The following is a 57,671-nucleotide window of genomic DNA, read 5'->3' on the forward strand; positions in this document are numbered from 1 at the left end:
ACAAATACGAAAAAGGGAAAAGACGGAAAGGCTGAAATGGAAAGGGACGAAACGAGCGGCTCGCTATAGCCGCGGCTTAAGCTCTGTCTCATCGAGTGAAAACTCGATGCTACGCGGTAGCATCCGGCTTTCGCCGGATGAAGGAGCGGCGCGCTTTGGCCGCCGTCGTTAGGTTGGCGGAGTTTGGGGACGTCCCCCGCGTCCGACGGTCTTCGGTTGAAGCACGAAGCTCCACTTATGCTCTGTTTCATCGAGTGAAAACTCGATGCTACGCGGTAGCATCCGGCTTTCGCCGGATGAAGGATCGGCGCGCTTAAGCCGCCGGCGTCAGGTTGGCGGAGTTTGGGGACGTCCCCCGCGTCCGACGGTCTTCGGCTGAAGCACGAAGCTCCACTTATGCTCTGTTTCATCGAGTGAAAACTCGATGCTACGCGGTAGCATCCGGCTTTCGCCGGATGAAGCCTCGGCGCGCTTTGGCCGCCGTCGTTAGGTTGGCGGAGTTTGGGGACGTCCCCCGCGTCCGACGGTCTTCGGCTGAAGCACGAAGCTCCACTTATGCTCTGTTTCATCGAGTGAAAACTCGATGTTACGCGGTAGCATCCGGCTTTCGCCGGATGAAGGATCGGCGCGCTTTGGCCGCCGTCGTTAGGTTGGCGGAGTCTGGGGACGTCCCCCGCGTCCGACGGTCTTCGGCTGAAGCACGAAGCTCCGGCTTATGCTCTGTCTCATCGAGTGAAAACTCGATGCGGCGGTAGCATCCGGCTTTCGCCGGATGAAGGAGCGGCGCGCTTTGGCCGCCGTCGTTAGGTTGGCGGAGTCTGGGGACGTCCCCCGCGTCCGACGGTCTTCGGCTGAAGCACGAAGCTCCGGCTTATGCTCTGTCTCATCGAGTGAGAACTCGATGCGGCGGTAGCATCCGGCTTTCGCCGGATGAAGGAGCGGCGCGCTTTGGCCGCGCCACGCGCCCTCGCCATTTGAAAATCGGGCGTTTCTCGGCAACGTTAAATCGGAAACGGAGAATGGACTATGAGGGGAATTCAGATGAAATGGCGGCGGTTGATCTTGGGGGCGGGGGTGGTTTCGTGCGCGCTCGGGGCGACCCCGACGCTGTTTGCGCAGCAGGAGGAGCCGGAGGCGGAAGAGCGTGTGGAGGCGGCTTCGCCGGAGGAAGTCCTGGGGCGGCTGGAGTGGAGGGGGATTTTGTCGTTTCCGGACGAGACGCAGATCAGTCTGCACGACCGGGAGACCGGCGAGAGTTTTTGGGTGCGGTTGCATGGGGAGCGCTACGGCATCGCCGTGACGGGGTACGATCCCGACAGTAACGAGGTCTTGGTTCGATTCGGGGAGGCGACGCGGACGTTGTCGTTGAGCGGATCCACCGCGGGCGGCGATCCTGATGCGGAGCCGACGGAGCCGACGGAGCAGACCCGGACGGCCCCGCCTCCCCTTCAGTTGATGGTGGTTGACGATGCCGAGACGGGAACTTCGGTCGAGCCGGTCGAAATGGTCGAAGGATCCGAGCTTTGGCGGGAGACGATGGCGGAATCGCCCGAGTTGCAGTCGATCGCCCGCCAGTTGAGGGAGCTCGAGGCGGAGCGCGAGGAAGTGCGGGAGGCGCTGGCGAATGTCGATCCGGAGAGTCTCGATCATGAGGCGGCCGCCGCCCGCGGGCGCGAGTTGGAGGAGGACCGGCGTTCGCTCATGCAATTAGCTTTGACGGAGCTGCGCAATTCCCCCAATCTCTCCAGCGAGCGGCAAGAGGCTCTGGCGGAAGAATTACGGGATGAATACCGCGCGGGAACACGGCTCGCCGAAAGAGATGGGGCGGATGACGATGCATCCGAAATCGATTTCGGCGGACGGGATCCGGATCTTTCGTCGGAACCTTGATGTTGCTCGATGCAGGCCTTAGATTAAGCGAAACGAAACCCGAACTGGAGAAGGAGTTATCATGTTGGAACTTTTGAAGAAAACGGTCTTCGCGGGCATCGGCGCCGCGGTCACTACGAAGGAACGTGTGGAGACGATGTTGCAGGAACTCGTCGAGCAGGGGAAGTTGACCCGCGAGGAAGCCGAACGGATGGCCGAGAAGATCGCCAAAGATGGCAAAGCGGAATTCGAGCGGACCCAGAAGGAGGTCAGCAACAATCTGGCCCAGATGTTCAGCCGAGGCGAATGGGTGGGCAAGGAGGAGTTCCGGAAACTCGAACTGCGGGTGAGCGTCCTGGAAGAAAAGGAGGCGGCGCGCGATCTGCATGATGTTTCCGGGGCTAAGACCGAAGGGGGAGTGAAGGCGCCTCCGCCGAAGGCTCCGCCATCGCCGCCGATGGCTTGAGGGCGTTCTCTTCCGGCACTCTTGTCCGACGCACCACGAGGGCCGCGAATCGGCCTCCGTTGCGCGTTTTCCCACGTTCGACTCTGACCTCCGACCTTCGATTTTCGGCTTTCTCTTCCCGTGCTGAATCCTCTCGACCTCTATAACAACGCGGTTCGCGCGAAGGAAATCGCCACCGTCCTGGCGAAGTACGGTTTCAACGACTTGTTGCAACAGTTGGACCGACATCCCGGGGTGATCCGGCGGATCGCTCCGAAGCCGAAGGAGCATTTGGGCGAGTGGGTGCGGCTGCGGATGGCTTGCGAAGATCTCGGGCCGACCTTCGTGAAATTCGGTCAGATTCTTAGCACTCGCCCCGATTTCATCCCGCAACCCTTGATTCTCGAGCTGCGGAAACTGCAAAAGGATGTTCGCCCGCACCCGTTCGAGGAGATGCGGGAAGTCGCCCTCCAGGAACTCCGGGGGCGGTGGGACGAGGTTTTCGAATCGTTCGACGAAACGCCGGTCGCGGCCGCGTCGCTGGCGCAGGTCTATTACGCCCGATTGAAGGGGACCGGCGAGGAGGTGGCCGTCAAGATCCAGCGCCCTCACATCCGCCGGACGATCGAGTCCGACCTCGACATCCTCGGCTGGTTCGTCGGTCAACTCCACCAGCGGGTGGAGACGCTCAAGCCTTACGATCTGCCGTCGATTTTGCAGGAATTACGGACGGCGATCTTCAAGGAACTCGATTTCCGCAACGAAGCCCGCAACATGCGATTCTTCAACGTGGAGAACGCTTTTCCCGAGCAGGTGTTCGCTCCGGCGGTGTTCGAGACGCTGACCACGGAACGGATGCTGGTGATGCAGAAGGTGGCCGGCATTCGTATCGACGAAGTGGTGACAACCGGAGGAGACCCGAGGAAAGTCGCCCGCGACGGGGCTCGTTCGTTGTTGCACCAAGTATTGATCTCCGGGTTTTTCCACGCCGACCCGCATGCCGGTAATCTGGCGCTGACTCCCGACGGACGGATCTGTTTTTACGATTGGGGAATGGCCGGTCAATTGACCCGCCGGATGCGGTATCATCTGGCCGATTTGTTCATGGCCGCGCTTGACCACGACGCGGAGCGGATCGTTCAAATCGCCGCGCGGCTGTCTTATTCCAGCAGCCGGACCGATATGAAGAAGATGGAGAAGGAGATCACCTTCACCCTTCGGGAGCACCTTGATTTGGCGGGGGAGCGGGCGGAAATCGGTCCGTTGGTTTTGAGGTTGTTCTATATCTTCGGCAGCAACGGGATCGATGTGATGCAGGATTATTCGTTGATGGCGAAGGCGGTGCTTTCGATCGAGGAAATGGCGGAGCAACTCGACCCGGAGTTCGACATCCGGGAGGCGGCGGAACCGATGATCCGGCAACTGCAACGCGAACGGCACAGCCTCCGGGTGCTTTTGAAGGACGCCGGTCTGGCGGTGGGCACGGCGGTTCAGTTGATCAAGGAATTGCCCGCGGAGTGCGAACGGATCCTCCGCCGGATCGAGAACGATGACCTCACCGTCAATTTCCACCACAAAGGGCTGGAGAGTGTCAGCGACTCGCTCAATACCGCGAGCAACCGGATCACGCTCGGGGTGATCATCGGCTCGCTGTTGATCGGCTCGTCGCTGATCATCACCACCGGCATCCAGCCCTACCTGTTCGGATTCCCGGCGATCGGGATCGTCGGCTATCTCTTGTCCGCCGTATTGAGTGTTTGGATCGTCATCGACATCATCCGCCACGGACGACACCGATGAGAAGAAAGGATGGATTATGGGTTATGAATTATGAATGAGGGATGATAACCCTTCCCGCCGTGGGGCGTCTGTCCTGTTGGAGTTCCGGCTTTAGTCGCTTCAGTCATCCGGCGAAAACTCGATGCTACCGCGTAGCATCGAGTTTTCACTCGATGAAGCAGAGCTTAAGCCGGAACTTCGTGCTTCAGCCGAAGAGCGTCAACTTCGGCACAGACGGCGCCTGAAGCGCGCCGCTCCAGTCATCCGGCGAAAGCCGGATGCTACCGCGTAACATCGGGTTTCACTCGATGAACCAGAGCTTAAGCCGGAACTTCGTGCTTCAGCCGAAGACCGCCGACCTCGGCAACGACGGCGGCTGAAGCGCGCCGCTCCGGTCATCCGGCGAAAGCCGGATGCTACCCGTAGATAACATGAGGGCGACAAGTGGGAAAGAATTCTCCAACATGTCGCCCGATATGAATAACCAATCGAAAAATAACTTCTCCAAATTGATTAACGGAATCGTCTCGTCCAATGGGCAGGAGGTCAAGCTCGGGATCGATCTTCATGCCCGCGATGGCGTGGCTTGCCTACAGGTGGACGGCAGCTTGCCGCAACGCCCGTTGCGCTTGAAGCACGAGGAACTGGTTCGCCTCGTTGGCAAGTTAGTGGCCGCCGACCTGAAGGTTTATGCCTGTTATGAGGCTGGTCCTTGCGGCTATGGATTATACCGCCAGCTCACCGAATTGGGAGCCACCGTTTTCGTGGTTGCCCCGGTGAGCCTGGCGGGCGGACGCAACCAAAAGACGGATAACCTTGATGCGCGGGGGCTGGTCGACCAACTCGACCGCTATTTGCGAGGCAACAAGAAGGCCTTCACGGTCATTCGTGTGCCAAGCCAGGAGGAAGAACAGGCGCGGGCGAGATCACGTCTGCGCGATCAGATCAAGAAGAGCCGGAGTGGATGGGAGGCACGTGGTCGAAGCGCGTTGCTGGCGCAGGGATTCCACGTGAAAGGCCGTTGGTGGGGGCCGCGCAAATGGAAGGATCTCTGTCTCGAATTACCCGAGTATCTGGTCCAGCAACTTGAGGTAATGCGTGAGATTCTGCTGAAGCTCGACGAGAAGGAAAGGGCCATCAAAAAGGAACTGGTCGAGGAGGTTAAACAGCCTCTGCCGGTCGGAATCGGAGCCCTGACCTGGGTGATGCTCCTGCGGGAGATCTGCGACTGGGGACGGTTTAAGAACCGGCGTCAAGTGGCCGGCTTCGTCGGATTATGTGCCGGGGTTCACCAAAGCGGAGGATCCTCCCGGGATCTGAGTATAAACAAGCACGGCAATCCGCGAATACGCGCCCTGTTAATCGAAGCGGTCTGGCGCATGGTGCGATGGCAACCCGATTACCCGCCCGTGCGCGAGTTGGTCGAGAAGCTTGTCAGCGGCCGGTCTCGGCGCAAGATCGCGGTCGCGGCCGCCCGCAAGCTCGCCATCGATCTGTGGCGGTTGGCCACCGGTCAAACCACGCCTGAGAAGCTCGGCCTGAGGATGCCCGAGGTTGCAGTCGGCTGAGGGCAACCAACTTCCCTTTTTGTTCTTTGATCTTTTTGCCTGAAGCGAACCCGATTTCGGAGTGGAGCGCGCACGTTTCGATGCTTGGACTTTCATCCGTTCCTGTAGATTGTGCCGCTTGCTCCGTCCCTCTTTTCCTCCGGCCTCGCCGGGGGTCGCATAAATTATAATGCGCTGCCTCTAAGGCACGCGCGGATAGCAGTTTGTCCCCCCGGCCAGTTCGAGGGGACCGGGGACGAGAGACATTCCTTTCCGGGGGCAACTCCAAAGGCCAAAAGATTGGGGCTCATTGCCGCCCCCAAACCCCCGCTAGGGGAACTAAGGTAAGAAAGCAGATCTTAAGAATGTCCTAAGAAAAATAAATCAAACAACGGTTTCATTTTCCGCTTGTCACGAAACCCTCATAGCAGCATCGAGTTTTCACTCGATGAAACAGCGCTTAAGCCGGAACTTCGTGCTTCAGCCGAAAGCCGTCAACTTCGGCACACACGGCGGCTAAAGCGCGCCGCTCCAGTCATCCGGCGAAAGCCGGATGCTACGCGTAGCATCGAGTTTTCACTCGATGAAGCAGAGCTTAAGCCGGAAGTTCGTGCTTCAGCCGAAGAGCGTCAACTTCGGCACAGACGGCGGCTAAAGCGCGCCGCTCCAGTCATCCGGCGAAAGCCGGGATGCTACCCGTAGCATCGAGTTTTCACTCGATGAACCAGAGATTAAGCCGGAACTTCGTGCTTCAGACGAAGACCGTCAACTTCGGCACTGACGGTGGCCAAAGCGCGCCGCTCCAGTCATCCGGCGAAAGCCGGATGCTACCGTAGCATCGAGTTTTCACTCGATGAACCAGAGCTTAAGCCGGAACTTCGTGCTTCAGCCGAAGAGCGTCAACTTCGGCACAGACGGCGCCTGAAGCGCGCCGCTCCAGTCATCCGGCGAAAGCCGGATGCTACCGTAGATAACATGAGGGCGACAAGTGGGAAAGAATTCTCCAACATGTCGCCCGATATGAATAACCAATCGAAAAATAACTTCTCCAAATTGATTAACGGAATCGTCTCGTCCAATGGGCAGGAGGTCAAGCTCGGGATCGATCTTCATGCCCGCGATGGCGTGGCTTGCCTACAGGTGGACGGCAGCTTGCCGCAACGCCCGTTGCGCTTGAAGCACGAGGAACTGGTTCGCCTCGTTGGCAAGTTAGTGGCCGCCGACCTGAAGGTTTATGCCTGTTATGAGGCTGGTCCTTGCGGCTATGGATTATACCGCCAGCTCACCGAATTGGGAGCCACCGTTTTCGTGGTTGCCCCGGTGAGCCTGGCGGGCGGACGCAACCAAAAGACGGATAACCTTGATGCGCGGGGGCTGGTCGACCAACTCGACCGCTATTTGCGAGGCAACAAGAAGGCCTTCACGGTCATTCGTGTGCCAAGCCAGGAGGAAGAACAGGCGCGGGCGAGATCACGTCTGCGCGATCAGATCAAGAAGAGCCGGAGTGGATGGGAGGCACGTGGTCGAAGCGCGTTGCTGGCGCAGGGATTCCACGTGAAAGGCCGTTGGTGGGGGCCGCGCAAATGGAAGGATCTCTGTCTCGAATTACCCGAGTATCTGGTCCAGCAACTTGAGGTAATGCGTGAGATTCTGCTGAAGCTCGACGAGAAGGAAAGGGCCATCAAAAAGGAACTGGTCGAGGAGGTTAAACAGCCTCTGCCGGTCGGAATCGGAGCCCTGACCTGGGTGATGCTCCTGCGGGAGATCTGCGACTGGGGACGGTTTAAGAACCGGCGTCAAGTGGCCGGCTTCGTCGGATTATGTGCCGGGGTTCACCAAAGCGGAGGATCCTCCCGGGATCTGAGTATAAACAAGCACGGCAATCCGCGAATACGCGCCCTGTTAATCGAAGCGGTCTGGCGCATGGTGCGATGGCAACCCGATTACCCGCCCGTGCGCGAGTTGGTCGAGAAGCTTGTCAGCGGCCGGTCTCGGCGCAAGATCGCGGTCGCGGCCGCCCGCAAGCTCGCCATCGATCTGTGGCGGTTGGCCACCGGTCAAACCACGCCTGAGAAGCTCGGCCTGAGGATGCCCGAGGTTGCAGTCGGCTGAGGGCAACCAACTTCCCTTTTTGTTCTTTGATCTTTTTGCCTGAAGCGAACCCGATTTCGGAGTGGAGCGCGCACGTTTCGATGCTTGGACTTTCATCCGTTCCTGTAGATTGTGCCGCTTGCTCCGTCCCTCTTTTCCTCCGGCCTCGCCGGGGGTCGCATAAATTATAATGCGCTGCCTCTAAGGCACGCGCGGATAGCAGTTTGTCCCCCCGGCCAGTTCGAGGGGACCGGGGACGAGAGACATTCCTTTCCGGGGGCAACTCCAAAGGCCAAAAGATTGGGGCTCATTGCCGCCCCCAAACCCCCGCTAGGGGAACTAAGGTAAGAAAGCAGATCTTAAGAATGTCCTAAGAAAAATAAATCAAACAACGGTTTCATTTTCCGCTTGTCACGAAACCCTCATAGCAGCATCGAGTTTTTACTCGATGAAACAGAGCTTAAGCGGGAAGTTCGTGCTTCAGCCGAAGACCGTCAACCTCGGTCTTTGAGTCGAGGTGGGGACCGTCTAAGGGCGGGACTCCAACAATTGCGTTATGAATTATTACTGACGGAGTTGAGCTTCATAACTCGTAACTCATCATTCATAATTCTCTCCGCATCTTGGTCCACTTTTGGGTGGATTTGGCGGATTTGACGGCGGTTTCGATGAAGGCCATGCCGAGGAGGCCGTCGTCGGCGTTCGGGAAATCGTAAGTTTTTGGTTTGCGGCCCGCGATGGAGTCGGCGATGGCCCGGGCGGCTTCGCGGTAGATGTTGGCGAACGCTTCAAGAAATGCCTCCGGGTGGCCGGGGGGAGTGCGGCAGGCGGCAAGGGCCTCTTTGGCGAGATAGCCGCTTCCCCGAGTCAGGATCTGGTCGGGTTTGTCGTTGAGTTTGAGTCGAAGTGTATTCGGTTCTTCCTGACACCATTCGAGTCCCCCTTTTTCGCCGTAAACACGGATGCGCAGACCGTTCTCCTCGCCCGCGGAGATCTGCGAGGCGTAGAGGATCCCCTTGGCGCCGCCGTGGTAGCGGATCAGGAGGTTGGCATCGTCCTCGAGTTTGCGTCCGGCTCCGAAGGAAGTGAATTCCGCGCAGACCGCGTCGATTTCGAGACCGGTGATGTAGCGGGCCAGGTTTTCGGCGTGGGTGCCGATGTCGCCGATGCAAAGCGAGGCGCCGGCCTGTTTCGGATCGGTCCGCCAGGAGGCCTGTTTTTGCCCCGATTTTTCCGGGGAGTCGAGAAGCCAGCCTTGGGGATACTCGACGACAACTTTCAGGATCTTTCCGATCTGCTTTTTGGCCACCATCGCCCGGGCCTGCTTGACCATCGGGTAGCCGGTGTAGTTATGGGTGAGGGCGAAGATCCTGCCCGATTTTTGCACCAGTTTCCGCAAGGCGCGGGCCTCTTTGAGGTCGAAGGTCATCGGTTTGTCGCAAACGACGTGGAACCCGGCCTTCAGGAAGGTGCTGGCGATGTCGAAATGGGAGTTGTTGGGGGTGACGATGCTGACGAAGTCGATTCGCTGATCGTCCGGCAACGCCGCTTCCTTTTTCGCCATGGTGGCGTAATCTGGATAGACCCGGTCGGGATTGAGGAGAAGTTCTTTGCCGGAGGCCTGGGAGCGTTTGGGATTCGAGGAAAACGCCCCCGCCACCAGTTCGATTTGGTTGTCCAAGGCGGCCGCGATCCGGTGAACGCCTCCGATGAAAGCCCCTTGGCCGCCGCCGACCATTCCCATGCGAAGTTTTCGGTTCATAACTGGATGATGTAAGTGTGGTAGTTGATTTATTTGCGTTCGAAAGCGGCGTCGAAAGCGAGGTTGCTCGGTTGGAAATCGATTGCCTTGACGTATTCGCAGGATTCACGGGCGCCGTGGAAGCGTTCCATGCCGCTGTCCTCCCATTCGACCGAAAGGGGGCCGGTGTAGCCGATCCGGTTGAGGGCGCGGATGATTTCCTCGAAATTGACCTCGCCCCGGCCCACGGAGCGGAAGTCCCAGCCCCGTCCGGCGTCGCCGAAGTCGAGGTGGGAGGCGAGGATGCCGGATCGTCCGTCGAGGGTGCGGATGGCATCCTTCATGTGGACGTGATAGATGCGGTCGGGGAAAGAGCGGATGAATTGCACCGGATCGACGAATTGCCAATGGAGGTGGCTCGGGTCGAAGTTGAAGCCGAAGGATTCCCGGTTATCGAGGGCTTTGAGGGCGCGTTCGGCGGTGATGATGTCAAACGCGATTTCGGTTGGATGAACCTCGAGGGCGAAGCGGACGCCGCATTTGTCGAACTCGTCGAGAATCGGATTCCAGAGTTCGGCGAAACGGGCGAAGCCGGCTTCGATCGTATCCTGGCCGACCGGGGGGAACGCGTAGAGCATGTGCCAGATCGGGGAGCCGGTGAAGCCGTTGACGACCGAAACCCCCAGGTTTTTGGCGGCCCGGGCGGCTTGTTTCATGGTTTCGATGGCCCATTCCCGTTTTTTGTCGGGATTTCCCCGGACTTCCGCTGGGGCGAGAGCGTCGGAGCGGGCGTCGTCGTTGAGATCGCAGACGAGTTGTCCGGCCAAATGGTGGGAAATCGCGTGCAGTTGGAGCCCGTTCTTCTCCATGAACGCCCGTTTTTCGCGGCAGTATCCGGAATCCTGGGATGCTTGCGCGACGTCAAGATGATCGCCCCAGCAGGCGAGTTCGAGGCCGTCGTAGCCCATTTCCTTGGCGGCGGGGGCGAGTTCGGCGAGCGGAAGGTCGGCCCATTGGCCGGTGAAGAGAGTGACAGGTCGTGACATGTGAATAGGAACAAGCGTTAAGTGTTATGGAGCTGCGATTTGTAGCAGCGGACCGTTCGGGAGGCAAGGGAATTTCCGGTTGTAGGGGCGGGGCGGGTTTAATCAGAAGTGGTGGGATTACCATCGTGTCATTGCGAGGAGCTCCGCCGACGAAGCAATCCACGAAACAGCGATCCGCGCCCCCCTTTTCCGGAAGGTGGATTGCCGCGTCAGTCGTTCCGCCTTCCTCGCAATGACAGACTAACCGAAGGCTGCTGAAAGAATGGCGTTGGCGTCCTTCGATGGAATCCTATGAAGCGACGGCTTCGGGGCCGAAGACGGCGGAGACGTAGGTGTCGACCGAATACGGCTGGAGGTCGTCGGGCTGTTCTCCCAAACCGAGGAAGAAGATCGGGAGGTTCAGTTCCCGGAAGGTGCCGACGAGGGCGCCGCCGCGGCTGGTGCCGTCGAGCTTGGTGACGATCAGGCCGTCGAGGCCGAACGATTTGTGGAAGACTTTCGCCTGTTCGATCGAGTTGGAACCGAGGCTGCCGTCGACCACCAGAAGGGAATAATGGGGGGCCTTCGGATCCTGTTTCTGGAGGACCCGTTTGATCTTGGCCAGCTCGTCCATCAGGTTGCTTTTGGTGTGGAGGCGGCCGGCGGTGTCGAGGATCAGGTAATCCTTGCCCCGGCTGTTGGCGGCCTTCCAGGCGTCGAAGGCGACGGCGGCGGAATCGGCGCCGTGGTGGCTGGCGACCAATTCGATGTCGAGTCGTTGCGACCACGCTTTGATCTGTTCGTTGGCGGCGGCCCGGAAGGTGTCGCAGGCGGCCATCAAAACCTCCTTGCCGTCCTGGCGGAGGGCATGGGCAAGTTTGGCGCAGGTGGTGGTCTTGCCGGAGCCGTTGACTCCGATCAGGCAAATGACGGTCGGCTTCGCGGGAGCCTCTTTGAGCTGACCCTCGGAGCCTTCCAGAACCCGCTTCAGGACGGTCGAGCCGATGGTGGCGACATCCTGTCCGCGGAGGTCGCGGTCGCGTTTCACGGCGGCCTGGACTTCGTCGATGATTTCGGTGGTGGTTTCGACCCCGAAATCGGCGGCGTAGAGGGCCTCCTCCAGTTGTTCGAGGGAATCGGCGTCGAGTTTGCGTCCGGTGAAAAGCCCCCGGCTGGAGGCCCAGAGGTTTTGGCTGGTTTTCGAAAACCCGTCTTTGAACTTTTTAAAGAACTGGCGCATCGCGAGGAGGGAGCGGCGGCTCCGAAGGATCGGTCCGGATCAGTCGTTGGAGGCCCGGCGGAGAGGCCGGTCGAGCTCGTCTTTCAATTTGTCGAGGATGCCGTTGATGAAACGTTTGGCATCGTGGTTGGAGAGGAGTTTGCTCAAGTCGATCGCCTCGTTGATGGAGACGATCGGCGGAATGTCTTTGCGGAACAGGATCTCGAAAACCGCGAGACGGAGGATGGAGAGGTCGACCTTGGCGATCCGTTTGAAGTCCCAATTGCGGGTGAGGGAACGGATCTTGGAGTCGACCTCCTCGATTTTCTCGACCGTGCCGAAAATCAGTTCCTCGGCGAAAGCGTAGTAATCGCGCTCCTCGTCTTTGCCTTCGAAGAAGGAGCGGACGCTTTCGGTGAGGTTGTCGGGACGGTTGACTTCCCAGATGTAGAGAAACTGGACCGCCGCGATCCGTGATTCGCGGCGTCTGGATAAATTACTGCTCATGGTTCTGTTCTCTCTTCCGTCGAAGTGCGGTCAATTGCAAGGCGCAGGCGGCGAATTCCTTGCCGCGATTCAGTTTCCCGGTGGTCCGCTCCTCGGCTTGGGCCCGGTTTTCGGCGACGACGACGCCGTTGACCACCGGCATCCCATGGTTGAGGGAAACCATCTGGAGGGCGTCGCTGACGCTCTGGGCGATTTGCTGGTAATGGAAAGTGTCGCCGCGGACGAGGACGCCGAGGCCGATGCAGCAATCGTAGCTGCCGGTTTCCATCCCGAGCTGGATCCCATAGGGGACTTCGCCGGACCCGGGGACGCGCAGGACGTCGATTTTTCCCTCGGGGACGTTGGCCGCGCGGAGGGTGGCGACGGTGTTTTCGAGCAAGGCGTCGACGAGTTGGCCGTTGTAGCTGGCGGCGACGACCAAGTAGGAATGGTCGCTGCCGTCGACGTGGGTTGCGATTGGTGAATCGAGACTCATAGGAGAAAAGGAAAAAGGATCAATAAAGCGGACCGTTTGGCAAACAACAAGGGGAAAGGATCACCATCGTGTCATTGCGAGGAGGCTCCGCCGACGAAGCAATCCACGAAACAGCGACCCGCGCCCCCTTTCTCGGAACGTGGATTGCCGCGTCAGTCGTTCCTCCTTCCTCGCAATGACAGACGGTTGTCTGTTTTTCCCACCACGTTCAATCCCGTTGGAGTCGATGTTTCCCAAACGCCCGGACCGCATGAATGCGGAACTCCAACGAATTGAAATTCGGGCCTTCGGGAGGCATTGCCAAACGGAGGGGGCTGTTTTATAAAGGTGAGATTGACAATGTGATGGGAAAAGGCGGGCACAGAACGGACGGGCTGACCATCCGGCGGTGGATCTTGGGAGCGGGGGCGGCGGGGGCCGCCCTCTTCTTGACCTACTCGCTGGCCGGGGCCTTGGCGGCGTTTCCGTTTGAACCCCGGCCGTCGGCTCTCCGGTTGACCGTGGCCGGGCTGGGGGTCGGACTCTTTTTTCTGGGGATGATCGTTCTTTTGCTGGGCAAAACCGTCGGACTGCGGATCGGCGGGGCGCAGGCGGCGGCGTTGGCGGTTGCGATGGTGCTGGTGACGTTGCGGGGAGACTTGGGCGCGTGGCCGGCGGCGGTGATCGGGTGGGGAATCGCGGTGATGGTCGGGTGGTGGGGATTGACGGTGGCCCGGGGGATCGCCGGGGAGCGGGAAACGAGGTGCGGTCGATGATCGCGAGCCTCGTCTTGATCCCGTTTTTGGCTTGGTTGGCGTGCCTCCTTTTCCCCCGGGGGAGCGCGGCGGTCGCGGTCGGGGCAACCGGAGTAAATTTCCTGATCGCGGCGGCGGTGGCGGCCGCGGTGGCCGGTGGCGGCGGGATCGGTATCGCGGTGGAAGGATGGATGGCGGCGGCCGAAATCGGATTTCTGGCTGACGGTCTCAGTGTGATTCTGGTGGTCACGGCGGCCTTCGCCGGATTGGCGGTGGTTGGTTATGCCTGGTTTTATCTGCGCTTGGAGCAGGTGCATCTCCGTCCGGGGGTGGCGCGGCGGTTTTGGCTGCTTTGGTTGGCGTTGTTGACCGGGTTGAACGGACTCCTCTTGTCGACTAACCTCCTGATGATATTCTTCTTCCTGGAGTTGGTCGGGATGGCGGCGGTCGGGATGGCGGCGTTGGCTGGAACCCGCCGGGCCCGGGCGGCCTCGCTCCAGTATTATTTCGCCCGTCTGCCCGGATCGCTAGCCTTCTTTTTGGGGGTTGCGCTGATGTATGCCGCGCATGGGACGCTCGATCTCGGGGAGTTGGCCGGGCGGTTGGAACCGTCGCCCCTGATGGCGATGGCGGCGGCGTTGCTGTTGTTCGGGGTGGTGGCGAAGGCGTCGCTCTTTCCCTTTCATTTTTGGTTGCCGCCCGCCCATTCCGGGGCGATCGGCCCCGGGAGCGCGATGCTGTCGGGGGTGGTGGTGAAAGGACCGTTTTACGTGGCGCTGCGGCTCTGGTTCGACCTCTTTCCGGAAATCGCGACGACCGGGGCGGCTCAATTGCTGGGAGCGCTCGGGGCGGGCGGAATCATTTGGGGGGCGATCCAGGCGCTGCGGGCACAACGGTTGAAATTGATCATCGCCTATTCGACGGTGAGTCAGATGGGATTCCTCTTTTTGCTGTTTCCGCTGCTCACCGGGGCGACCGGCACCGATTGGACCCTCGCGGCCTGGACCGGCGGCATGTATCAACTTGTTTCACACGCCGTGGCCAAAGCGGCCCTGTTGTTGGCGGCGGGGGTGGTGTTGTACGCGCTCGGCAGCGAACGGCTGCGGGACATGAACGGAATCGCCAGCCGGATGCCGGTCACCACCTTCGCGATCGCGTTGTCGTGCGTCACGTTGATCGGGCTGCCGCCCAGCGGCGGGTTCGTGGCGAAATGGCTGCTGCTGACGGCGGCGATCGAGAGCGGACAGTGGTGGTGGATTCCGCCGTTGGTTGGCGGGGCATTGCTGACGGCGGCTTATGCGTTTCACATACTCTCCTACGCCTTTCGGTCGACCGAGGACGTGCCGGTGTTGCGGCCGGTGCCGTTGGCGATGGAGTTGACCACGCTCGGGCTGGCGTTGGCGGCGGTCGTCATTGGATTGCGGGTACAGGAGCCGATGCTCTTGATCGAGCCAGTGGCCGATCCCGCCGGGATGGAGGAGGTGGTTCGATGAACGACTCCGGATGGATGCCGGTCCTGGTGATCGCGACCTCGTTTCTGGCGGGGTTGGTGATCTTTTTGCTCAAAGAGGAAAACCAGAAGACGCGGATCGCGCTCAACCTGTTGGCGGCCGGATTGAAACTGGTGTTGGTGGCGGTGATCTTTTACGGAGCGGTTTTCCGGGGATACAGCTATGAGGTCCGCTATCAGATCCTGTTCGACTTCGATTTCGTGCTGCGGGTCGATCTGATGTCGCTCCTCTTCCTGACGCTATCGAGTCTGCTCTGGTTCGTGACGACGGTTTACGCGATCGGTTATCTGGAGGATTCGCCGCATCGGAACCGATTCTTCGGGTTCTTCAGCATGTGCGTGACCGCGAGCGTCGGGATCGCGCTGGCCGGGAATCTGATCACCTTTTTCATTTTCTACGAATTCCTGACGCTGGTGACCTATCCGCTGGTGGTGCATCGCGGCAGTCGGGAAGCGTTGCGGGCCGGGCGGACCTATCTGATTTACACGATGGCCGGGGGAACGGCGTTGTTCGCCGCGGTGGTTTGGATGCATGCGTTGGCGGGACCGTTCGATTTCGGGGAAACGGGGGTCTTGGAGACGTTGGCGCTGGATCGCGGTTGGCAGGTGGCGACGCTCTTTTACCTGCTGGTCTTCGCGTTGGGCGTGAAAGCGGCGCTGGTGCCGTTGCACGGATGGTTGCCGGTGGCGATGGTGGCTCCGGCACCGGTGAGCGCCCTGTTGCATGCGGTGGCGGTGGTGAAGGCCGGGGCGTTCGGGATATTGCGGGTGGTTTACGACGTCTTCGGGGTTCATTTCGCGGAGGCCCAGGATCTCCTGTTTCCGGTGGCGGTGGTGGCCGGGATCACGATCCTGTATGGATCGGTGCGGGCGTTGGGACAGGACGACCTGAAACGGAGATTGGCGTATTCGACGGTCAGTCAAGTCGCCTACATCGTGCTGGGGGCGACGATATTCGGTCCGGCCTCGGCGGTCGGGAGTTTGGTGCATCTGGTGCACCAAGGCCTGATGAAAATCACCCTCTTTTTCTGCGCGGGGAACGTCGCGGAAACGACCGGTATCCATAAAGTCAGTGACATGGCCGGACTAGGCCGACGATTGCCCTGGACGATGGGAGCCTTTACGGTGGCGGCGCTCGGGATGATCGGGTTTCCGCCGTTGGCGGGATTCGTCAGCAAGTGGTATCTCGGTCTAGGAGGATTGCAGGCGGGACAGCCTTGGGTGTTGTGGGTGTTGATCGCGAGCACCCTGTTGAACGCCGGGTATTTCCTGCCGATACTTTACACGGTCTGGTTCCGGGGGGCGGGCCGGGAATTCGAAGCGCGGGGTGAAGACCGCCGGGAGACGCCGCGGACGCTGCTCTATCCAACGATGGCGGCGGCGGTAATCTCGATCATCGTCGGGGTGTTTGCCAACGCACCCTTCAGTCCATTGGAATTGGCGGAACAAATCGCCGCGCAACTCTACGGGGAAAGATGACCGCCTTGATCGTCATATTGGTTCCCTTGGTGGCGGCCTTTTTGGTGGTCACGGCGGTCTCGGAAGGGAGACGGAAGTTGGCCATGTGTCCCCTGGCGGCGGTGCCGGCCTTCCTGCTGGCGTTGTTCGGCGACGCGGATCGGACGGATGTATTCGGATGGCTGATGCTGGAGAGCCATCTCGGAATGGCGCACAGCGGACCGGTGTTTCTCTTCTTCACCGCGACTCTCTGGCTGATCGCCGGCGGTTATGCGGTCGGCTACGTGAAAGAGCGGTCGGCGGGACCGTTCGCCTGTTACTGGCTGTTGACGATGACGGGTAATTTCGGGCTGGTGCTGGCGGGGGACGTGCCCTCGTTTTATGCCTTCTTCGCACTGATGACCTTCTCCGCCTATGGATTGGTGGTGTATTCGAGAAGTGACGACGGATGGCGGGCGGGGAAGGTTTACATCATCATGGCGGTGGTCGGCGAGGCGATGCTCATCGGGGCGTTCTTGTTGGCCGTCGCCGGGGCGGAAACCTATCTGTTGGCGGACGCCTCGCGGGCGGTGGCGGAATCGTCGCAGCGGAATCTGATCGTCTTTTTGGCGCTGGCCGGATTCGGGGTGAAAGCGGGGATTTTCCCTCTGCACCTCTGGCTGCCGCTGGCTCATCCGGTGGCTCCGGCCCCGGCGAGCGCGGTCTTGAGTGGGGTGATGATCAAGGCGGGCTTGCTCGGTTGGATCCAACTCTTTCCCGGAGGGGAAGTCGCTCTGCCTGGCTGGAGTCTCGGGATGGTCGGACTCGGGATGTTCACCGCCTTTTACGCGGTGGTTTGCGGACTGGTCCAGCGGGAAATGAAAACGGTGCTGGCCTATTCGAGCATCAGTCAGATGGGCCTGATGCTGGTGGTGGCCGGGGCGGGATTGGCGGAGCCCGCGGCCTGGGAAGCGGCGGTGGTCGTTCTCGGAGTTTATGCGTTGAACCATGCCTTCGCGAAAGGATCGCTCTTCCTTGGGGCGGCGGTGTGCGAGGTCGGCGGCGGGTTGCGGCCGGAGACGCGGCGATGGATACTGGCCGGGTTGCTGGTGCCGGCGCTGGCCATCGCCGGGGCTCCGCTGATGGGCGGGGCGATCGCCAAGGATGCGATGAAACTGGCGACGGAAATACCCGGACCGGTCGCGCCGTGGTTGAAGGTGTTGTTGCCGATGTCGGCGGTGGCGACGACGCTGTTGCTCGGCCGATTCTGGCTGTTGGCTCGGGCGCGGATGGCTGGGGGCGGAGAAACGGGTCGATTGCGGGGGCGGGGCCTAGCGTGGGGGGCGTCGTTGTTGGCGGCGAAGGGAGGTGTTTATTTCGCGATCCCTTGGTACGCGTTGGAGTTGGAGACCGGGGAGCCGAGTTTGGCCGGGATTTGGGGGAGTCTTTGGCCGATCCTGGTCGGCGTGGGGATGTTGTGGGGAGTGCATCGGATCGGTGGAATTGCGAGACCGGTGAATATCCCTCCCGGGGACATCGTGACGGGGTTGGAACGGACCTCTCGTTGGAGTCGGAGGCGCGGATCGGCTTTGGTCGGCGCCGAGAAATTGCGGATCGATTTCCATCCCCTGCTGGAGCGGATCGCCGGGAGTCTATGGGTGCACGGAATGTTCCGGCGCGGCGAGTTCGCCCTGCGCCGCCGGGAAACCGTCGGCTGCCTGATGATGTTTTTTCTGTTGGTTCTCTGGCTGTTGTTGGGGGGGTGAAGTTAGTGGCCGTCGATTTGATGGTAACCGTCGGTTGATCTATCGAGTGCTATCGCCAGGCGCTTACGTTTTTTGGGATTGCTCCTTGGGGTGGGGCTGGAAAAGATATCGGAGATGTATTCAAAATGCGCCCCTCCGATGCATGCAATGCTTTGCCTTTTTTCGGTTGTTTTTGGCGTTTTCGCGTTTGTCCTTGAAGGTTCTGGAAACTTGATGTTTCCACCGATTCCGGAGGATGGGAGCTTCGTTCAGGATTACGCGGGCGTGTTGTCGGAATCGGACCGGAAGCGAATGGGATTCCAGCAGGAGGATGCCTTCGATCAGTATGATACTGCGATTGTGGTCGTTACCATCCACTCCAAAGCGACCTATGGCGCGAGGGGACATTCAATTGAAGAGTTCGCCGCGGCCTGGTTCGATCATTGGCAGATAGGAAAGGTGACTGACGACGGCTTGATCAATCGAGGTATTTTGATCTTGGTCAGCCTGGGTGATCGCAGCGCTCGAATTGAATTGGGAGCCGACTGGGGTCGAGGGTGGGATCGGCATTGTAGCCGAATTATGAATCAGCGGATGGTCCCGGAGTTTGCGCGGGGGAATTATGGAGCCGGGATTATCGCCGGACTCGATGCGTTGGTGGAGATGGCGGCGGTCGGACCGGAGGGCGCGCCGCCAGCGGGACTTGCGGTGTGGGCTGAACGGCTGGAAACCCGGCCATTTGAAACCTCACCGCTTCCGCTGTGGGGGATCGGTATGATGATTGTGGTCGGGTGTTCCCTCATTGGGTGGTTCACCTTGGGACATCCTGGAAGAATACTTCCTGAGGAACAATGCAAGTGGGTCCTGATCGTTGGCGTTTTGCTAATCCTTGGAGCCGTATTTTTCTGGTTCATTTTAATTTGCGGAGTCGTCCTATTGAAGCAATTGGATTGTTCGGATGGTTCTTCAGGAGGACGCGGGTGGGGCGGTGGGTTTGGCAGCCGGGGCGGATTTGGCGGTGGGGGATTTTCGGGAGGCGGTGGAGCGACAGGCCGGTGGTAAAGGGGACGTATGGACGCATTAAATACAATATCTTCGGATGATCGGGCGCGGATCGAGCAGCAGGTAGCGGAAGTCGAACGCCATACTTCGGCGGAGGTCGTCTGCGCGATGGCCACTGCATCGGGGCGCTATGACCGGGCGGAATCGATCATCGGTTTGGCGTTCGGCTTATTGGCGCTGGGAATGGTTAATGTCCTCCAAGGCTGGGCGTCATCTGGAGCATGGACGGCAGGGGTGACCTTTGGGTGGCAGGTCTTGGCGGTGGTCGCGGGATTTGTCGCAGGGAGCGTTTCGGCCAACCGGTTTCCGGCGTTGCGGTCTCTGGTGGTGAGTGAGGCCGAGATGGAAGCTGAGGTAAGGCAAGCGGCGGCCCACGTGTTTTTGTTGGGAGCAGTGGCCAATACGGTCAACAGGACGGGATTGCTGATCTTCTTTTCCCTGGTGGAACGACGCGTTGTGATACTGGCTGACGAGAGCGTGAGGGAGGCATTGGGCAATGATGAGATTGGTCGTCTCCGGGACGTGGCGGTGGGCGACCTGAAGCGAGGAGATGTTGCGGCCGCGTTCATCGATGTTCTCCGGGAAGTCGGTCCCCGGTTGGCCGAAGTGCTTCCCGCATCGCGGGAGCTGAATGCCGACGAACTACCCAATCATGTTCTTTTATTTCATCCCCGCCCCGGATGCGAAAGTATTGTCCATGAGTCTGCCGCGAAAAGAACGGTCGCGGGGTGACGGTTTCCTTGCTCGCACTCTGGTTGGTGCGGGGGGATCGCGAGTCTGCGGATTTTTAGGATCTGCGGAAATCCGCGGAATCTGCGGTGGGGGAAATCTTCTTCGGCCGGTCAGGAGAGGATCCGGCTGAAGAGAAGGGCGAGGAGAATGAGGACGAGGATGGTGATTTTCACCCAGGTTTTCATCGACTCAGACGTTGAAGCGGAAGAGGGCGACGTCGCCGTCCTGGAAACCGTCGGCTGCCTGATGATGTATTTCTGTTGGTTCTCTGGCTGTTGTTGGGGGGGAAAGGGATCGCGGGTTGCCGTCTTGACAGGTGACAAATGTTAAACATGTTGTCTAACATGAAAGAGATCACCACGCGGGACCTGCTTCATCGCACGAAGGATGTGAAGGCGACGCTTGAAACAGGGGAAGCACTGGCGTGGACCTCGCACGGGAAGATTGTGGCGTTTCTTCACCCGCCGCGAGGTGGACGGTCTGACCGACCGGAAGAAGTGGATTGGCACTCCCGGGCCAAAATGGCCGGTGCGGTGAATCGGACAGCCACTACCGCTAGCTCTCTGATTTACGGCGATCGCGATTGATTCGGAGTCGATGCAGTGGCGAAAATCTATCTCGATACCGGAGCTTTGGTAAAACTCTACATCTGGGAGTCGGGTAGCGATTGGGTTCAGGCGAAAGCCAAGCAAGCCAGTCTCTTGCCGTTGACTCCCCTTCAGATGACGGAACTCAAGAACGCCATTTTGGCCGCCGGCGGGCGAGGCATCATTGAAGTTGTCGCCATGCATCGAACGCTGAAAAATTTCGAGGAGGATGTGGTGTCGGGACGTTTTGCGCGGGAGGTTCCGGATTGGACGGAAGTCTGGCGACGAGCGGATCTATTGGCTTTCTCTTTTACTGAAAAGATCCTCTGCCGAACATTGGACATCCTTCACGTGGCGATGGCGGAGTTGATGTCCGTCGATTTGATGGTGACCGGCGACCAACGCCAAGTTTCCCTGTGTGAAAAAATCGGACTCCCCGTGGAACGTATCGAATGGCAGTAAGGAACCCGCCGAGGGAGCCTTATCTGCAAAAACCGCGGAATCTGCGGTGGGGAAAATTTTCTTCGGCCCCGGGTCAGGAGAGGATCCGGCTGAAGAGAAGGGCGAGGAGAATGAGGACGAGGATGGTGATTTTCACCCAGGTTTTCATCGATTCAGACGTTGAAGCGGAAGAGGGCGACGTCGCCGTCCTGGAAGACGTATTCCTTGCCTTCGAGACGGTATTTGCCGGCTTCGCGGGCGGCGGCGACGCTGCCGAGCGAGACGAGGTCGTCGTAGGAGACGACTTCGGCTTTGATGAATCCTTTTTCGAAATCGCCGTGGATCACCCCCGCGGCCTGGGGGGCTTTCATCCCCCGGGTGATGGTCCAGGCACGGACCTCTTTTTCGCCGGCGGTGAAGTAGGTGGCGAGGCCAAGGAGATCGTAGGAGGCGCGAATCAGATTGGAGACGCCGGAGTCGTCGACCCCTAGGTCGGCGAGGAATTCCTTCGCCTCCTCCTTGGAGAGGTCGATCAGTTCGGCCTCGATCCGGGCGCTGATCACGGTGCAGGCGGCGGCGTGGTGTTCGCGGGCGTAGTTTTCGACGGCCTGGACGTAGCGGTTTTCCGTGGCGTTGGCGAGGTCGCCCTCGGCGACGTTGGCCGCGTAGAGGACCGGTTTGGAGGAGAGGAGGAACAAGTTTCGCAGGACCGGAGCCTCGTCGTCGGCGATCGGGAAGGTCACCGCCGGTTTGTTTTCGTTGAGGTGCGGGAGAAGTTTGTCGATCAAGGCGATGGTGGCGGCCGCCTCTTTGTCGCCGCTCCGGGCCTTTTTCTGTTCTTTATCCTTCCTCTTTTCGAGGGAGGCGATGTCGGCCAGGATCAGTTCGGTGTTGATGACCTCAATGTCGCGGATCGGATCGATTGAGCCCATGTTGTGGATGACGTCGGGGTCTTCGAAGCAGCGGACCACATGGACGATGGCGTCGACCTCGCGGATGTTGGCGAGGAATTGGTTGCCGAGCCCCTCGCCCTTGCTCGCTCCGGCGACCAGGCCGGCGATGTCGACGAACTCGAACGCGGCCGGGATGACCACGTTGGTCCTGGCGATCTTTTGGAGCGCGGCGAGCCGGTCGTCCGGCACGGTCACGACGCCGACGTTCGGGTCGATGGTGCAAAACGGATAATTGGCCGATTCGGCCTTGCGGGTCCGGGTCAACGCGTTAAAAAGAGTGGACTTGCCAACATTCGGTAAACCGACGATTCCTGCTTGTAACATAAAGAGCTGAGCTGAAAGGGAGGAAAGTCACTTGACAACACTAAAAAAAGGCGGAAGATCTCCTTCTTTTTTCGAAAATCTTTCTATCAAAGCATTATGGCACTGAAGATTAAATTGGCCCGCGCCGGTTCCACGCACAACCCGGTCTATCGCATTGTCGTTGCCGAGGCACGTTCCCGCCGCGACGGCCGGTTCGCCGAGATCCTGGGCACCTACAGCCCGAAAGCGAAGGGCGACCAACTGAAGCTCAACCTCGAGCGCGCCGAGTATTGGCTCAAGACCGGAGCCCTGCCGACCGACACCAGCCGGTCCCTGATCAAGAAGGCCCGCGCCGCGCAAGCGGAAACCGCGAGCGCCTGAGTTCGAGGTTAGCGGCAAATTTTATTGAGTCGGTCCGGGCGGCATCGGTCGCCGGACCGAAACTTTTCCCTTTTTTCAACAAGGGCTCACGAGCGGGTGCGAAACCCGCTTTTCGAGTTTCCGGCGACGAATGATGAAGGTCGATCTGCTCACGCTCTTTCCCCGGATGGTCGACGGATTTTTGTCGGAAAGCATGATCGGGCGGGCCGTCGAGCGAGGCCTGATCGAGATCGGGGTGCACAATCTGCGGGATTGGGCGACCGGCAAACACCTGGTGACCGACGACCGTCCGTTTGGCGGCGGCGCCGGGATGCTGTTGAAACCGGAGCCGATTTTCGACGCCTTTGAGGAATTGCGCCGTCCGGAGACCACCACGATCTATTTCGCGCCGGACGGGGAGCCGCTCACGTCGGAGCTCGCCCGGGAGTTTGCCGGGAAGAAACACCTGCTCTTGTTGAGCGGGCATTATGAAGGCGTCGACCACCGGGTGCGGGAAACGCTCATCGAGCGGGAGATCAGCATCGGGGATTACGTCTTGACCAACGGCACCTTGGCGGCGGCCGTTTTCATCGATGCGGTGGCCCGTTATATTCCCGGCGTTTTAGGTGAGGAAAAGTCCTTGACGCAGGATAGTTTTCAGAACAAGTTGCTCTCTTTTCCGCAATTCACTCGCCCGGCCGAGTATCGTGGGATGAAGGTGCCCGAGGTTTTGTTGAGCGGGGACCACGCCCGCATCGAGCAGTGGAGGCAGGAACAGCGGCGGGAGCGCACCAAGCGACTGAGACCGGATTTAATTCAACCAACAGACGACAATGAAAGCCATAGTTAAAGAGATTACCCAGGACCAGGTCCGGAAGGACATCACTCCTTTCAAGGTGGGCGATGGTGTGCGGGTGCACACGAAAGTGCGCGAAGGTGAAAAGGAGCGCATCCAGATTTTCTCGGGTATCGTCATCGCCCGGCGCGGATCCGGGATTCAGGAGACCTTTACGGTTCGCCGTATCTCCTACGGCGAAGGCGTCGAGCGGGTGTTCCCGGTGAATTCCCCCAACATCGACAAGATCGAAGTCGACCGCGAGAGCGTCGTGATGCGCGCCCGTCTATACTACTTGCGCGACCGTATCGGCAAGGAAGCCACCAAGGTCAAAGAAAAGCGCTTGGTTCGGACCTGAGGCGGAAAGTCGGTTTTTACTTTTCATAGTTGTTTTCTCGATGAAAGACGGGGAGTCGCCAGGCTCCCCGTTTTTTTTATTTCGAGGAATGGTCGGGAAGAGGGGATCGGTCCCTTGTTGGAGTTCCCGCTTCAGCCGGTCTTTGAACCTAAATCCAGCACTTAGAGCAGCCACGAAAAGGCGCAAAAGACACAAAAATAAAGAGAAATGATAAGATGTCATCGTAGGGATGGTTCGCCGTTCCGGCGACTTTCATATCCAATATAAGCCTCTTCTTTTGCGTATCTTGCGCCTTTTGCTTCGCCATCTTCGCTTACGCTACGTCGCGGCTATCAACGGACCTTTCTGGGATGAACCGAGGTGGGAACCGGCCGAATCCGGGACTCCAACAAATCGGACAAATGAAATAGCCCTGGTCCCCGGAGAGAGTTCCGCCATCGAATGCTTGCCATCGGGGGAGGAAAAAGAAAAATGGAGCGTTTGTTTCAAACTAAACTCTCTTGGGAGAGAGAAAGAACTCGATTATGTCCGCTACCACAGAAAAATCCCGTGAATTGAATGCCGAAATCCTGGGCCAGGCCGCGAATATCGCGCGTGGGCTCGCGATCGATGCCGTCCATGCCTGCAGCTCGGGGCATCTGGGCCTGCCGCTCGGTGCCGCCGAAATCGGCGCCGTCCTCTACGGCAATGCCCTGCGGCACAATCCGGACGACCCCCGCTGGATCAATCGCGACCGTTTCGTCCTTTCGGCCGGGCACGGGAGCATGTTCCTTTACACCTGGCTTCATCTCTCCGGCTACGACCTTCCGTTGCAGGAGGTGAAGAACTTCCGGAAGTTGCACAGCAAGACCCCGGGCCATCCGGAATGGGGCGAAGCTCCGCGGGAAGACGCCGCGCCGGGGGTGGAAGCGACCACCGGTCCGCTCGGCCAGGGAGTTGGAAACGGCGTCGGGATGGCCCTCGCCGGCAAGATGGCGGCGGCCCGTTTCAACACCGGCGAGCATCCGATTTTCGATTACAAGGTGGTGGTCCTGGCCGGCGACGGTTGTTTGCAGGAAGGGATCGCGGCCGAAGCCTCTTCGTTCGCCGGTCACTTCAAGTTGGATAACTTGATCCTGATCTATGATTCGAACGACGTCACCCTCGACGCGATGGCGGATCAGACCCAGAGCGAAGACACCGCCGCCCGCTACGAAGCCTACGGATTCGACGTGCAGACGATCGACGGCCATGACATGGCCGCTTTCCTGCAGGCGTATCAGCGGGCCAAAACCGCGACCGGCAAACCTCAAATGATCATCGCCAAGACCGAGATCGGCCGGGGGATTCCGGAAGTGGCCGGGACCAGCAAAGGTCATGGCGAAGGCGGAGCGAAGTTCGCGGAAAGCGCTCGTAAGGGATTAGGGTTGCCGGAGGAGACGTTCTACGTGTCCGACGAGGTGAAAGAATATTTCGCCGCGCACAAGGAGTCCTTGTTGGCCGAGCACCGCGAGTGGACCGAGCGTTTCTCCGCCTGGCGGAAGGCGAATCCGGAGAAAGCGGAGTTGCTCGACAGCGGTTACGGGAACAAGAAGCTTGATGCGGTTGAGATCTTGAAGCAAATCCCGGAATTTCCGCAGAGCACTAAAATCGCCACCCGGAAGGCCGGGGCGGATGTCTTGCAGCCGATCGCGAAGGCTTGTCCGTTGCTGATCAGTGGAAGCGCCGATTTGCATGGATCGACCCTGAACTACATCAAGGATGGCGACGATTTCGGGTCGGAAACCCCGGCTGGCCGGAACATCCGTTACGGGATCCGCGAGCACGCGATGGGGGCGATCATGAACGGGGTCGCTTACGACGGTCTTTTCCGGGCTTCGGGAGCGACCTTCCTGGTGTTTTCCGATTACCTGCGTCCGTCGATCCGTTTGGCGGCGTTGGCCCGGTTGCCGGTGGTTTACATCTTTACCCATGATTCCGTCGGAGTCGGGGAGGACGGTCCGACCCACCAACCGGTGGAGACCGTCTCCGGATTGCGGGTGATTCCTGGTCTCGACGTGATCCGTCCGGCCGATCCGGAGGAAACCGCCGGAGCCTTCGCCGCCGCGGTGGCGAACTCCGAAGGGCCGACCTTGCTGGCGTTGACCCGTCAAGGATTGCCGCCGCTGGAGGAGATTTCGGTGAAGGAACGGCGCGAAGGTGTCTTGAAGGGCGGTTACGTCGCCAGGAAGGAGCAGGGCGATCTCAAGGTGATTTTGCTGGCTTCGGGGAGCGAGTTGCAGCATGCCTTGGCGGCGGCCAAGGAATTGGGCGACGGCGTCCGGGTGGTCTCGGTTCCCTGCATGGAACGGTTCAACCGTCAGAGCGCCGATTACCGGGAGCAAGTGTTGCCGACGGCCTGCCGCAAGCGGGTGGCGATCGAAGCCGGGGTGACCGGCCTCTGGTATCGCTACGTCGGCCTCGACGGTCGGGTGGTCGGGATCGACCGGTTCGGTCTCAGCGCTCCGGGCGACACCGTGATGAAAGAACTCGGCATCGAAGCCGCCTCGGTGGTGAAAGCCGTGCGGGACCTCGGGTAACATGAGGTTCGGCAAAAGGAAGTTTTCCTGAAAAGGGGGCGGATGCCGCAAGGCGTCCGCCTCTTTTTGCGTTTGGGGAGGGGTCTTGGAATGGAAGAATCCAATTAGTCCGGGCTTCCCCCAAGGCTGTTCTCTTGGACAAAGCCTGCTATCTCGGCCAGCGGCACGGCGTTCAAGCGGTCTCCCAAGGGAAAAGGATGGGGGCAGCGGCAGACGAGGGCTCCGGATGGCGGTTTATCGAATTCGCGCTGCACCCGGGGAAGTCTCCCGCCGTCCGATGGAAACTCCGACCATTTGGCGTCGGCCAGCAGGAACCTTCCCGCCCGATGAAGTAAGAAGTCCGCTTCTTTGGTGCGGTCTCGCCAGTAAGTCAATTGCCATCCCGGCCGCACTGTCAGGAGTCGATGCAGTTCCACGAATACAGTGGTTTCCCAAAGGGAGCTCGTCAAAGGGGAGAGATGAAGATCGGTTTCCGTGATGATTCCCATTAAAAAAGCGCACAATCCGCTGTCTTGGAAATGCAACTTGGGTGATCACACGTGGCTCTTCGTCTTATTGGAAAACCAAGGCTCGAGCAGTGCGATCATCCCCGAACGCTCCAATACCGACAGTCACTCTCCCGCGGTCGAAGGGCTGATCCCAACGTCGCGGGCCAATTCCGCCCGGTTGAGCACTTGGGCTGTTCGAAGCGCGCAGGCCCTGAGAAAGCGTTCGAAATCTCTCAGGTTGCCGACCTTCAACTGGGAGCGGAGGTCCCTTTCGAGATAGGTGGCCACATAGGACTGGAAAAAACCGGCCGCGTCGATCGCAGGATTTTCGTGGAGCTCTGGAAAGCCGCCCCGCAGCACAAAAGTCTCAACGGAAATCTCGGGACGGCCCCGTCGAATCTCCGCGAAGCTTAGTCTAAACCGCCGAGGGTGAGAATCGCGGCTCTACCGGCGAGCGATTCGGCCACGCCGGCCATCAATTCGCGGGATGTCGGGCAAGAAATCCAGCCGGATCCGATTCCGCCTGTTCAGCCGTACTGGGGAGGTCGAGGCTGGTGTAATGATGATTTGGAAAGAGGCGCAGGACCAGCGAAGTTTTTCCGGTTTGTCGCGGCCCAGTCAGCACGACCGCCGGACGGGTCTCGGCCCGGTCTAACAAAATCGGTTCGAGCGAGCGAGGGATCCACATCGTGTAAATTATTCGACATTATCGAACAATTCACAAGTTCTATTGTAAGGCTTTTGTGTTCAATTGCTTCGGGGTTGATCAGCGGGCGCGAACCTCCGCCGTTTCGAGGGTCAGGCTTGGTCCGGGGGGATGGTGGCGAGGGCTTCTTCGATGGAGGAAAAGCCTTCGCGAACTTTCAAGAGGCTGTCCTGGTGGAGGGTTTTCATCCCGTGCTGGCGGGCGATCCGTTTGAGGACGGCGGTTTCGGCGCGGTCGTTGATGGCATCGGTCAGGGCGGGGGAGTTCGTCATGACCTCGTGAATACCGATGCGGCCTTTGTAGCCGGAGCCGCCGCAGCGGTCGCAACCGCCTTCGCCGGCGCGGAAGATCTGGCCGCTCCAGCCGATGGCGGCTTCGAGCAGTTCGCGTTCGCGGCCTTCGGGTTCGTAGGGGACGCGGCAGGTTTTGCAGAGGCGGCGCATCAGGCGTTGCGAGCAGACGCAGAGGAGGGAGGAGGAGACCATGAACGGTTCGATGCCCATGTCGCCGAGGCGGGCGACGGTGCCGGGCGCGTCGTTGGTGTGGAGGGTGCTGAGGAGCAAGTGTCCGGTAAGGGCGGCCTCGACGGCGATGTCGGCGGTCTCCCGGTCGCGGATTTCGCCGACCAGGATGATGTCAGGATCCTGGCGGAGGTAGGAGCGGAGGGCAGACGCGAAGGTGAGGCCGATCTGGCGGTTCACCTGGAGTTGGTTGATCCCCGGGAGGGTGTATTCGATCGGGTCTTCGGCGGTTTGGATGTTGAGTTCGGGGGAATTGATTTCGCCGAGGGCGGAGTAGAGGGTCATCGATTTTCCCGAGCCGGTCGGACCGCAGTGGAGGATCATCCCGTAGGGCTGTTGCAGGACGGAGCGGTAGCGGGCGAGGTTTTCGGCGGAGAAACCGAGGTCGGGGAGCGGCAGGGCGGATTTTTGTTTGTCGAGAATCCGCATCACCACCTTTTCGCCGAAATTCATCGGACTGGTGGCGACGCGGAGGTCGACGTCGATGTTTTTCTTGGTGAAGCGCTTGAAGATGATCCGTCCATCCTGGGGAAGACGGCGTTCGGCGATGTCGAGGTTTGCCATGATCTTCAGGCGGGCAACTACGGCGGGGGCGACTCGGCCGGGGAGACGGATGGTTTCACGGCAAAGGCCGTCGATCCGGTAGCGGATCAGGAGTTCCTTTTCCTGCGGTTCGACGTGAATATCGCTGGCGCCGGAGATGTAGGCGTCTTCGATGACCCGGTTGGCGAGTTGGATGATCGGGGCGGATTCCTCGCTTTCGAGTTCGGCGGCGCTGACCTCCCGTCCTCCCTGTTCGGTGAATTCGCTGCCGAGGATGTCGGCCACCTCGCGGATATCGACGGTTGGCTCCCGGTGGCCTCCGGCCGGGGCGTCTTTGAAGAAACGTTTCAGGACGGCGTCGATCAAGGTGGCGGGGGCGACCTGGATTTCCTCGACCTGGAGGCCGGTGGCGTGCTGGAAGCCGTCGCGTTTCGGGTAGTCGAGAGGATTGCAGACGAGGGCGGCGACTCCGGACGGGGAAAGCCGACGGTATGGGAGAATGCCCTCGCGCCGGATCACGGCGTCACCGATCGATTCGATCAGTTTTTCGTCGAATTCGATTTGGTCGGGACTGGTCACCAGCGGGGTTTCGGTGTAGCGGGCGATGAAACGGGCGGTGTCCTCGGGGTTGAGTTGGTGGTGGGGATCGAGCATCCGTTGGATCAAACTCGCGGAGTAATCGGCCACCTCCTGCAGGGCGGCGAGGTCGCCTTCGGTGAATCCGTCGGCCGATCGGGCCCCGTCTTCCTTATTGATCAATTGGATCGCGCCGATGATCCGGGTGCCGCGAAGCGGGACGGTAAGCATGGCGGTGACTTCGAAACCGGTTTGGGCGGCGAGGGAGAACATCTCGGCGTCGTTCTCGCCGGTGCGGAAAAAGAGCGGCTTTCCGGAGGTGACGCATTTGCCGACGATTCCGGCGTGGAGCGGGAGGCGGGTCGCCAGAAGTTTGGTCCGTTTTTGATCGAAGATTTCCTTGCGGGCCGGATCGTCCGCCCAAAGGGAGGGGGAATAGTAGACGTGTTTGAACGCGAGTTGATCTTTCTCGATCAAGTAAAGGCTGAGGGATTGGGCGCGGAGGGATTCGATTAATTTGGCGGCGGTCAATTCGATGACGGAGGCGACGTCCTCGCGGCTCGGGGCCGGTTTGGAGATCACCTTGAGCAGGAGGGAGCGCCGCAAAGCGCCGGAGATGTTGGCGGACGGATTCATGCGGATGATATGTGGCAGCGAGGACGGGCATGATGGGGAGAAAAGTCGGGCGGTGTCGAGTCTGTTGTCTTTTTGTAGGAATCTCTTGCGTTGAGACTCATTCTCATTTATCGGGTGAGAGTATGTTTAAATGGTTTGGCATCGGTGCCCTATTTGTTTTGTCGGTCCTGCTAGTGGGATGCTCTCCCGGGGACGACCGGTTGGTCTTCGCGTTGAAGCCGGACAAGGATCCGGACCGGATGCTGGAGGAGAAGGGGGCGTTGGAAGCGTTTTTGGGCGAACGCCTGGGGCGACCGGTTTCCGTGATGATACCGCTCTCCGGGGCGGTGATCATGGAGGGATTCGCCAACGGGACGATCGATCTCGGCTATATCAGTGCGGCGGAGATGGTCCAAGTGCGGGATCGAGGGATCGGCAAGTTGTTGTTGGCCGGTGAGATCGATGGGAATCCGCATTACATGAGTTATTGGGTGACGTTGGAGGGGAAACCGTATGAGGACGTGACCGATTTGCGCGGGAAGCCGGTCGCGTTTTCGAGTCGTTCGAGCACCTCCGGTTTCGTGGTGCCGTTTTGGGATTTGCACAAGAAAGGGTTGGTTGGCCGGGACGGTCGGCCGGAGGATTTTTTCGGGGAGGGAAATGTTTGGTACGGGGTCGGCTACGTCTCGGCGATCGAGCGGGTGTTGGCCGGTGACGCGGAGGCCGGGGCGGTCAGTTATTACGTGCTCGACGAAGACCGGCATTTGACGCCCCAGCAGAAGGGCCGGTTGCGGAAAATGGCGGAGCAAGGGCCGGTGCCGACCCATGTCATCGCGGCCAGTTCGCGCCTGGAGGAGGAGGACGTGGAGCGGATCCGGGCGGCGTTGTTGGAGTTCAATTCGGACGAACATCGGGACTTGCGAGACAAACTCTTCACTTCGAAGTTGATCGAAGTGGATGCGGAAGAACATCTACAGGGGATCGCCGAAGCCATTGATTTGGCACGGAACGTCGCCCGCTAACACGCGTCGAAAAAAGGGATGGTTTATACCAAAGAAAACGTGGCACCGACGGCACCGACGGCGATTCCCGATGGTTCGACTCGATCGGGCCGGGAGGCGGAGCGTCCGGCGGTGAAGCCGGAGACGGACGAACCGCACCTGCGGTTGCGCAACTTCGGTTTGGAGCGGGGCGGACGGTGGCTTTTTCGAAACGTCGATCTCTCGATCGCGCGGGGGAAATTCGTGGCGATCGTCGGACCGTCGGGGGTGGGGAAATCGAGTTTTTTGTCCTGTCTCGCCGGGATGGTCGCTTCGTCGGAAGGGGAGGTCGAGTACCGCTGTTTGGGGAATTGTTGTCATCGCCCGTTCGATTTCCAGAAGAAGATCGGGATCATTTTCCAGAGCCTGATGCTGACTCCGAACAACACGGTGATGTCGAACGTTCTCTGCGGACGCCTCGGCCGGTATCCGTGGTGGAAGACCTTGATCGGGTTTCCCGGGAGCGACAAACGGGAAGCGGCGGCGATTTTGAACGACCTCGGATTGAACCGTTGCATCCCGCGCTGGGTGGCTGAGATCTCCGGAGGAGAGCAGCAGCGGACCGCCATCGCCCGGGCGTTGTTTCAGCAGCCGGAAATCTTTTTGGCCGACGAGCCGGTGTCGAACCTCGATGTTTATTTGACCGGCCGGGTGTTGGGCATTCTCCGTCAGGAAGCGACGGTGAACCGGCGGACGGTCTTGTGCGTGCTGCACAGTCCGGATTTGGTGGAACGCTTCGCGGATATGGTCTTGAGCCTCGATCCGATGAATCCGGACGGTTGGCGCTTGCGCGACGTGCGATCATGAGTTCCCCGCCTGTCGAAGAACCGCGGCGGACGGATCCGGTGATCCATCCGCCCCCTCCGCCGCCGCCGATTCCGGAATTGAAGTGGTACGAGCGGTTGAACGCGCTCAACGTCACCATGCTGGTCTTTTTGCTGGCGGTGGTGGTTTCGAGTCCGGTGATGGAAGGATCGGGGCGGAGCCTCAATTATTTCGAAAATCTCTCCCGTTTCCTCGGGGCGTTTTTCCCGCCCGATTTCTCGGTGACCCGTCAAGTGTTGGCGGCGTTGGGCGAGACGATCCAAATCGCGGTGATGGCGACCTTTTTCGCCATTTTGATCTCGTTTCCCCTGGCGGCGGCCGGGTCCCAGAACATCGCGCCCCGCTGGATGGTGATTTGCGCCCGGATGTCGATGAACATGGTCCGAACGATTCCGAGTCTGATTTGGGCCTTGATCGCGGTGGTGGTGGTCGGGGCGAACCCGTTGGCCGGGGTGATCGCGTTGACCTTTTACAGCATCGGATACCTAGGAAAATTTTTCAGCGACACGTTCGAGTCTCTCGACACGGACATCGCCAAAGGATTGCGGGCGATCGGGGCGGATCCGGTGCAGGCGTTCCAGCATGGGATGTGGCCGCACGCGAAGCCGCTGGTCTGCAGTTACGCGCTGTGGATGTTGGAGTATAATATCCGGTCGGCGGCGATCATCGGCTACGTCGGCGCCGGCGGCATCGGGGTGTTGTTGCATTCGTATCAGGAGTTCGGCATGTGGAACCGGTTCGCCACGGTCTTGCTGTTCATTTTGGTGTTGGTGACGATCCTCGACTTTTTGGGCGAGTGGGTTCGCCGGCAAGTGACGAAACGGATCAACAACAAGGCGTTGGCGGAATCGTAGGCGCTGCGGCCTGCGGCCGAATAGACGATAGCCAATAGACGTAGATGATTAATGGGCGATTGGTCTTCGTCCCAAGGGTGAAGCTTTGGGGGGGAGAAGGAGTTCGTTTTCGCTCAAACAACGGGCGAGGTGGTCGAGGACCGGGGTGAAGTCGTCGGGGGCCGGGCTGGTCAGGGCGAGGAGGCGGGTGGCGAGGTTGCCGTGAGTCAGGATGGCCGCGATCGTCTCGCGATCTTGATCGGTGAAACCGGTGCGGGGGAGTTCGTTGAAGAGATGGTGCCAAAAATCGCCGGCGGTGCGGCATGTCGTCGGCAAGGCGAAGGCCTCGGTGAGTTCGGGCAGTTGCAACGGAGCCGCGAAACCGGTGCGGATCACTTGGAGTAACTGCTCTTTGCGGGAGGCGGGTGTCGAGGCGAGCGCCCAGCGACGGAGCCGTTCGGGGTGACGGTCGACCAAAAAACGGATCGATTCGATGATGAATCGGGCGAGGGCCAGATCGGCCCGGGGAGATTCCTGGACGTCGAGCAGCCGGATCTCGATGGCGTTGCGGTCGAACCGGGCGATCGCTCCCCGAGAGTTGAGCCATTCGTATTGAAGCAGCCGGTCGGGATCGAGAGGGGCGATTTGTTGGAAGATCGGTTGGAGGATTTTCTCCTCGTATTCGTCGCGGGAGAAAACCGCTTCCGGAATGATGTCGCCGGTGATGGCGGGGCAGCGCCGTTGGTTGAGGCGGTAGGTCTCGATCCGGGTGTCGAGGAAGCCGGTGGCGCGTCCGTCGCGGAAAGGACTTCCGGCGGTGAGGGCGGGGAGGAGCGGGAGGACCAGCAGGATGGCGGAATGGAGGAGGGCGAATTCGCGGTCGCCGTCGAACGGCAGGTTGATGTGGCAGCTTTGGAGATTGAACCAGCCGTGGCCGCGGCAGTTGAAGATCCGGTCGTAGCACTCGTAGATTTCGCGGCTCCCGTGAGCCCAGGTGGCGGACTCCACCGCCGGGTCCATGGTCGGGTGCATGGGGCCGGGGAGAAGCTGGCAATCGAGCGGGGCCAGGATCGCGTTGGTTTCGGCGACGGCGGCGGTGAAATCGCGTTCGAGTTGGACGAAGTCGGCGGTCGGGGCGGGAGTTTTGAGCTCCACCACGTGGGCGGCCAGTTCGTTGGAGAGTTCGCACGCCCCGACGGTCCAGTCGTTGACCGGTTCGCCGCATTGGGCGATGGCGATCTGGTCGGCCACCGGGGCGACCCGCCCGTCGGTTTTGCGGACGATCATGTATTCCAGCTCGATGCCGAATTTTTCGAAAAGATGCATGGGAAAAAAGGAGGGCGGAGACCTTAGGCGGGTGACTTTTTGGCGGGCAGCGGCTGTTTGGATTTTTCGATCCGGTCGACGAGATGTTGCATCACTTTGCGGTAGATCTCGGTGCCGTCGATTCGGTCTTCGACTCCGGAGTCGATGTTGGGGTTGTCGTTGACTTCGATGACGAAGACCTGGTCGCCCCGTTGTTTGAGGTCGACGCCGTAGAGTCCGTTGCCGATCAGCTTGGCGGCGGCCAAGGCGGTTTGAATCACCGCGGGCGGTGTTTCTTCGATCGGCAAGGTGTCGGCCCCGCCGCCTTGGGTCTTGCCGGATGCGGCGTGGTTGTAGATCTGCCAATGTTCGTCCGACATGTAATACCGGCAAACGAAGAGCGGTTCGCCGTCGAGGACGCCGACCCGCCAGTCGAAATCGGTCGGGAGGAACTCCTGGGCGATGAGGAAATCGGAGGTTTTGAAGAGCTTGCGGATGGTGGTTTGGAGTTCCTCCTTCGACTCGACTTTGAAGACGCCGAGGGAAAAGGCGCTGTCGGGGATTTTGACCACCATCGGAAAACCGAGGGAGGCGGCGACCTGGTCGGCGTTTTTGTCGTAGAGCATCTCGGTGCGGGGAACCGGGAGGCGGTTTTTTCGTAGCAACTCGTGGAGGTAGACCTTGTTGCAGCAGCGGCGGATCGAGTCGGGGTCGTCGATCACCGCCATGCCCTCGCGTTGAGCTTTGTCGGCGAAGCGGTAGGTGTGGTTGTCGAGGGAAGTCGTTTCGCGGATGAAAAGGCCGTCGAATTCCAGCAGGCGGGGGTAGTCGGTGCGGACGATCAATTCCACATGACAGCCGAGGGCTTCACCGGCGCGGACGAAACGCCGGAGCGCCCGGCGGTCGGACGGAGCCTGCTTTTCCTCCGGATCGTGGAGGATGGCGATGTCGAAACGGCTGTTGGTAGTGGCGCCCCGTTCGCGGTCGCGGGTCCAGCGGCGGCTGAGAAAGGCGTCCATCGCCTCCTTGACCTTGAATCGGTGGGTTTGTGGGACCTGGTTGAGGCCGATCGGTTTGAGCGATTGGATTTCCCATCCCTTGTCGTTGTAGCAAAACTGCACTTTGAACAAGGGGCACGGGAAGAGGGAAAAGAGCTGTTGGGCGAGGAGGGAATGGCGTTCGGCGAGGTTCTTGCCGAAGTAGACGCTCAAGGCGAAGTCCTCCTGGATGATGCGTCCGAGACTCTTTTGGACGGTGGCGTTCAACTCCTCCAGCACATCGGCGTAGATCCGTTTGCTGGTGAGATTGTGGAGGGTCCGGGCGGTCGGCATCGCCCGGTGGCCGCGGGCTTCGGCCAGAAGGGAGATGTAATATCCGGTGCTGAGCGGGCGGTCGTTGCGGCAGAGGTTGATGATCCGGTAGCCGCCGGCGAGGAATTCGGAACGGGTGAGGTAGTCTTCGGCCGTGACTACGTTGAAATGGGTCCAGTCGGGCGACCAGTCTTTGAGATCGTCGACGACGACGAGGTTGTGCGATTTCATTGAAATCAGGAAACGGAAAGCAAAGGGCGTCGCGCGGCGAGCGCGGAGGCGGAATGCGGAGCGGGCGGGAAAGCCGGTCGTGGATTCATCGGAAACAATGAGTGAATATGGAGGGAGAACGTTGGCGGAATTTTCGCGGAACGCAAGGAAGATAGCCGATAAACGAGGAGATCAGAAGGAGAGCACGAGGAGACAATGCGGACGAGTCACCGCCGGGTTGGGGAAAAGTGGGCGAGGCGTCCCGCCTCAGCGCAGAGCCACGGCTGCGGTTTGAGGCTGGAGGCCCGATGCTCGGCACGGAGCCGGGACGGCGGCCCCGCCACTTTGGGCGGAATGGCTTGCCTTGGGGCGGGCGAGGGTGCTCTCTTGGGGAGCGGAGCAGTTCGAACGATGGCGAAGAAAACATTCAAGATGATTGCGGGGGCGGACGATTTTCTCGTCACCCGGACGGGGAAGGAGGTCTTCGCCGAATTGACGCGCGAACTCACCGACGAGTTTTCCCAGGAAACGATCGACGGGGCGGCCAACAACATCGGCGAAATCGAGGCGGCGGTCCGGTTGTTCGTCCAAGCGGTCACCACGTTGCCGATGTTCGGCGGCAAGAAAGTCGTCTGGTTGAAGGACGTCACCTTTTTCGCCGATTCGGTGACGGGACGGGCGGAGGGGACGTTGGCCCAGGTCGAAATCCTCAAGGAAACCCTGGGCGTGGTCGATCCGGAGCAGGTCGACGTTTTGATCACCGCCTCCCCGGTCGACCGCCGGCGGGCTTTCTACAAATGGTGCGAATCGGCCGGGGAGTTGCAATGGATCGCGGCGGCCGGCGACCGGGGAAGCGGGACCGATTTGACCAAGGTGGTGCAGGACGAAGGCCGGCGTCACGGGATCGGTTTCACTCCGGGCGCGGTCGAATTGTTGATCGGCAAACTGAACGGCAACACCCGGCTCTTGGTCGAAGAAGTCGCCAAGCTGGCCGCTTACCTCGGTCCCGACAAAGGAGAGGTGGCGGAAAAACTGGTGATGGAGTTGGTCCCGAACTTCGGCGAAGGAAACTTCTTCGAGGCGGCCGACGCCTTTTTTTCCCTCGATCTCGCCTGGACGCTGGAAGCACTCCACCGGCACTTTTTCGCGGGCAACGAAGCCCGTTCGCTGATCAGCACCCTCCAAGGGCGCAATCGCCTGCTCATTCAGTTGCGGATCCTGCTCGACGCCGGGGAGATCCAAGTCGGTAACCGGGGGCTCGACAAAGCGAGTTTCGAACGGGCCGCCGCCGCCCACCGGAGCGCGTTCGGGGAATCCGCCGGCGAGAAGAGCGCCTACAATCTGTTCTCCCAAAACCTCTGGTATCTCGGGCGCCTGGCCGAGGGAGCCAAGGGACTTACCTTGAAACGGCTGATCGATTTCCAGCAGGAATTCCTCCGCGCGTTCGAGGAAATCATCACCCGGTCGACCCAGCAGGAGGAAGTGATGCGCGAAATGGCCATCCGTTGCCTGGGAAGAAAATAATGAAATGGAGTGCCGTTCGCGGATTATTCCTCTTCAATTTCCTTCATAATTCATCATTCCTAATTCATAATTTTCTTCCATGGAAACGATTCCCAATGTTTTGGCCCAGCGTTATGCGACGGCCGCGATGAAGACGATTTGGTCGGCGCGCGGCCGGGTGATCCTGGAGCGCGATTTCTGGATCGCGGTCATGAAGGCCCAGCGGGTCCTCGGATTGCCGATCCCGGCCGATGCCATCGCCGCCTACGAGCGGGTCAAAGACAAGGTCGACCTCGCCTCGATCGACGCCCGCGAACGGGTGACGTTGCACGACGTCAAAGCCCGGATCGAGGAGTTTTGCGAGCTGGCCGGACACGAGCATATCCATAAAGGTATGACGAGCCGCGACCTGACGGAGAACGTGGAGCAACTCCAGGTTTTGCGTTCGCTCGAATTCGTCCGCGACAAAGCGACCGCCGTTTTGCTCGGACTCGCCCGTCAGGCCGCCGAGCACCGCGATCTGGTAATCACCGGCCGGACCCATAACGTCGCCGCCCAGCCGACCACTTTCGGCAAACGGTTGGCGATGTTCGGTCAGGAGCTGTTGGAAGCGGTGAACGCGCTGGAAGAGTTGATCCACCATTACCCGGTGCGCGGGTTGAAAGGAGCGGTCGGCACCCAGCTCGATCAATTGACCCTCTTCGATGGCGACGCCTCCAAGGCGGCTCAGTTGGAAGAGAAGGTGATCGGGTATCTCGGGTTCAAACGGACTCTCGGCAGCGTCGGTCAGGTTTATCCGCGGAGCCTCGATTTCGAAGTGGTGAGCCGGTTGTTCCAGGTCAGCGCGGCGGCGAGCAGCTTTGCCCGGACCCTGCGGTTGATGGCCGGACACGAACTCGCCAGCGAAGGTTTCCGCAAAGGGCAGGTCGGCTCTTCGGCGATGCCGCACAAAATGAACAGCCGGAGTTGCGAACGTATCAACGGATTTCATACGATTCTCAACGGGTATCTGACCATGACCGCCGGGTTGGCCGGCGACCAATGGAACGAAGGCGACGTTTCTTGTTCGGTGGTTCGCCGGGTGGCGTTGCCCGACGCTTTCTTCGCGATCGACGGACAATTGGAGACGGTGCTGACGGTTTTGAGTCAGATGGACGCCTTCCCGGCGGTGATCGAGGCGGAGAACGACAAATATTTCCCATTCCTCGCCACCACCACCTTCCTGATGGAGGCGGTGAAGGCCGGGAGCGGACGCGAAGCGGCGCACGAGGCGATCAAGGAGCACGCCGTGGCGACCGTCCTCGCCCTGCGCAACGGCGAGATCGACCGTAACGACCTCGTGGAGCGCCTGGTGGCCGACCAACGAGTCGGCTTGAGCCGGGAAAAGTTGGAGGAACTCCTGGCCGACAAAGGCCGATTCCTCGGCATGGCCCGCGAGCAAGTCGACGCCTTTGTGAAAGCCGCCGAAGCCGCCGCCGACCGCCATCCCGCCGCCAAAACGATGAAGGCCGGGAATATCTTGTAACCCCCAAAAGTGGCGGAGCCATCCCGGCTCCGTGTGTTGGAAGGGAGCCCGGACATTCCTGTCCGGGTTTCGCCCGGAAATGACGGACAGGAATGTCCGTCCTCCTTTATTGCGCCGGTTGCATTGTGTTGGAAGGGAGTCCGGACGTTGCTTCGCCATCTCCGGTTCGCTTCGTCTTGTCCGGGTTGCCTACAGGCTGTGACGGACAAAAATGTCCGCCCTCCTTTGCCGTATCAGGTGCCGCGGGTGTTACCGTAGAGGGCGATGTGGAGGCGGGGGCAGTAGCGGTACCCGCGGTCGCGGCAGATGGCGGCCAGCCAGGTTTGACGCGCGGACAGAGTGGCGGGATCGATTCCTTCCGGCATCAGGAGGATGTTTTCCGGGGGGATCGGACGGTCGATTTGCCGGATCAATTCCTCGATTTCGCCGAGATCGGCCTCGGCGGTGACCACGAATTTAAGTTGGTAGTCGTAGTGCTCGATCCATTCGCGGATGACCTCGGGTTGGAGCCGAAGTTCTTCGTGGCGCTTTTGCCATGTCGCGGAAAGACGGTCGTCGGGGCGGGAGTTCGAGAGTTTCGGACTGAGGGAGGCGAGGTCGCAGGCGATGCCGCGCGGTGGAATCGTCGCCGCGGTTTCGATGGTGATATGGCGTCCCGCTTCCCGGAGACGTTCGGCGAGAAGGGCGATTTCCGGGGCGATCATCGGCTCCCCGCCGGTGAGGACCACATGGCGGGAGGAGTGCTCCAGCACCCGGGCGGTGACGTCGGCGAGCGAAAGCGTTTCTCCCTCCGGTTCCCAGGAGGCGTAGGGGGTGTCGCACCAGTTGCAGCGGAGGTTGCAGCCGCCGGTGCGGACGAAGACGCTCGGCATGCCGGTCAGACGGCCTTCGCCTTGGATGGAATGGAATATTTCCGTGACAAACATGCGGCAAATCGGACCGGGAAAACGGGCGGATCCGGCTCAGCTCCGGGGAGCGGAGGGAAGAGGCCCGGTCTGCTCATAGGCGATCGGGTCGGTGAGTCCGGCGAGGGCGAACGCCTCGCGCCGTTCCACGCAGGTGCCGCAGGCGCCGCAATGGATGTCGCCCCCCTTGTAGCACGACCAGGTTTGGGCGAAATCGACGCCGAGTCGGGCGCCGCGGGCGACGATGGCGGCTTTGGTTTCGGAAATAAACGGGCGGAGGATTTGGACGCGGGCGTAGGTGCCCTCGGTGACCGCCTCGCTCATCGCCCGCATGAACGATTCCCGGCAATCCGGGTAAATGGCATGGTCGCCCGCGTGGGCTCCGATGACGATGGCGTCGGCCTCGAGGCTTTCGGCGAGACCGGCGGCGGCGGCGAGCATGATGCCGTTGCGAAACGGGACCACGGTTTGGCGCATGTTGGATTCCTCGTAATGGCCTTCGGGGATTTCCCCGCCGGATTGGAGGAGGTCGGAGGCGAAAAGTTGCCCGATAAAGCCGAGATCGACCACCCGGTGGGGGATGCCGAGGCGGCGGCAATGGAGTTCGGCGAACGGGAGCTCCTTGTGGTTGTGCTTCGAACCGTAATCGCAGGAGAAACCGGCCAGCACCTCATGGCGCTGGCTCGCGTCGTGGAGGGCGACGGTCGAGTCGACCCCTCCGCTGCATAAAACCACTACCTTCATCTAGTTTTTTTGCTTAGGGAACTTGCTCTTTCTTGGGATTTCCCATCACTATAGCAACGCAATATAATGAGATACCGTTTAATTGCCACTCAGCCGGAGGTCGATCAGGTGGTGGATCGAGTCGCGGCGGCACCCGAGGTCGCTTTGGACACCGAAGCCGACAACATGTACCACTACCACAACCGGGTCTGCCTGTTGCAGATCCGCTGGGAAAAGGAAATCGTGTTGATCGATCCGCTGGCTCCGGGGCTCGACCTCGGTCCCTTGTTCCGCACCTTGGAGGGGAAGCGGCTGATCATGCACGGCAGCGATTTCGACCTGCGCCTTCTCGCCGAACTCTGCGATTTCCGGGCGAGCGAGGTTTTCGACACGGTTTTGGCGGCCCAGCTGCTCGGACTGGAGAAAATCGGGCTCGGGTCGCTGATCGAACATTATTTCGACGTCGTTTTGCCGAAAGCCCATCAGAAAAGCGATTGGTCCCAGCGGCCGTTGCCCGAGAAGATGCTCGACTACGCGGCGCAGGACGTCCTTTACCTCTTCGAGTTGCGCGACGCGATGGAGGCCCGCCTGAAGGAGCTCGGCCGCCTCGAATGGCACCGGCAGCGTTGCGAGTGGCAAGTGGCGGCCGGCACGGTCGGTTTCGGCGGACGCGACGAGAACGCCTGGCGCGTCTCCGGCGCGCGTTTCCTGCGCGGGGTGGGGCTGACCACTTTGTATGAACTCTGGCATTGGCGCGATGCGGAAGCCCAGAAGTTGGATCGTCCCCATTTCAAGGTGATCAATGACGGCTTCCTGTTGGCGATCGCCAAAGCGGTCCAGGAGGATAAAGGCGACCCGTTGAAAGGAATTCCGGGATCGTTGCGGCGTCGGCACGGCCGGGCGTTGACCCATGCGATCCAGCGGGGGAAAGAGCGGGAACTCGACAGTCTGCCGCCTCCGCCGCCGAGCCGGGGCCGTCCGGAGCCGTTCACCCCGGAGGAGTTGAAGCGGCAGGAAACCATCAAGGCGGCCCGCGACAAAGTGGCGGCGGAGTTGAAGATCGACCCGAGTTTGATCGCCAACCGCTCCCTGATGGCGGTCCTCGCCCGCGAACCGGGGCGTCTCGACGAGCTTCTCCTGCCCTGGCAGGCCGAACTTCTGCGGCCCTGCGAATGTTTCGCGACGGAAGTCGGATCGCCGTCGTGACGATGCCTTCCGGGCTCCTATTCGGAAAAGCGACTGAATGGTGACTTTTTGTTTGCCTCGCTGATTTCGGGTGCGAATACTTTTGTTTTAGATGATATCACCAATGGTTAAGCCTAGCTCGACGATGTTCAAAAAATTCTCTCTCCTGGTTCTGGCGGTCGTGTTGCTTTCTTTCGCATCCGGTTGCACTGCTCATCGTGGTGATGTTTCCCACACGAAAATTGCGGGTGGTTTGTATGAGCGTCAGACCCATGCTTACACCCAGACGCCGAACACCACCATTCCGTTGCGTCGTTCCGATGTCGATCCGGGTGCCGAGATCAGCGGCAACAAGACATCAATTCTTTGGGGCTTGTTCACCTACTACGATTATTGATTTTTCGGGCCAGGCAGGCCCGCTTGAGTATTTTTTTGCGAATGACTGTTTTCCCGAGCGGAAGCAGTCATTCGTCGTTTTGGGAATGTGAGACGACGGATTATGACGAGTGCTACCCGGCGGGATGATAGGATTAATGTGGCCCGGTTTCTGCCGCGAATGGCGGAGGAACACTCCGGTCAGTTGGCGCTGCGAGCTCCGGTTGGCCGCGATGGCGCCGGCACGATCCGTTACGACGATTTCACGTTCGCGGAACTCAACCGGGAAGTGGACGCCCGTTGCCATCAGTTAGCGGCGGCAGGAATCCGGCGCGGCACCCGAGTATTGGTGATGGTGCGGCCAGGACTCGAATTGGTCGCTTTGGTCTTCGCCCTTTTCAAGATGGGGGCGATCCCGGTCTTGATCGACCCGGGGATGGGGTTGAAAGGATTCCTCAATTGCGTGCGACGTTCCCAACCGGAGGCGCTGGTGGCCATCCCGCTCGGCATCTGGGTCAGCCGGGTTTTTCGGAATCCGTTCCGCAGCGTCCGGATCGCGGTGAAAATCACGGGACGGACCCGAAGCGGGCCCGATGCGGTTTCGCCGTTTGAAATGGCTCCGACTGGCGGGGAGGATCTGGCAGCGATCCTGTTTACCTCCGGATCGACCGGTCCGGCGAAAGGCGTTTGCTACCAGCATCGGATGTTTGAAGCGCAGGTGGAGTTGATCCGCGACCAATATCGGATCGAGCCCGGAGAGGTCGATTTGCCGATGTTGCCGGTGTTTACCCTTTTCAATCCGGCTCTCGGGATGACGGCGGTGATCCCCGAAATCAACCCGAGCCGTCCGGCCACCGTCGATCCGGCGAAAATCGTCCAAGCGATCCGGCAATGCGGTGTCACTAGCACGTTCGGTTCGCCGGTGCTCTGGAAGAAGATCGGACGCTATTGCCTTGAGCGGGAGATCCAGTTGCCGAGTTTGAAACGGATCCTGATGGCGGGAGCGCCGGTTCCTCCGCAACTGATCCGCGACTTCAAACGGATTTTGCCCAACGGAGAGATTCATACCCCCTACGGCGCCACCGAATCGTTGCCGGTCGCCTCGATATCCGGCCCGGAGATTCTCGGTGAAACCGAAGCCGCAACGAACCGCGGACAAGGAACCTGCGTCGGGAAAACCTTTCCGCGAATCGACGTGAAAATATTGCCCCTCTCGGATCGGGCCGAAGGGGAGGATTTCCTCGACCAAGCTTTGCCCGTCGGGGAAAAGGGGGAAATCGTGGTCCGTGGCCCGGTGGTCACGGAAGAATACGACGGACTCCCGGAGGAGACGGCGGCGGCCAAGATTCGGTCGGCCGATGGAGTTTGGCACCGGATCGGGGACCTCGGCTATTTCGATGGGGAGGGAAGGCTCTGGTTTTGCGGTCGGAAAGCGGAACGTGTCGACACCGCCGAAGGACGACTCTACACCGACTGTTGCGAAGCGATTTTCAACCGGCATCCGAAGGTTTTCCGGACGGCGCTGATCGGCCTCGGCCCGCGCGGACGCCAGGAACCGGCGATCGTGGTGGAACCCGAAGCCGGCCATTTTCCGCGAAAAGCGGAGCAAGCGGCATTCATTGCGGAATTGAAGAAACTCGGGGAGGAAACCCTGGCCACCGTCCGAATCGAACGGTTCTATTTTCGCAAAAAATTGCCGGTCGACGTCCGCCATAACGCCAAGATCCACCGCTTGACGCTGACGAAGATCTACGGATCACCGTGAACGGAGCTCTTGCCGGGTAGCATCCGGCTTTCGCCGGATGACTGGAGCGGCGCGCTTTAGCCGCCGTCGGTGGACGAACGGAGTTCGCGGACGATTCCCATGGCCGACCGGTCTTCGGCTAAAGCACGAAGCTCCGGCTTATGCTCTGTTTCATCGAGTGAAAACTCGATGCTACGAGGTAGCATCCGGCTTTCGCCGGATGAAGAAGCGGCGCGCTTTAGGCGCCGTCGTTGGACAGACGGAGTTTGCGGGCGATCCTGTGGCCGATGGTCTTCGGCTGAAGCATGAAGCTCCGGCTTATGTTCTGTTTCATCAAGTGAAAACTCGATCCTACGGGTAGCATCCGGCTTTCGCCGGATGAAGTAGCGGCGCAGTTTAGCCGCCGTCGTTGGACGAACGGAGTTTGCGGACATTCCCGTGGGCGATGGTCTTCGGCTGAAGCACGAAGCTCCGGCTTATGTTCTGTTTCATCGAGTGAAAACTCGATGCTACGGGTAGCATCCGACTTTCGCCGGATGAAGTCGCGGCGCGCTTTAGCCGCCGTCGTTGGACGAACGGAGTTTGCGGACATTCCCGTGGGCGATGGTCTTCGGCTGAAGCACGAAGCTCCGGTTTATGTTCTGTTTCATCGAGTGAAAACTCGATGCTACGGTAGCATCCGGCTTTCGCCGGATGAAGGAGCGGCGCGCTTTAGCCGCCGTCGTTGGACGAACGGAGATTCGCGGACATTCCCGTGGCCGACGGTCTTCGGCTGAAGCATGAAGCTCCGGCTTATGTTCTGTTTCATCAAGTGAAAACTCGATCCTACGGGTAGCATCCGGCTTTCGCCGGATGAAGTCGCGGCGCGCTTTAGCCGCCGTCGTTGGACAGGCGGAGATTCGCGGACATTCCCGTGGCCGATGGTCTTTGGCTGAAGCACGAAGCTCCGGCTTATGTTCTGTTTCATCGAGTGAAAACTCGATGCTACGGGTAGCATCCGGCTTTCGCCGGATGAAGTCGCGGCGCGCTTTAGCCGCCGTCGTTGGACAGGCGGAGATTCGCGGACATTCCCGTGGCCGATGGTCTTTGGCTGAAGCATGAAGCTCCGGCTTATTTTCTGTTTCATCGAGTGAAAACTCGATGCTACGGGTAGCATCCGGCTTTCGCCGGATGAAGAAGCGGCGCGCTTTAGCCGCCCCCATGGCCGTGGCTCCGACGAAGAGGATCTTGCCTGAAACCGAAGGCGCTCTTTGAATCTGCGTATGAATGTGTTGGTGACAGGTGGCGGGGGATTTCTGGGACGGTATATCGTGGACCGTCTGTTGGATCGAGGGGACGTGGTGACGATTCTGGGGCGGCGTTCCCATCCTGATTTGGAAAAGCGGGGAGTGCGGACCATTCGCGCCGACATCGGGGATCGCGAGGCGGTGATCGAGGCCTGCCGGAGGCAGGAGGTGGTTTACCATGTGGCGGCCCTTGCGGGGATTTGGGGAGCGCGGGAGGATTTTGTTCGGACGAACCTGGAAGGAACCCGTCATGTGATCGAAGGGTGCCGACGGCACGGGGTGCGGAAGCTGATCTATACCAGCACCCCGAGCGTCGTGGTCACCGGTGGTCCGCTCCAAGGGGTGGACGAAAGCGTGCCGTATGGGAGCGGGTGGCTCTGTGACTATGCGGAAACGAAGGCGGCGGCGGAAGCGGAGGCGCTCGGGGCCAACGGACCCGATTTGCGGACGGTGGCGCTGCGTCCGCATTTGATCTGGGGGATCGGGGACAACCATTTGATTCCCCGGGTGGTCGCCCGGGCCAGGTCGGGACGTCTGCGGATCGTCGGCGACGGTCGCAACAAAGTCGACATCGTCCACGTTGAGAACGCCGCCTCGGCGCATCTGCTGGCGGAGAAAGCTTTGGATGAGCCGGGTCGAGCGGATGGAAAGGCTTATTTCATCTCCCAAGGCGAGCCGGTGGTTTTGTGGGATTGGATCAACGACCTGCTTCGACGCCTCGATGTGGCTCCGGTGGAGAAGCGGATCTCATTGTCCGCCGCCTATCGGGTGGGGGCCACTTTGGAGACGGTTTACCGGCTGTTGCGGATCAGGCGGGAGCCGCCGATGACCCGTTTTTTAGCGGTCGAGTTGGCGAAGGACCATTACTTCAATATCGGTGCCGCCCGCCGCGACCTCGGATACCGTCCGGTCAAGGGGACGGAGGAAGGAGTCGAGGAGTTGGTGGCCCATCTGAAGAACGGGGGAGCAGCATAGGGGCTGGTGTTGCGGAGGGAGCGGCGCGCTTCAGCCGCCGTTGGGAGGTGGCTGACTTGGGCTCTGAACGGAGGCGGGACGCCTCGCGCCACTTTAAGACCTTTGGCGGACGGCTTCGAAGAGGGTGATGATGGCGGCCATGGCGACGTTGAGGGAATCGGCTTGGCCGGCCATTGGGATGCGGACTTTGACGTCGGCGGCGGCGAGCCATTCGGGGGTGAGTCCGTATTGCTCGCTCCCCATCAGGATCGCCAAGGGGCCGCGGAGGTCGGCGTTGCTGTAGAGGAGATCGGTGTCGGGGGTCGTCGCCACAGTCCGGATACCGCGTTCGCGCAGGAAGGGGAGGAGCTCCTCGCGGGTGGTGACCACCACCGGGACCGAAAACAAAACGCCGGTCGAGGCCCGGACCACGTTGGGATTGAAGATGTCGGTGACCGGGTCGCAGACGATGACCGCGTCGACCCCGGCCGCGTCGGAACCCCGGAGGAGGGTGCCGAGGTTGCCCGGCTTTTCGATCTTTTCACAGATCAGGAGAAAGGGTTCGGGCTTCAACTTAAGATCCGCGAGGGAAAGACGTCGTTGGTCGGCGACGCCGATCAATCCGTCAGGGCGGTCGCGGTAGGAGCACTTTTCGAACGCCGGCTTCGAGAGCTCGATCAATTCGACCCCTTTGGCGGCGGCCGATTCGAGGAGAGGGCGTTCGTTTTCACCGAGAAACCAGTCAGGGGAAAAGTAGATCTCCCGGACCGGGACCTCCCGGGCGAGGGCGCGGGAGAGTTCGCGGAATCCTTCGATCAAGAAACGGCCGGTTTGGTCGCGGTGACGGCGGTCGCGGAGTTTGACCAGGTTTTTGACCCGCGGATTCTGCAGGCTGGTGATCGGTTCGGACATGATGATGGACGTTGTGGACTTGCGGGGAGATTCCGCTTGCTGCTGTGATACTGGTAACCAAATCTGAAGAGACGATGTCAGCGAGAAAAAAGCCGTTCAACGATCATCCTTTTCCATATCACCACCTCGTCGAGATGGAGGTCACCTCCTTGACGAATATGGGGCTCGGCGTGGGCCGCGTCGAAGGATGGGTGGTGATGGTTCCGGGAGTGATCCCCGGGGAAAAGGTGCGGGCCCGCGTTTTTCGCAATCACAAGAATTACTCCGAGGCCGATCTGGTGGAGGTGCTGGCGGCGTCGCCGCGGCGGGTGGAGCCGGGTTGTCCGTTGTTCGGCGTCTGCGGCGGTTGCCAGTATCAACATATTGAATATGCGGAACAGCTGCGTTGGAAACGGCAGCAGGTGGAGGAGTTGTTGCGCCGGATGGCCGGGATCGAGGCGCCGGTCAACGAAGTGATCGGATCCCCGCGGGAGTATCGTTACCGGGCCAAAATCACCCCGCATTTCCATCGTCCCAAGGATGGCGAAATTTCGGAAATCGGATTTTTGCGGAGTGGAACCCGGAATCGGTTGGTCGACGTCCCCCAGTGTCCGATCGCCACCGAAAAGATCAACGAGGCGTTGCCGGAGATCCGGGCCGCGGTCCGGGCGGACGCCGCCGGATATCGCCGGGGGGCGACGTTGTTGATCCGGGAAGCCGTCGAAGGCGTGGTGACCGATCCCGGTGCGGTGGTCACGGAAGAAGTCGGGGGGAAGCGTTTTCAGTTTCTCGCCGGGGAATTTTTCCAGAACAATCCATTTATTTTAGAGGCGTTGACCGATTACGTCGGGGAGGAGGCTTCGCGCGGAGGTTGCCGTTATTTGGTGGATGCCTATTGCGGATCAGGATTGTTCGCCTTGACGTGCAGCGGTCGGTTCGAACGGGTGGCGGGAGTCGAGATCAGCGAGAACTCGATTCAGTGGGCGAAAAAGAACGCCGAGGCGAACGGCGTGGGGAACTGTTCGTTTCTGGCGGGCGACGCCTCGTCGATTTTCGCCGGAATCGAGTTTCCTCCTTCGGAAACGGCGGTGATCATCGACCCGCCGCGGAAAGGATCGGACGAAGCCTTTTTGAATCAGCTCTTCGCCTTCGGTCCGGGGCGGGTCGTGTATGTTTCCTGCAATCCGGCCACGCAGATACGTGACCTCGGTTTTTTCAACCGAAACGGTTATCGGATCGAATCGGTGCAGCCATTCGATCTGTTCCCGCAAACGAAGCACTTGGAGTGCGTCGTGAGTCTCAGCCGGGTGAACGGCTGAGACTCCATGTTCATACTTTGAACCTAAATCCAGCACTTAGAGCAGCCACGAAAAGACACAAGAATAGAGAGAAATGATACGATGTCATCGTCGGGATGGTTCGCCTTTCCGGCGACTTTCATATCCAATATAAGCCTCTTTTTTTGTATATCTTGCGCCTTTTGCTTCGCCATCTTCGCTTACGCTACGTCGCGGCTATCCACTGACCTTTCTAGGTTGAAAACTGCACTCCAGCCGGTTCAGGGACCAAATCGGAGGGTTGGCTTCCAGCCGACCTTCTTCTGAAACCGACGCCGACGGCGGACGGCAGGATGCCATCCCTCCCAGTGGAGCTTCATTCCATGTTGTTCCCCGGGCGCGGCACGTCACACGACGGCGGCTGAAGCGCGTTGTTTCTAACCTAAATCCAGCACTTCAAGAGAAATGATACGATGTCATCGTCGGGATGGTTCGCCGTTCCGGCGACTTTCATATCCAATATAAGCCTCTTCTTTTGCGTATCTTGCGCCTTTTGCTTCGCCATCTTCGCTTACGCTACGTCGCGGCTATCCACTGAACTTTCCAGGTTGAAAAGCCGAAGTCGGTGAGGCGGGACGCCTCAGCCGCTTTACTTCAGGCTCATGCGGAAGATGTAGAATTCGGCGTCGCCGGATTGGGGGATCGTCAATTCGTGGCGGCTGCCGTTGCCGATTTGGGTGGCGCGGAGACCGGTCGGGGCAAACTCCTGGAGGTCGTCGCTGCTGTAGAGTTGAAACTGGATGTGTTTGGCGAAATCGGCCGGGAAATGGAATGAGATCTCGGACGAACCGTTGCCGCTCGAAACGATGGCAACCGGGGGCGGGCTCAAGTCATAGACCGGCGCCGGTTGCCCGTTGACCATCGGGATGCTTTTCGGATCGGTCGGATCGGAGCCACTGAGGATTTCCTGCAGGTCGCTGTAGCCGTTTCCGTCGGAGTCGGCGAACGGCGAGAGGGTGACGTTCGGGAAAAGATTCTGGATCGAGTCGGGAATCAGATTTCCGTCGGAGTCCTGCGGCGGAGCGTTGTGCAGGAACACCAGGGAAGGTTGCGGGATGACTTCGATGGCCGGGTTGCCGCAGGCGTCGGCGGGCTCAAGGAAGCCGGTGACCCTGAAGACCGATCCGGAGGTGAGCGGGAAGGCGCGGGCGACGGGAAACGGGCGGCCTTGGTCGTCGATCAAAGCGTATTCGCCGAGCAGGATCGGGTTGTTCGGGTTGAACGTTCCTTGATTGAAAACGACCTCTTGCCAGACCGGGCAACCTGCGCTCTGGGACGCGCCACTGTAATAAATGTAGATGGTCTCGCGGGTGCGTTCTTCGATCAGGTCTTCTATCTCTGCCACTCCGGCGGCCGCATCGGCGAGGAGAGACGCGGGGAACTGGGCGGCGGTGGAGCCGGTGTCGTAGCCGGTGTTCTCCAAGGTGCCGGTCCGGATGAACCGGCGGAGGGCCTCCAACGGTGGCCGCAGGGAGCCGGCGGTTTGGTTGGTGGCGCTCGTGGTGTAAAGCCGGTTGGTCAGTTCGATCAACTGCTCGATGTTGGCGGTCGGTGCGGAATCGACCGCGTCGTTCACGGTTTTGACGACGGAATGAATTCGGTAACTGGATGCTTCTTCTCCGGCGTCTCGCTGAAGAGCGAGCAGATCGTTCAGGGAGAGGGATCTGTTGCGGGTGGAACCTTCGTCTTCGGCTCCGGGGGCGAGCGGAGTCTCGTTGGACCGGAACGGAGTGAGCGTGATGTTGGTGCGATCAATCAAATCCCGCTCGTAAAGAAGGTTGCCGAGAATTCGTTCGATCAGGAGAAGACCCAACGTCGATTCCGGCCCGACCGCATCCAACGTGACGGACGGTCGTTCGAGGCTGTCGTAATAGGCGAGGGCGGCCGCGCGCCAAGCGGCGGCTTCGGCGGCGAGGTCGTCGTAGCCGCCGTGCGCGCCGAAATCTTCATAGACGAACGGCTCGAACGCTTGTTTGGGAATGTTCACCGCGGCGGCGACCTGGCGGCCGTAATCTTTGGAGGAACCGTCGTCGACCGGGAAGTTGGTTTCGGTGCTGACGACGACAAAGAGGTCGGAATTGGAGATCGCCAACGCTTGGAAAGTCGCCGCCGGATAGGGAAGAAGGGGAGTGGAAGCGGTGCGGGTATTGCCGAGGGCGAAGCCGTTTGGTTGGTGGACGTTCATCCGGGTGCGGCGAATGGTGTTGTCATCCGGGTCGTCGGCGGCGAAGGAGCGGAGGTGTCCGCTTCCCGCCCCGGGATTCGGGATGGCCGGGGCGGCGGTCAGGTTGAACGTATTGGGATATTCGAAGGTGGTATCGGCGCGGTCCGGCTTGCTGTTGGGATCGTTCGGATCGGTGCCGGCGAGAATCTCTTCGAAGTCGGTGAAACCGTCGCCGTCCGAGTCGAACGATCCGGCAAGGGGATCGAGACCGTAGGCGAGGGCGACGAAATCGGGAAGGCCGTTTCCGTTGCTGTCCTGGATGCCGGGATTCTGGGTGAACGTGTATTCCACCCGGGCGATGTTGGAAAAACCGTCGTCGGTAGTGGCGATGGCGTAGAGGACCGTGTTGGTGGTGATCACCGGCGGGTTGCTTGCGTAGTTCGTCCAGTCAACGTCCTGGGCGCGACGGTAGAAGACATTGGATACGTCGCCGGTGGCGGTGATCTCCGGGCGGACGGCGTAACGAAAGGCTCCGCTGCGGGGTTCGATCTGGACTTGGGACGTGACTTTGCCGACCGGACTCTCTTGGAAGCGAAGGGAAAGGTCGTCCCCGACTTGGTTGGTGAGGCCTCCGGCGGTGATGGACGGAGTCGAGTCGATGGTGATCGTTTGTTGGTCGCCGAGACCCTCGCTGGCGCTGCGGAAACGTTCGCTGACCACCTCGGCCTTGCCTCCGTTGAGGGTGAAGACGGAAGTCCAGGCGCCGGCGTCGTAGTGGGAAAGGAGGCGGGCGTCGGGATTGGTCAGGGGCGGGGAGTCGAACAACAGCACCGACGACCCGGAAGCGACACCGCCTCGCAGGGGAGTCAGTTTTTGGTGGTCGATGGCGGTGTGATTCGAGCCATCGAATTTGTATGTGATCGACTCTTTGGATACGCCGGAAGAGTCGCCGATGAAGAGGTGCAACAGGTCGTCGATCCCGACGGCGCCGGTCACGAATCCGCCGTTGAAGGAATCGAAGGTTTCCTCGACCGAGAGGTTGCCGCCGCTTTGATATGCGACCCGGTCGGCGACGGTCCCTTTACTATGGATGATCAGCAACTCGGGGGCTCCGCTGGTTTCGATCACGCGAATGTCGGTGATCTCTTCGGGGTAGTTGAAGTCGTTTGGCTGGGTCAATTCGCTGCCGTCCCAGTTGCTTTCGTAAAGAGTGGTTGAACCGGGGGTGAAAAAGATGAATTGGGCGAGCCCGTCGCCGTTGAAATCGGCATAGACGTAGGCCGCGCCGGTCGGCAACCCATCGGCCGTGGCGATCAGATCGGGAGGGGAGGAGGGTTTGTAAAGAGTGAGGATGGATTCGGTCTCGTAGTCCTCCATCACACCGTAGAGTTTCTCGCCTCCGTTCTCGACGAGAATGCGATTGGCCCGGTAGGGCGTGCCACTGGCGCCGATGGCGCTTAGATCGTCGAACGGGAGTTTTCCGGCGGAATTCCGCAGTTGAGCGATGACGTTCGGATAGGCGCCGCTCTGGAGCGTGGGGTGATAAACGATGTCGAGGTAGTCTTGGTTGTAATCCGGGTTGGAGGAGGGGAGGTTGATCGCGGTGACAAGCGCCGGGCCCACGTAGTTGGTCACGACCAGCAAAGGTTCGGTCAGACGCGAGTCGGTTGGTGTATCGACCAACTGGATTCGATTTGAGAAGGCTTCGGCGAAGAGCAGGACGTCGCGGTCGTCCTGGAGCAGCCGTCCGGCGGAGAATCCGGTCACGGGACGCAGGCCGCTGTGGCCGGGGTTGGTCCGCCAAACGAGGCCGCCGTCGGAGGAAGGGGCGGCGATTCGGAATTCGCCGCTCTCTTTGTCGACGACGACGATATCGGGTCGGCCATCGCCGTCGACGTCGGCCACCGTATGGAATTCGGTGGTGGTTTCGTAAACGAATCCCGGGGCCGACTGGGCGGGGAGCGCCAGCGGCGCCAGGAGTCCGGCGACGCCGACGCTGAGGATCGTGCGAGCGGAAGAAGAGGTGGAAGGACGCCGAATCATTGGAGGAAAATCAGTTGGCGGTTACGGTTGGAAGAGGAATGACTTGGGCGATCTCGCCGGAGTCGTCGAAGCGGACGACCAAGTAGCGGTAGCTTGCGCCATTGATGACGGGCTGGGTGTCTTTCAAGAAGAGATGGAAGGCCCGGTCTTGTGGATTGGACTCCGGAATCTCGATCAACATGAAGTAGGGATCGTGGATCGCTTTGGCCGGACCATCCTCGAATTCGATGTCGGTGTGGGCGATTCCTTCGATCAACGGCGAGACTTGGTAAACGTCTCCGGAAACGGAGGGCCAGATGTCGTTTGGCACTTGGTAGCGGAACAACATGAAGTTGAGTAGAGGGGTGCCGTCGAGCGTCTGATAGAAGACGTTCCGCAGGTCCCCTTCGCGCGGGTAGGGGATCCGGTAGAGGCCTTGTTCGGAAGGTCCGGGGAGTCGGTCCCAGTTTTTCGGCAGGTCGGAGGGGAATCGGCCCAAGCGAACCTTGCCCACCCGGACCGCGCCGCCGGAATAGACCGGACTTCCGTCAGGGTTTTTCGGGAAGATTTCGGCCAGCAGACCGATCTCGAACGGTTCCGACGGGTCTTTCACCGGGAAGTCGGCGTTGACTCCGGGGAGACCGCGGACCGGCCACGGCACCACGCAATCGCCCGGGTCGAACGGTTGGGAGAAGTCGATTTCGGAGGACCAAATGAAGGTCTCGATGTTGCTCCACGGACCGACCGATCCCCCGGCGCCCACGGCGCGGACGGCCACGGTGTATTCGATTCCGGATTGAAGGTTCTCGGTCCAATCGGCGTGGAATTCCGGTCCGCTGCTGAAGTTGGCCCCAACCCGTCCGGTCACGTAGGAGCGGAAGACCATGAGCGAGGGATGGTGGATGTAGCGGAGGCTGAAGTCGGGATCGAGTTCGGGATGGACGTTCAAGCGGAGATCCCCGGAGATGTTCTGCGCCGGGATCTCGACGTCGGAGCGTATCCAGATTTCGAAACGTTCAACTCCGCCCGGCGGCGCGAACCATTTGACGCGCGCGCCCGCCTCGGCCGGGTCCTCGCCGAGCGGCTGGACGGGGCTGAGCATCGGAGCCGGCAGGGGAGTCCGGGGAGTGGCGGTGATGCAGCCGATGCGCTGGAGAACGCTCGGGTTGCCGTGCCGATCGAACACTTGGAGGAAGTAGCAGATCTGGCCTCCGTTCAAGGGAAGTTCGCTGTCCTCGACCGTCACGATGGGATCGTCTTCATAGCGGCCGATTCCTTGGCGGAGCATCGAGATGGAACCGTTGCCGATGCGGCGGTAGAGTTTCCATTCTTCGGTCCTGGGGGTCAGGTTGAGGGTGACTTGGATCGGATTCACCAGTCCGCTGGCCGTCGGGTCGGGATTCGTCTCATGGGTGTCGCATTCGCCTTTGCGGTCAAGCATGGCGGCGAATTCCAAGAGTTGGACGAACTGGCCGGTCTGTGGGTCGGGCTCGATCCCGATGTAGAAGGTGCCGGTGGCGGTTTCGCTGACTTTTCCGTCGGCGGTGCCGACGCGAACGAAGAGTCGTGCCTGGATTCGGTTGAAGGGGACGAGTCGATCGTTTCTCAACTTCACCGAGTGGACTAAGCGGTTTCCGGTGAATTCGAAGTGACCGAGATAAGAGCGCTTGTCGGCGAGAGGTTCGATGAAGAACTCGGCCCAGGCGATCTGTTCGTCGAAGCGATCGACCCCGATCTCCAGATAGGTGAACCCTTGCACGAATTCCTCGTTGGTTTCGCCCGGACCGAAACGTTGGAAGTCAACGATCGGATCGGCGCAGACCCCGCCGACGTGTCCGCCGGGAGCGTCGGGGCCCACCCGTCCGCGCAGCACTCCGTAGGCGGGGGCGCTGTTTCCGGAAACATTGGCGCCGCAAGCCGAGGCGTCGATGGCGCGGACGGTGTACCAGTAGGTCTTGTTGGCCTCGTCGTCGTTCACAATCGGGGCGGTTTCCAAATCGCCCTCGCGGCTGTAGGTGATGAACGGATGCGGACCGACGTTATCGATGTATTCGGTGACCCCGGCCGGGACGGTGGCGACACGTCCGCCGGTCAGACTGCCGTTTGGAACGGAAGAAAACGGGAGGCCCTGCATCTGGTGCATTTCCTCGATCGATTCCCAGCGGTAAATCCAGTATCCGGCGATCTCCGGTCCATGCTCGAGGGGAGCGACTTCGTTCCAAGTGACCTTGAAAACCTGGGTCTGGGTGTCGGACGCGGCATCCCAGCTGTAGTGGTTGGTCACTTCGAGACCGCGGGGGGAGGCGGGGGGAATCCGGAAACAAACGGTGACCGGGGTGCCGATGGAGATCTCGCCGGTGCGTCCGAGGAGATCGCGTCCGGCGACGAAATAAAAGTAAGTGTCGCCATCCTGGAACGGTTCGCCGCCCGGTTCGTAGCGGCCGTTGTCGTCGATCACGAAATAGGTGCGGGGATCTGCGTTGAGATCGGCCACGTTGGCGGGGCTGAAAAGCTCGTCGGCCAGGATGGGAAGGACGTTGATCTGTTGGACGGCGCCGGAACCGTTGTTGAGAAACTCGAGGAAGTCGTCGCGGTCCGGATGCTCGGTGTCCCAGTTTTCATCTTTGGCCGTGGCTGGATCGACCCGGAAGACATCGTAACCGAATTGGAAGAACGACCGTTCGCGCAGCGGGTCGGGGGTGGCCCAGCGCAGCGGGACGTTGAGGTTGCCGCGCGGATCTCGCTCGCCGTCGTCGTCGACGAACGGGACATGGACCGGTTCGCCGGGGGCGGGGAGATAGGTGATCTTGCCCCCCTCGACCACGACGCGTCCGGATACGAAGTCGCAATCGCCGGGAGCGGCCCCCGGCGGGCAAGAGCGGATTTCGTAAGTGCGGATCTGGCCCTCGGGGATGGAATCGATGAAGCCGACGCCGGCGACGAGGGCGGCGGCGGGATGGCGGCGGGTCAGGAGGGCGAGGGTTTCGGCGCTCTCGGGATCGAATTCGGAGACGGCGACGATGGCGGCCAACTTTTCCGCCAACTGCATGCCGGCGGTCGGGACGATCTTGTCGTAAAGGCCATCGATGTTGTTCGACAGAGCGTCGAGATCCTCGCCGACCCGGAGGGAGCGGTTGAGAGAGAAGTTGACGGCGATCACGTCGACCTGCGGTTCGACGATGGCGACCAGTTCGAACGGCGCGGAGTCGCCGGGCGCTCCATCTTTCGAATACACCGCGTAGCGTTGCGGCGACCAGGTCGCGTCGCCGGTCGGCCACCATGTGAGGTAAACGGCGGGATCGTTGTCTTCGTCGCCCGGCACCCCGAGGGCGGCGGTGACGACACTGGACCCGATGTCCTGGGCGTCGGTCGCCGGGGCGGCGGCGAGAAAGGCCGTCGCGAGGAAGAACGAAAAGACGTGGCGGAGACGATTGCGTAAGGAGATCATGCGAATGAAAAGGAGTGGCGGATGATGTCGTGGGAGGAGGTTAGAGCTCGAAGGTCCAGCGGTCGTTGCTGTATTCCAGTTCGAGAGTTTTGCCGAATCTCACGCAAAACGGGCAGGAACCGGCCCTGCCGGAGATTCGTCCGCGTCCGTTGAAGCGGAGCTCGTCGGCGACTTTGACGCCGACCAGGGAAAGGTCCCCTTTGATGCTGACCAGGCAGAGGGCTTCGCCCGCGACCGCGAGGAGGATTTGCCCTCCGTAAGTCGGGCCTTCGACGAAGTAGAACGCGCCCGCTCCGACCCCGGCGGTGATCTTGAACATGCAACTGGCGGGGATGCCGAGCAATGCTTCCGAGACCGGAATGTGGGCCTCGCCGTAAACGTAGGCTCCGGTGAACGGCGGCTCGCCGAGGAGACCGGCGACCTGCGGGTTGACCAACTCGAGCGGTTCGATGGTGCAGGTCCGGCCGAAGAAGACGCCGCCAAAGACACTGTATTCCTGGAAGATCAGTCCGACTTTCGCCGCCAGGTAATTCTCGGTTTTGCCGAATGACATGGCCGCGCCGAGTTCGGTGACGGTGAAAGCCTCGAAGCCGAACTGCCCGGCCACCATTTCGAGACTGCCGCCGAGCCCGACCGGTTTGTCGGTGAAAGTGACCTTGCCGTTGACGTCGATCTCCATGCCCGGGCTGATCCAGCTCACCGGAACGCCCAAGGCGCCCATGGTGATTTCGGTGGCCAAGGTGCCGGTCGGACCATAACTGCAGGCGCCGCTGCCGTCGGACTCGAACTGTTTGATTTGGAGGTAACCGCGGAACTCCAAGTCGTCCGGCACCTTCATTTGGAGATAGGCGTCGATGCGGAGGAGGCGGAGGGCGTCGCCGGTGATGTGGGCGAAGCCATCGAGTTCGCCCGCTCCGAGGACCTCGTCGAGATCGCCGAGGAAGCCGTTGATCCGGTCGTCGATCTGGGTGAGGTATCCGCCGACCAATCCCTTCAAGGCGGTGTTGACCTGGGCGAAGGCGGTGTCGATGCCCTCCTTGATCGCGAGATCGACGTCGTAGAGTTTTTGGCGAAGGACCAGTTGGTATTCGCGGATGAAGGCAAGTTGGCGGAGTTCGTCCTGGATCTCCTGCCGGATCCGTTGTTTCAATTCTTCCTCGGTGAACTCGATGAATTGATCGGGTGACGGGATGTCGGCGATCAGGAAACCTTCGATCGTTTCCTTGAGCCGTTCGGTGGCGGCGACGACTTGGGCGTCGGCGGCGTCGAGGATGGCGCGCAATTCGGCGACGAAATCGCCGGCGCCGTCCAATTGGCTGCGGAGATCGGCGATCCGGTCGTCGAGCTTTTCGATGACCTCGGTGATCCGGATCAGCGCCGGGCGAACCTTGTCGATCTGTTCGTTGATCAGCTCGTTCAATTCGGCGGTCGGGCCTTCGAGGACGTCGTTGAGCATCGCGGCGAGTTCGCTGCCCAGCTCGGAGGCGACCTCGGCGATCAATTGGGAAACGAGGTTGCTGACGATCGGGAATTGGTCGTTTTCAAAGGTGAGAAGCCCCTGGATGGTATCGGAAGGGTCCGGAACGGCGGGAGGATCGATGGAGATGCCGCCCTCCACCCGGTAGATCTCGCCGTGGACGGTGCGGAGACCGAGTTGGATCCGGTCGAGGGCATCCTTGATGTCGTCGATGAAGGCCGAAGCATCGTCGACCGTCCCGGCCATTTCCTTGATGACGTAGCGGATATTGCGGGAAGGATTGTCGATGTTGGAAATCAGGAATTGGTGGGCAGTGTTTTGGATCTCGTTTTTCCAATCGTTAATGTCGTTGACCTGGGTGGAGACGATTTCGAGTCCTTCGAAAAAGTATCCGATGACTGGATCGACGGTCTGGCTGAGGAACTCTTCCAAGAGTTCGTCGACCCGGTCGTTGAGTAGGCGTTCCATGGAATCGAGACCGCTCTCCAATGCGCCGACCGCTTCCTCCCGGAGGGCGGTGGTGATCGCTTGGAGGACGCCGGTCCCTTCGTCGATCTTGTTGAAGACGAAGTTGGTCAAGTTGATCCGCGGCATGCCGTCATAGATGGCCCCGAAGGAGATCTCGGCGTTGTTGGCGCTGAGGTATTCGAGTTGGTGGTCGATCTTGACGATCAGCAGATCTTTTTCCGTTTCCGGCTCGAACGCGGTGAAGTAGCGGAGCGACGGGGACCATTGGAGCGGGTATTCGAATTTGACCACCCGGAGCCATTCCTGGCGCGCGACGATCAAAAACGGTTTCGGGTCGCCGGCCGCGCCGCTTTCGTTGCGATAGAGCGCTTCGCTGACG

Annotated in this window: 48 protein-coding genes (1 of these 48 only partly in view); 27 read left to right on the plus strand and 21 right to left on the minus strand. The window is 60.4% G+C overall.

What is annotated here, in order from left to right:
• Positions 1-1,026 precede the first annotated feature (1,026 nt).
• From ACWUI2_RS11660 to ACWUI2_RS11680, 5 genes are all read left to right on the plus strand, one after another.
• Positions 1,027-1,890 carry a hypothetical protein gene (locus ACWUI2_RS11660; RefSeq protein WP_486983021.1) on the plus strand — a complete coding sequence of 288 codons (864 nt, stop codon included), beginning with the start codon at positions 1,027-1,029 and terminating at the stop codon, positions 1,888-1,890.
• Positions 1,891-1,951: 61 nt separating this feature from the next.
• The gene (locus tag ACWUI2_RS11665) at positions 1,952-2,335 is read left to right on the plus strand and encodes a phasin family protein (protein WP_486983022.1); all 384 of its coding nucleotides are present in this window, start codon (positions 1,952-1,954) and stop codon (positions 2,333-2,335) included.
• 120 nt (positions 2,336-2,455) lie between these two features.
• Complete coding sequence (locus tag ACWUI2_RS11670; RefSeq protein WP_486983023.1) at positions 2,456-4,114, plus strand: ABC1 kinase family protein; 1,659 nt, start codon at positions 2,456-2,458, stop codon at positions 4,112-4,114.
• 410 nt (positions 4,115-4,524) lie between these two features.
• A complete protein-coding gene (locus ACWUI2_RS11675) occupies positions 4,525-5,661 on the plus strand; it encodes an IS110 family RNA-guided transposase (RefSeq protein WP_486981276.1) in 1,137 nt (378 codons plus the stop codon).
• Positions 5,662-6,615: 954 nt separating this feature from the next.
• Positions 6,616-7,752, plus strand: a complete 1,137-nt coding sequence (locus ACWUI2_RS11680; protein WP_486981276.1) for an IS110 family RNA-guided transposase — start codon at positions 6,616-6,618, stop codon at positions 7,750-7,752.
• Between the two features lie 583 nt (positions 7,753-8,335).
• Here the strand turns inward: ACWUI2_RS11680 and ACWUI2_RS11685 are convergent.
• From ACWUI2_RS11685 to ribH, 5 genes are all read right to left on the minus strand, one after another.
• Positions 8,336-9,493 carry a Gfo/Idh/MocA family protein gene (locus tag ACWUI2_RS11685; protein WP_486983024.1) on the minus strand — a complete coding sequence of 386 codons (1,158 nt, stop codon included), beginning with the start codon at positions 9,491-9,493 and terminating at the stop codon, positions 8,336-8,338.
• Positions 9,494-9,522: 29 nt separating this feature from the next.
• Positions 9,523-10,518 carry a sugar phosphate isomerase/epimerase family protein gene (locus ACWUI2_RS11690; protein ID WP_486983025.1) on the minus strand — a complete coding sequence of 332 codons (996 nt, stop codon included), beginning with the start codon at positions 10,516-10,518 and terminating at the stop codon, positions 9,523-9,525.
• A 289-nt stretch (positions 10,519-10,807) separates the two neighbouring features.
• A complete protein-coding gene (ftsY, locus tag ACWUI2_RS11695) occupies positions 10,808-11,737 on the minus strand; it encodes a signal recognition particle-docking protein FtsY (RefSeq protein ID WP_486983026.1) in 930 nt (309 codons plus the stop codon).
• A gap of 39 nt (positions 11,738-11,776) precedes the next feature.
• Complete coding sequence (gene nusB, locus ACWUI2_RS11700) at positions 11,777-12,223, minus strand: transcription antitermination factor NusB (RefSeq protein WP_486983027.1); 447 nt, start codon at positions 12,221-12,223, stop codon at positions 11,777-11,779.
• The gene (gene ribH, locus ACWUI2_RS11705) at positions 12,213-12,698 is read right to left on the minus strand and encodes a 6,7-dimethyl-8-ribityllumazine synthase (RefSeq protein ID WP_486983028.1); all 486 of its coding nucleotides are present in this window, start codon (positions 12,696-12,698) and stop codon (positions 12,213-12,215) included. Before ribH ends, nusB begins: the two co-directional genes overlap by 11 nt.
• 344 nt (positions 12,699-13,042) lie before the next feature.
• Between ribH and ACWUI2_RS11710 the strand changes: the two genes are divergently transcribed.
• From ACWUI2_RS11710 to ACWUI2_RS11735, 6 genes are all read left to right on the plus strand, one after another.
• Positions 13,043-13,453: a hypothetical protein gene (locus ACWUI2_RS11710; RefSeq protein WP_486983029.1), complete on the plus strand. Its 411-nt coding sequence runs from the start codon at positions 13,043-13,045 to the stop codon at positions 13,451-13,453.
• On the plus strand, positions 13,450-14,925 hold the full coding sequence (locus ACWUI2_RS11715) for a complex I subunit 5 family protein (RefSeq protein ID WP_486983030.1): 1,476 nt from the start codon (positions 13,450-13,452) through the stop codon (positions 14,923-14,925). The genes ACWUI2_RS11710 and ACWUI2_RS11715 overlap by 4 nt, the downstream gene beginning before the upstream one ends.
• A complete protein-coding gene (locus tag ACWUI2_RS11720) occupies positions 14,922-16,421 on the plus strand; it encodes a proton-conducting transporter transmembrane domain-containing protein (RefSeq protein ID WP_486983031.1) in 1,500 nt (499 codons plus the stop codon). The genes ACWUI2_RS11715 and ACWUI2_RS11720 overlap by 4 nt, the downstream gene beginning before the upstream one ends.
• On the plus strand, positions 16,418-18,145 hold the full coding sequence (locus ACWUI2_RS11725) for a complex I subunit 5 family protein (RefSeq protein ID WP_486983032.1): 1,728 nt from the start codon (positions 16,418-16,420) through the stop codon (positions 18,143-18,145). The genes ACWUI2_RS11720 and ACWUI2_RS11725 overlap by 4 nt, the downstream gene beginning before the upstream one ends.
• Before the next feature lie 213 nt (positions 18,146-18,358).
• The gene (locus tag ACWUI2_RS11730) at positions 18,359-19,186 is read left to right on the plus strand and encodes a TPM domain-containing protein (RefSeq protein WP_486983033.1); all 828 of its coding nucleotides are present in this window, start codon (positions 18,359-18,361) and stop codon (positions 19,184-19,186) included.
• 9 nt (positions 19,187-19,195) lie between these two features.
• Entirely contained in the window at positions 19,196-19,918 is a 723-nt protein-coding gene (locus tag ACWUI2_RS11735) for a TPM domain-containing protein (RefSeq protein WP_486983034.1), read from the plus strand.
• A gap of 110 nt (positions 19,919-20,028) precedes the next feature.
• On the opposite strand, the gene ACWUI2_RS11740 is transcribed toward ACWUI2_RS11735, so the two are convergent.
• On the minus strand, positions 20,029-20,241 hold the full coding sequence (locus tag ACWUI2_RS11740) for a hypothetical protein (protein WP_486983035.1): 213 nt from the start codon (positions 20,239-20,241) through the stop codon (positions 20,029-20,031).
• A 21-nt stretch (positions 20,242-20,262) separates the two neighbouring features.
• On the opposite strand from ACWUI2_RS11740, the gene ACWUI2_RS11745 reads away from it, so the two are divergent.
• Both ACWUI2_RS11745 and ACWUI2_RS11750 read left to right on the plus strand, forming a co-directional pair.
• Complete coding sequence (locus tag ACWUI2_RS11745) at positions 20,263-20,505, plus strand: hypothetical protein (RefSeq protein WP_486983036.1); 243 nt, start codon at positions 20,263-20,265, stop codon at positions 20,503-20,505.
• A 15-nt stretch (positions 20,506-20,520) separates the two neighbouring features.
• Positions 20,521-20,967 carry a type II toxin-antitoxin system VapC family toxin gene (locus ACWUI2_RS11750; protein ID WP_486983037.1) on the plus strand — a complete coding sequence of 149 codons (447 nt, stop codon included), beginning with the start codon at positions 20,521-20,523 and terminating at the stop codon, positions 20,965-20,967.
• 152 nt (positions 20,968-21,119) lie between these two features.
• Here the strand turns inward: ACWUI2_RS11750 and ychF are convergent, their stop codons facing one another.
• Positions 21,120-22,223, minus strand: a complete 1,104-nt coding sequence (gene ychF, locus ACWUI2_RS11755; protein WP_486983038.1) for a redox-regulated ATPase YchF — start codon at positions 22,221-22,223, stop codon at positions 21,120-21,122.
• Between the two features lie 96 nt (positions 22,224-22,319).
• Between ychF and rpsP the strand changes: the two genes are divergently transcribed.
• From rpsP to tkt, 4 genes are all read left to right on the plus strand, one after another.
• Positions 22,320-22,583 carry a 30S ribosomal protein S16 gene (gene rpsP, locus ACWUI2_RS11760; protein WP_486983039.1) on the plus strand — a complete coding sequence of 88 codons (264 nt, stop codon included), beginning with the start codon at positions 22,320-22,322 and terminating at the stop codon, positions 22,581-22,583.
• 133 nt (positions 22,584-22,716) lie between these two features.
• Positions 22,717-23,412 carry a tRNA (guanosine(37)-N1)-methyltransferase TrmD gene (gene trmD / locus ACWUI2_RS11765; protein ID WP_486985062.1) on the plus strand — a complete coding sequence of 232 codons (696 nt, stop codon included), beginning with the start codon at positions 22,717-22,719 and terminating at the stop codon, positions 23,410-23,412.
• Positions 23,396-23,755 (plus strand): 50S ribosomal protein L19, encoded by a 360-nt coding sequence (rplS, locus tag ACWUI2_RS11770; protein WP_486983040.1) that lies wholly within the window; start codon positions 23,396-23,398, stop codon positions 23,753-23,755. The genes trmD and rplS overlap by 17 nt, the downstream gene beginning before the upstream one ends.
• A gap of 524 nt (positions 23,756-24,279) precedes the next feature.
• Positions 24,280-26,313 carry a transketolase gene (tkt, locus tag ACWUI2_RS11775; RefSeq protein WP_486983041.1) on the plus strand — a complete coding sequence of 678 codons (2,034 nt, stop codon included), beginning with the start codon at positions 24,280-24,282 and terminating at the stop codon, positions 26,311-26,313.
• Between the two features lie 104 nt (positions 26,314-26,417).
• On the opposite strand, the gene ACWUI2_RS11780 is transcribed toward tkt, so the two are convergent.
• The 4 genes from ACWUI2_RS11780 to ACWUI2_RS11795 all read right to left on the minus strand — a co-directional run bounded on the left by ACWUI2_RS11780 (position 26,418) and on the right by ACWUI2_RS11795 (position 29,783).
• Positions 26,418-26,837, minus strand: coding sequence for a DUF4143 domain-containing protein (locus ACWUI2_RS11780; RefSeq protein ID WP_486983042.1), 420 nt, complete (start codon positions 26,835-26,837; stop codon positions 26,418-26,420).
• An 87-nt stretch (positions 26,838-26,924) separates the two neighbouring features.
• Positions 26,925-27,161, minus strand: coding sequence for a hypothetical protein (locus ACWUI2_RS11785; protein ID WP_486983043.1), 237 nt, complete (start codon positions 27,159-27,161; stop codon positions 26,925-26,927).
• A 115-nt stretch (positions 27,162-27,276) separates the two neighbouring features.
• Positions 27,277-27,489, minus strand: coding sequence for an AAA family ATPase (locus tag ACWUI2_RS11790; protein ID WP_486983044.1), 213 nt, complete (start codon positions 27,487-27,489; stop codon positions 27,277-27,279).
• Positions 27,490-27,599: 110 nt separating this feature from the next.
• The gene (locus tag ACWUI2_RS11795) at positions 27,600-29,783 is read right to left on the minus strand and encodes an ATPase, T2SS/T4P/T4SS family (protein ID WP_486983045.1); all 2,184 of its coding nucleotides are present in this window, start codon (positions 29,781-29,783) and stop codon (positions 27,600-27,602) included.
• Between the two features lie 122 nt (positions 29,784-29,905).
• On the opposite strand from ACWUI2_RS11795, the gene ACWUI2_RS11800 reads away from it, so the two are divergent.
• From ACWUI2_RS11800 to phnE, 3 genes are read left to right on the plus strand one after another with little or no spacing between them, the layout of a single operon-like run.
• Positions 29,906-30,784 (plus strand): PhnD/SsuA/transferrin family substrate-binding protein, encoded by an 879-nt coding sequence (locus ACWUI2_RS11800; protein ID WP_486983046.1) that lies wholly within the window; start codon positions 29,906-29,908, stop codon positions 30,782-30,784.
• An 18-nt stretch (positions 30,785-30,802) separates the two neighbouring features.
• A complete protein-coding gene (locus tag ACWUI2_RS11805; RefSeq protein ID WP_486983047.1) occupies positions 30,803-31,609 on the plus strand; it encodes a phosphonate ABC transporter ATP-binding protein in 807 nt (268 codons plus the stop codon).
• Complete coding sequence (gene phnE, locus ACWUI2_RS11810) at positions 31,606-32,481, plus strand: phosphonate ABC transporter, permease protein PhnE (protein ID WP_486983048.1); 876 nt, start codon at positions 31,606-31,608, stop codon at positions 32,479-32,481. The genes ACWUI2_RS11805 and phnE overlap by 4 nt, the downstream gene beginning before the upstream one ends.
• Before the next feature lie 48 nt (positions 32,482-32,529).
• Here the strand turns inward: phnE and ACWUI2_RS11815 are convergent, their stop codons facing one another.
• Both ACWUI2_RS11815 and ACWUI2_RS11820 read right to left on the minus strand, forming a co-directional pair.
• Positions 32,530-33,786, minus strand: coding sequence for a glutamate-cysteine ligase family protein (locus ACWUI2_RS11815; protein ID WP_486983049.1), 1,257 nt, complete (start codon positions 33,784-33,786; stop codon positions 32,530-32,532).
• A gap of 23 nt (positions 33,787-33,809) precedes the next feature.
• Entirely contained in the window at positions 33,810-35,306 is a 1,497-nt protein-coding gene (locus ACWUI2_RS11820; protein WP_486983050.1) for a RimK family protein, read from the minus strand.
• 390 nt (positions 35,307-35,696) lie between these two features.
• Between ACWUI2_RS11820 and holA the strand changes: the two genes are divergently transcribed.
• Complete coding sequence (holA, locus tag ACWUI2_RS11825; RefSeq protein WP_486983051.1) at positions 35,697-36,809, plus strand: DNA polymerase III subunit delta; 1,113 nt, start codon at positions 35,697-35,699, stop codon at positions 36,807-36,809.
• Between the two features lie 79 nt (positions 36,810-36,888).
• Positions 36,889-38,313, plus strand: a complete 1,425-nt coding sequence (gene purB / locus ACWUI2_RS11830; protein ID WP_486983052.1) for an adenylosuccinate lyase — start codon at positions 36,889-36,891, stop codon at positions 38,311-38,313.
• A 233-nt stretch (positions 38,314-38,546) separates the two neighbouring features.
• Here purB and ACWUI2_RS11835 read toward each other — a convergent pair whose 3' ends face one another.
• Together ACWUI2_RS11835 and queC are read right to left on the minus strand one after the other, a co-directional pair.
• Positions 38,547-39,239 carry a 7-carboxy-7-deazaguanine synthase QueE gene (locus ACWUI2_RS11835; protein ID WP_486983053.1) on the minus strand — a complete coding sequence of 231 codons (693 nt, stop codon included), beginning with the start codon at positions 39,237-39,239 and terminating at the stop codon, positions 38,547-38,549.
• A 36-nt stretch (positions 39,240-39,275) separates the two neighbouring features.
• Positions 39,276-39,962, minus strand: a complete 687-nt coding sequence (queC, locus tag ACWUI2_RS11840; protein ID WP_486983054.1) for a 7-cyano-7-deazaguanine synthase QueC — start codon at positions 39,960-39,962, stop codon at positions 39,276-39,278.
• Positions 39,963-40,028: 66 nt separating this feature from the next.
• Between queC and ACWUI2_RS11845 the strand changes: the two genes are divergently transcribed.
• From ACWUI2_RS11845 to ACWUI2_RS11855, 3 genes are all read left to right on the plus strand, one after another.
• On the plus strand, positions 40,029-41,147 hold the full coding sequence (locus ACWUI2_RS11845) for a ribonuclease D (protein ID WP_486983055.1): 1,119 nt from the start codon (positions 40,029-40,031) through the stop codon (positions 41,145-41,147).
• 103 nt (positions 41,148-41,250) lie between these two features.
• Complete coding sequence (locus ACWUI2_RS11850) at positions 41,251-41,523, plus strand: hypothetical protein (protein ID WP_486983056.1); 273 nt, start codon at positions 41,251-41,253, stop codon at positions 41,521-41,523.
• A 102-nt stretch (positions 41,524-41,625) separates the two neighbouring features.
• The gene (locus ACWUI2_RS11855; RefSeq protein WP_486983057.1) at positions 41,626-43,266 is read left to right on the plus strand and encodes a fatty acid CoA ligase family protein; all 1,641 of its coding nucleotides are present in this window, start codon (positions 41,626-41,628) and stop codon (positions 43,264-43,266) included.
• Positions 43,267-43,322: 56 nt separating this feature from the next.
• Here ACWUI2_RS11855 and ACWUI2_RS11860 read toward each other — a convergent pair whose 3' ends face one another.
• Positions 43,323-43,451, minus strand: a complete 129-nt coding sequence (locus ACWUI2_RS11860) for a hypothetical protein (protein WP_486983058.1) — start codon at positions 43,449-43,451, stop codon at positions 43,323-43,325.
• A 461-nt stretch (positions 43,452-43,912) separates the two neighbouring features.
• Positions 43,913-44,053, minus strand: coding sequence for a hypothetical protein (locus ACWUI2_RS11865; RefSeq protein WP_486983059.1), 141 nt, complete (start codon positions 44,051-44,053; stop codon positions 43,913-43,915).
• Positions 44,054-44,495: 442 nt separating this feature from the next.
• Here ACWUI2_RS11865 and ACWUI2_RS11870 point away from each other — a divergent pair, with 442 nt between their 5' ends.
• Entirely contained in the window at positions 44,496-45,506 is a 1,011-nt protein-coding gene (locus ACWUI2_RS11870; RefSeq protein ID WP_486983060.1) for an NAD-dependent epimerase/dehydratase family protein, read from the plus strand.
• A 93-nt stretch (positions 45,507-45,599) separates the two neighbouring features.
• Here the strand turns inward: ACWUI2_RS11870 and ACWUI2_RS11875 are convergent, their stop codons facing one another.
• Entirely contained in the window at positions 45,600-46,397 is a 798-nt protein-coding gene (locus ACWUI2_RS11875) for a TrmH family RNA methyltransferase (RefSeq protein ID WP_486983061.1), read from the minus strand.
• 74 nt (positions 46,398-46,471) lie between these two features.
• Here ACWUI2_RS11875 and ACWUI2_RS11880 point away from each other — a divergent pair, with 74 nt between their 5' ends.
• A complete protein-coding gene (locus ACWUI2_RS11880) occupies positions 46,472-47,695 on the plus strand; it encodes a class I SAM-dependent RNA methyltransferase (protein ID WP_486983062.1) in 1,224 nt (407 codons plus the stop codon).
• 607 nt (positions 47,696-48,302) lie between these two features.
• Here ACWUI2_RS11880 and ACWUI2_RS11885 read toward each other — a convergent pair.
• The 3 genes in view from ACWUI2_RS11885 to ACWUI2_RS11895 are tightly spaced (at most 40 nt apart) and all read right to left on the minus strand, a layout consistent with a single transcriptional unit that may run on beyond the window.
• Positions 48,303-51,920, minus strand: coding sequence for a hypothetical protein (locus tag ACWUI2_RS11885; RefSeq protein WP_486983063.1), 3,618 nt, complete (start codon positions 51,918-51,920; stop codon positions 48,303-48,305).
• 10 nt (positions 51,921-51,930) lie between these two features.
• Complete coding sequence (locus ACWUI2_RS11890; protein ID WP_486983064.1) at positions 51,931-55,347, minus strand: hypothetical protein; 3,417 nt, start codon at positions 55,345-55,347, stop codon at positions 51,931-51,933.
• A gap of 40 nt (positions 55,348-55,387) precedes the next feature.
• A protein-coding gene (locus ACWUI2_RS11895; RefSeq protein WP_486983065.1) for a hypothetical protein crosses the window boundary here: on the minus strand, positions 55,388-57,671 show its end. 3,203 nt of this gene lie beyond the right edge of the window; 2,284 of the gene's 5,487 nt are visible here — the last part of the coding sequence; the start codon falls outside the window, past its right edge; the stop codon is at positions 55,388-55,390.

Source organism: Verruconatronum alginivorum (assembly GCF_056590205.1).

Bases quoted from the DNA above. Each gene is read 5' to 3' on its own strand.
- ACWUI2_RS11835 (WP_486983053.1), bottom strand. From the start codon at position 39,239: ATGTTTGTCACGGAAATATTCCATTCCATCCAAGGCGAAGGCCGTCTG.
- ribH (WP_486983028.1), bottom strand. From the start codon at position 12,698: ATGAGTCTCGATTCACCAATCGCAACCCACGTCGACGGCAGCGACCAT.
- rpsP (WP_486983039.1), top strand. From the start codon at position 22,320: ATGGCACTGAAGATTAAATTGGCCCGCGCCGGTTCCACGCACAACCCG.
- ACWUI2_RS11690 (WP_486983025.1), bottom strand. From the start codon at position 10,518: ATGTCACGACCTGTCACTCTCTTCACCGGCCAATGGGCCGACCTTCCG.
- ACWUI2_RS11820 (WP_486983050.1), bottom strand. From the start codon at position 35,306: ATGAAATCGCACAACCTCGTCGTCGTCGACGATCTCAAAGACTGGTCG.
- ftsY (WP_486983026.1), bottom strand. From the start codon at position 11,737: ATGCGCCAGTTCTTTAAAAAGTTCAAAGACGGGTTTTCGAAAACCAGC.
- ACWUI2_RS11665 (WP_486983022.1), top strand. From the start codon at position 1,952: ATGTTGGAACTTTTGAAGAAAACGGTCTTCGCGGGCATCGGCGCCGCG.
- ACWUI2_RS11855 (WP_486983057.1), top strand. From the start codon at position 41,626: ATGACGAGTGCTACCCGGCGGGATGATAGGATTAATGTGGCCCGGTTT.
- phnE (WP_486983048.1), top strand. From the start codon at position 31,606: ATGAGTTCCCCGCCTGTCGAAGAACCGCGGCGGACGGATCCGGTGATC.
- ACWUI2_RS11850 (WP_486983056.1), top strand. From the start codon at position 41,251: ATGGTTAAGCCTAGCTCGACGATGTTCAAAAAATTCTCTCTCCTGGTT.
- ACWUI2_RS11805 (WP_486983047.1), top strand. From the start codon at position 30,803: ATGGTTTATACCAAAGAAAACGTGGCACCGACGGCACCGACGGCGATT.
- ACWUI2_RS11720 (WP_486983031.1), top strand. From the start codon at position 14,922: ATGAACGACTCCGGATGGATGCCGGTCCTGGTGATCGCGACCTCGTTT.
- ACWUI2_RS11875 (WP_486983061.1), bottom strand. From the start codon at position 46,397: ATGTCCGAACCGATCACCAGCCTGCAGAATCCGCGGGTCAAAAACCTG.
- ACWUI2_RS11860 (WP_486983058.1), bottom strand. From the start codon at position 43,451: ATGCTACCTCGTAGCATCGAGTTTTCACTCGATGAAACAGAGCATAAG.
- ACWUI2_RS11845 (WP_486983055.1), top strand. From the start codon at position 40,029: ATGAGATACCGTTTAATTGCCACTCAGCCGGAGGTCGATCAGGTGGTG.
- holA (WP_486983051.1), top strand. From the start codon at position 35,697: ATGGCGAAGAAAACATTCAAGATGATTGCGGGGGCGGACGATTTTCTC.
- ACWUI2_RS11815 (WP_486983049.1), bottom strand. From the start codon at position 33,786: ATGCATCTTTTCGAAAAATTCGGCATCGAGCTGGAATACATGATCGTC.
- ACWUI2_RS11880 (WP_486983062.1), top strand. From the start codon at position 46,472: ATGTCAGCGAGAAAAAAGCCGTTCAACGATCATCCTTTTCCATATCAC.
- ychF (WP_486983038.1), bottom strand. From the start codon at position 22,223: ATGTTACAAGCAGGAATCGTCGGTTTACCGAATGTTGGCAAGTCCACT.
- nusB (WP_486983027.1), bottom strand. From the start codon at position 12,223: ATGAGCAGTAATTTATCCAGACGCCGCGAATCACGGATCGCGGCGGTC.
- ACWUI2_RS11790 (WP_486983044.1), bottom strand. From the start codon at position 27,489: ATGTGGATCCCTCGCTCGCTCGAACCGATTTTGTTAGACCGGGCCGAG.
- purB (WP_486983052.1), top strand. From the start codon at position 36,889: ATGGAAACGATTCCCAATGTTTTGGCCCAGCGTTATGCGACGGCCGCG.
- ACWUI2_RS11730 (WP_486983033.1), top strand. From the start codon at position 18,359: ATGTTTCCACCGATTCCGGAGGATGGGAGCTTCGTTCAGGATTACGCG.
- rplS (WP_486983040.1), top strand. From the start codon at position 23,396: ATGAAAGCCATAGTTAAAGAGATTACCCAGGACCAGGTCCGGAAGGAC.
- ACWUI2_RS11890 (WP_486983064.1), bottom strand. From the start codon at position 55,347: ATGATCTCCTTACGCAATCGTCTCCGCCACGTCTTTTCGTTCTTCCTC.
- ACWUI2_RS11685 (WP_486983024.1), bottom strand. From the start codon at position 9,493: ATGAACCGAAAACTTCGCATGGGAATGGTCGGCGGCGGCCAAGGGGCT.
- ACWUI2_RS11725 (WP_486983032.1), top strand. From the start codon at position 16,418: ATGACCGCCTTGATCGTCATATTGGTTCCCTTGGTGGCGGCCTTTTTG.
- tkt (WP_486983041.1), top strand. From the start codon at position 24,280: ATGTCCGCTACCACAGAAAAATCCCGTGAATTGAATGCCGAAATCCTG.
- ACWUI2_RS11715 (WP_486983030.1), top strand. From the start codon at position 13,450: ATGATCGCGAGCCTCGTCTTGATCCCGTTTTTGGCTTGGTTGGCGTGC.
- ACWUI2_RS11745 (WP_486983036.1), top strand. From the start codon at position 20,263: ATGAAAGAGATCACCACGCGGGACCTGCTTCATCGCACGAAGGATGTG.
- ACWUI2_RS11735 (WP_486983034.1), top strand. From the start codon at position 19,196: ATGGACGCATTAAATACAATATCTTCGGATGATCGGGCGCGGATCGAG.
- queC (WP_486983054.1), bottom strand. From the start codon at position 39,962: ATGAAGGTAGTGGTTTTATGCAGCGGAGGGGTCGACTCGACCGTCGCC.
- ACWUI2_RS11675 (WP_486981276.1), top strand. From the start codon at position 4,525: ATGAGGGCGACAAGTGGGAAAGAATTCTCCAACATGTCGCCCGATATG.
- ACWUI2_RS11885 (WP_486983063.1), bottom strand. From the start codon at position 51,920: ATGATTCGGCGTCCTTCCACCTCTTCTTCCGCTCGCACGATCCTCAGC.
- ACWUI2_RS11680 (WP_486981276.1), top strand. From the start codon at position 6,616: ATGAGGGCGACAAGTGGGAAAGAATTCTCCAACATGTCGCCCGATATG.
- ACWUI2_RS11800 (WP_486983046.1), top strand. From the start codon at position 29,906: ATGTTTAAATGGTTTGGCATCGGTGCCCTATTTGTTTTGTCGGTCCTG.
- ACWUI2_RS11660 (WP_486983021.1), top strand. From the start codon at position 1,027: ATGAGGGGAATTCAGATGAAATGGCGGCGGTTGATCTTGGGGGCGGGG.
- ACWUI2_RS11710 (WP_486983029.1), top strand. From the start codon at position 13,043: ATGGGAAAAGGCGGGCACAGAACGGACGGGCTGACCATCCGGCGGTGG.
- ACWUI2_RS11795 (WP_486983045.1), bottom strand. From the start codon at position 29,783: ATGAATCCGTCCGCCAACATCTCCGGCGCTTTGCGGCGCTCCCTCCTG.
- trmD (WP_486985062.1), top strand. From the start codon at position 22,717: ATGAAGGTCGATCTGCTCACGCTCTTTCCCCGGATGGTCGACGGATTT.
- ACWUI2_RS11865 (WP_486983059.1), bottom strand. From the start codon at position 44,053: ATGAAACAGAACATAAGCCGGAGCTTCATGCTTCAGCCGAAGACCGTC.